The organism is Halalkalicoccus sp. CG83, from assembly GCF_037081715.1.
Lineage (GTDB): Archaea > Halobacteriota > Halobacteria > Halobacteriales > Halalkalicoccaceae > Halalkalicoccus > Halalkalicoccus ordinarius.
In genome coordinates this window covers 720,179-777,849 of record NZ_JAZDDH010000001.1, presented here as the reverse complement: position 1 = coordinate 777,849, position 57,671 = coordinate 720,179, and the positions used below count along the sequence as shown (strand labels likewise).

The window sequence follows — 57,671 nt, the reverse complement described above, 5'->3', positions numbered from 1 at the left end:
TTGGACCTCGGTCTCGAGGGTGTCGATGCGCTCAACGATCGCATCGACCTTCGCGACTGGATCGGCATCGGTGGGGGCGTCGCTCAGCCCATGAAGCAGGCGACGGACGGCGGCCATCTCGATCGATCCCTCGCGGACCATCTCGCGCTCCAGTCGGTCGAGCCGGACGTCGGTCGCCTCGTCCGCGATCGATTCGTTAGAGCGTGGCACGACCATCCTCCGGGGCGCTTTGAGCGACGCGTTCGATGCCGAGCAGCGTCAGCGACGTCCGCTGAGTCGTGGCATCCATCGTCAACCCGAGTCGGCCCTCGGCTAGTAGCTCAGTCGCGCCGAGCGTCGGGTCTTCGATTGTCGATCGACACGTACGGCAGTACAGGCGTGGGACGGACCACGACTCGTCACCGGCGTATTGAACCGCGTAGGCACTGACCGTGTCACCCTCTTGGAGGGCGGTCTTGCAAAAGCTACAGCGGGTTTCGGCGAGTTGGAAGCCAGTGAGCAGTTGTTCGACGGGTGCGGTGACCAGCATTATCGGCGCACCTCGCAGTCGGGTGCGTGGAAGCGCTCCTGATAGAGATCCCGCTCACGGATTGATTCGCGCCGGCAGGACGTACACCGCCAGTACGTGGTCGCGTTCGGAATCGTCGGCAGCTCCCAGTGGGGACCACTGATGTGCTGCGCGACAGTGGCTGCTGGAGCGATACTGTTTTTTGATGGTGGGTTGCTAGGACTCATTGCTTCTCCTGATCGGGGAAGCGCGGTCCGGTGTGACACCACCGGGCCAGTTCTACTTACTGGCGATACCGCGCTTTACAGCTCATAGTAGGAGGGATGCTCTATAAAACTTTGTGGTACAAGTGTTCCTTTCGAACACTTCTATTAAGTGTGTCCTAGTAAGTAGATAGAGTACACAAGGATGAAACCAGACGCAGTTGAATAATGGCTAAATGAATACCCCTTCCGATCTTAACGATACTGACAGAGAAATCCTTACGCTGCTCGCTAAAGGGCGAGAAACGAGAGGATCATTAGCTGATCAGATCGACAAACACGAGAATTATATTGGAGAACGTCTGAAATGGCTACGGGTCTATAATTTAGTGCGCTACCACCACAAAGAAACGGGATTGTATGAAATTTCGGATAAAGGTGAGGAATGGATTTCAAAGACCGTCGCGTAGATTAACTTGAAAGTTCATGAGAAGGCGGTCTGAGAGCCAGAAATTGACTCCCAGGAAGGAGTTTGGTGGGTTTATTCAGCGTACTGAACAACAATGGGAGCGTACGGATCAGAGATGGTCACTGTTCGGCTGTAGTGAAAATAGAGAATAGCCAGCTGCTACCTACAACCGAATGAGTTACCCCATAGCCCTGTCCCGTACCACTCTACGGGCTGCCATTTCACTAGTGCGATCGAAAGCGATGTTGACTCCAAAAATTAGGAGCCCATAATCCACCTAGACCGAGAACGGAAACTGGACCCCGTTCAGACGGCTATCCATAGCACGCTACGATGTTCTCTTCGACGAATGGTCATTTATGAGCCGTCAAACACAGCTATGAACAAATCGCCCACGCTATTTTCGAGTTCCACTTCGACAAAACCACGGTTTGAGAATCGGAAGGTTCTGACTATGGAACCAAATTACAAGGTGGTGTCGTCTTCAGCAAGCCCGGTACAAAGAACAGTGATGGGTGGAGATGGCTGAAGCCGCTAATCCTGTCGGTTTCCCTTACCACGTTCCTGTCCGCCTCCTCGGCCACGCCCCTGTCCGCTCTGCCGTGGATGGTTGGCCACAAGTGACCAGGGTTGCGTGAGAGTCAACCCACCGGCGTCATTGGACAGTTGCGCCCGAACGTACGGTTCATGTGCCTCCCGGAGCTTTATCCTCGACCCCGTCTCCACCACGTCGCCCTCACTCACCCATTCAATCGTGTCAGCGTGCTCTGCGGCGATCGTGATCATCCCCGCGTTGTGGTTGATGTCGATCGATATTACGTGTGGAACTGTGGGTGGATCCTCCGAATCCGCGTCCCACGGCGGGCGTTCGTGGGCGAATAATTGGCCATTGATAAATGCATCCGCTGCCGAGATACGCGTCCCGTGTTGGTCCGACAGATCGAACTCCCCACTATTCAAGAGGATCGTTGTCCACCGCGTGTCGACATAATCACCGACATTGAATCCGTAAAGGCCCGGGTCATCGACGCCAGTCGCCCACATTGGCCGTTCGGGGGCGTAATGCGAGAGGAGGTTATCCCATAACGTAATGTCCTGAAGGTTCCCGCCACGGGAGGGAGAGCTCTCCTTATTGAGTACTTCTAATCCGACTAATCCATCCTCGTTCGACCACCGATCGAAGTCCGGTACGTATCGATCCCAGTCCGCGTCCGGGTCGTCATAATACCGGAACGGATGGCCCATGACCACGATACCGCCGTTCTCCGACGGGACATGGTCACCCGTTTCGTTCTCAATAACGTCTTCGATCTTTTCATGTCTCGTCGCCTGATAGCCTCTTCCATGAGAGAACGTGCTAAAAATAGATGAGACGTGTTCGTCGCTACCGGCTATTTCTGCGCCAGGGAACGAGACAACACCCATTGACGCAGGGTCGAGATTAATTGGATCCCGGTACCCGCCCGGCGCGTCAGAGTAGTCGATCGATTCGTAGTCGGTCCACGGCCATGCCATTGGGTCATACCCCTTATCCGCAGTGGCAAAGATCGTGTATTCCTCGCCGTCGGGAAGCGTGTTGCCGTTATCGCGGTCCGTCCCTGAGCCTTGGTATAGTTCGGCGACGGCCGACGGCCCGTCGTGATCGCGCGACGAATCACGGAACCGGTGACTGTGATTGTGGAACTCGCTCTTGTGATATTCGACGCCGTCCCAGTCGATTTCCTCGTATGGGTCGTCTACGATCTCGATTCGATGTGGCGGGCCGCCGTCGTGATCGTCTTTGTCATGTGCCTTTCCTGGGGTACTGCCGACTATTGTAATGAACCCTCCGGCGATCCCACCGAGTATCCCACGGCGTTTGATGGCATCCCACTCAGTTGTTGCGCTTTCATTCCTCATGGATTCGTATCTGAATTCGCTCCATAGCTATATAGAATCTTGTAATTATAATTATTTTAATAAATCATTAGGTTTGCAGTATTCTTTCTCGGTCTTAAACATTGAGTCTGTAGGAATGGGAAAGGTGTTCTCGTCACGGGTGGTGCCGGTTTATCGGCTCCAATTTCGCCAATCACCCCGTGGAGGATAACGAAGTCATGTCATCGCTGATGACTATCTTGGAATAGCAGAGAATCTGAATACTGGAGTTAAATTCACAAAAAATGTTCTCAGGAGTGACCTGCCACCGATGTAACGTCGTCTTTCACCTTGTCACACTATCCTCGTACGCGATACACGAGGGCGATCCTACGAAAGGCGCACGCGTCACCGTCGAGGGGTTCGTCAACACGGTTGAGCAGCCGTGCAACGGTAGTTGCGATACCGTGGTTTTTCCTCAACTTCTGCTATCTCCCCTGACTACATCGATAACCTAATTCCTGAGTCGGTATACGTCCACAACACCTGTGTGGACTACTCGAAGATCAACAAGCCGGCCGGCAGGGAACCAGAAAATCGATTTCGAGAAAGGTATTTTTTTTTTAAATTTATTAGAATACGGACAGCTTTAGTGATCTTAAGTTCATATGTCAAGCTTGTTTCTTATACTCTGATAAGTTTCTTCCGAGGGTATTAGTTCACTATTTGTATAATATTCTTCTCTCATCTCTTCTCGGATATCTTGATATTCATCTGCCACTCTTTTCTTGGTGATCTCCGCGATGAGTGCAGGAATGGTTTCAACCACAGGACCGGGAACATGCTGATGATAATCAAAGTACATTCCATGTGTTTCTTCATACTCTTCAGCGTCCGGGGCGAAAAAGACGATTGGCCTGTTCAGAAGTAGATAATCATAAAATATTGAAGAATAATCAGTGATCATTAAATCGCAAAATCGTAAATATGGGTATATATCACCCCCAGTTTTAAGAGTCGAAATATTACTGTATGAATCTGAGACAGATTGAGTAGCTCTCATTGGATGGAGCGAGATATAAAGATGAGCATCAGACTCACTCAAACCGTCATTGAGTTCTTGAAGGCTACGATTTTCCAAAAAGTGATCTACAGCATTGATCTCTCCTTTCCGATTCTTTCGAAATGTAGGCGTGTAGAAAATCGTTTTTTTCGACTGGTGGACTTCTTTCACTTCTTGTAAAAATTCGGAGTTGATTTCTATATCTTGGCCATTGACAGTTTTAAAAAACGGATCTGTTCTCGGATAGCGACCGACTATTGCATGAGACTTGGTAAGCCGAAATGCACTTTTAAATAATTCGAACGGTTTTCCCATGCTTGTTGTTAGAAATAACCTGCGCCAGACTAGATCACCATATCTATGAATAAGAGAAGATGATTCGTCTGGGTCATCCTCATTCATTGTTTTTAATGGTATCCCATGGTGTAGAAATACTAAATTTGATCGGAAGAGATATCTCCAAAAGTTTGGCCCATGAGTGCTAAAAGAAGCGCCGGATCGTAGTAGATAATATCTCCCCTTTAGACTACTAGCATTATAGGCCTCAAAGCCGCGTTCACGCAGTCTTGCTACAATAGAGTCGGTTGAAGAAATCCAGATATTGCGTATGTTCTCTTTATTTTCACAGTGTAGATACAGATATTTGCTGTTCCCATCAAATCGTTCACCTTTAGCTGATTCAAAGGTCCAAAGATGTGGTATTCTTGGAGAAATAAATGATAATAAAACGATGAAGGGATCGTAGATCGAAACTTTCTCTATTAACTTTTTTAAGTCGGCTAGTAATTTCGTCTCCATCTACTCACAATTTTCAATTTCTATGATATATGTTTTTCTGAAACTGAAATATTCTTCACATATTATGGGATGTTCTATAAAGCAGATGTTAGACATATAGTCATAGAAAATATTACTAAAGCAGGGATAAATAAATGAGTTTAACGAGCTCAAAATTCCGTTAGTTATATATCTTGCTATGGACTTCGGAAATTATATGGAAGCTATCATCTTAGGAGCAGGCGAAGGAAGTAGGATGGGGGATAAGACCTCAAATAGGCCGAAGCTTTTCTTAGAGATAGGTGAAGAGACTATTTATCAGCATCAACTATCAAAAATTGACTTATATTGTGACAAGATTACTATTGCAATTGGACACGGCTTTACAGACGGCACTAATCCAAAAGATACGTTCAATATACCCTCACAACTAACTGCGAATGTCGAGTTCATAGTAATCGATGATTGGGAGAATCATGAGAATGCTTACACTGCGATGAAGGCGCTGCAAGGAAGTCATGACGATATAATGTTGATTTGTGGTGATGTTATATTCACTCAGTCCACTATCGATCAGATTGTTAATAAATTCTTGGGATCGCATAAAGGGATAGGGGCAAATTCAGTGGGGATTGTAGAGGGTCTCCAAGATGAGATGACCGCAGTACAAATCAACGATAATGGTGTAATTGATAAATACGGGGCGATTGAAGGCCATCAAGAAATAGGAGTATTCATACTGAATGAAGCACATATAGCTGACGCAATAGAGATTCTGAAAGGCAACCTGGACTACTGGTTTCCAGTTATTTTCGAACAATTGCCATCTCGTCCAGTGTTCGTCGATGAGAATAAAAGATTTGAAATAAATAAGCCTGAACACTTGGAACAGGCACAGAAGATGTTTTCTGATTAGTGTTGATCAATAGAATAGGAGACGAATAGAAGATGAAGATCTATCTGATATCATCAAAGTTGAGGACAGCAAAGACCATAAACCAGCGATAATTCGTAATACGAGATTAGAGGATACTTCCTCCATCAGCGATATGGCACTCTACGTTAAAAACGCACCAGCAACGTGTTAATGGCTAACCAGAGAATGGCGTAGACAGGATTATCAAGCTCCAAATTATGCAACTGCGGCAAAGGATACGCGCATCACCTAATTTTTAACATTAGTAGATGGATCTGAAGACCGATCTCCTGATCGATGTAGACGTCATCTTCACCTCGCCACACTGTCCTCAAACACAATGTACGAGGACTCAAAGCTCGCCTAGGAACGCTACGCAGAGTACTTCGCCGCTCACTACGACATGTCAATGGGCGGAATGCGATTCTTCTCGGTCATCAGGATTACGGTGGAGCCGAAGGGCAGAAGGCGAGTACGCGAACGTGTCGCCTAGTTCGCCGACGACACCCCTTTCCTATAATGGCGAAGACACTCCCGTGTACCAGTTCAAGCATTGATGAGTAGGTTTGAGTCGAGTCAATGTTTGATGATGGAGCGAGACCATATGTCTCCCAATACCTGCGCCGAGATCAGTGAGAATCTCACGAGGTTTAAGGCGACGATGACATCGAACTCCTCCGGTCGTCTGACGAAATCCATGCTGGCCGTGTCCACGAGCAGTCATTTGACCTAGACGTCAGAGTCTTCCTGATGAACCTCGTTTACGGTATCGTCCCAGAATACAGTTATATCATACGCCATTAATTCTCGTGTCTATATGTCTCAGTTTCACCACTATCGTATACTTGGTGGTAATTTGCCTCAAGTGCCTCTTGTGGATCCCAGGTAAGGATGGCCCAACTTCCGCCCTGTAGCCGGTAGACCTCAATATCTCGGTAGGTGACATATGGCGGCTCCTTATCAATCAGCGTTGCATTACCCAACTCCTCCTCAAGGACGCCTGGATGCCACGGTTGGGCGACTGTCTCCATCGCAATACGATTGTCATTTTCCACTGGAACGCGGGGGTCAGCAACGAAATCAGCATAATATCGGTCGGCGGATACTGGCTCGTTGATATACGCTCTCTCAAACTCCTGAGTTGCGATTTCTTCGTTATTGAGGTACATCCGAGGAGTATCGGGATAATCAGGGTTCGCTGTAACCGCACCGAACTGTGCGACAACCACAACCACGAGAATCCCGAGCGCCGCAACACTTCGCCATCCCAGCGAATTCGTTTGACTGGATTGGTGGAGATATCGACCAAGCCATAGCGCAATGCCAATAGCGAAGTACAACTCCCCATATAATAACGGTCGGCTACTTCCTCCGACCAGTGGTGTCATAGCTCCCATACCTGTCAACCAACCAAGAACTAAAACGGCTGACAGCAATACCGCCATCCCAGGGAGAGTCTGCTGCCGAATCTCACGAATGAGCAATGCAACTCCAGCGAGTGCTGCGGCAACGAATAATAGTAGGTGGAGATTATGAATAACGCTAACTACTGTGGAATCAACTGCCGAAACGGCGTGGGATGACTCTGTTGATGATTCCAGTCCAAACTCTCCCCTTAGTATTGATACAATTAACCCGCCCCCGAGTCCGACAACCTTTCCGGCAAAGGCAGTAAGTACTGCCCATTGGACAGCCAGTGTGGCTCCAACCAAGGCAGTAAGTCGGCGGATGCGACGTTGGTAAATGTTACTAACGCGCAGTACATATGATCCGACAGTAGCTGTCGCCAAGATGAGTGTGAGGACGAAGACTGGTAATTTATGAGCAAACGTTAGCGCAAGGACACACCCACCAAGCGTGACAAAGAAGCGGAAATCATCTGTACGAAGGTAACAGAGTAACGACCAGACACTGATACCAAGCAAGGGAAGCGAAATGACTTGTGTGATCGGGGCCATCCCAAAATGGAGCGAGGCTGCCCCAACTGCCGTAAGCAGGGCCATAACCTTGACCGATTCTGCGGAGACGTCTGTATAGGATCGCCACCCGATAGCAATAGCAAGCATCGGCACCGTAATACTAACGAGGAGGGGATAGACAACAAGAGCATGGTCCGCCCTCAGATCCATGAGAATCGCTGCTGTTGCGGTAAGGATGTTAAATAGGGCAGCTACTGAGTAAAATCCATTCGGCATGTTGTCAATCGTTGCAGTTTCAACAATCCATTGGACCTGGACGGCCTGTGCCTGTGGATCAATGCTGATCAGGCTAGGTGCAAGACTGAAGTGCCCGACACGATAGGCGGCTCCGAGCCCGATCACCAAACCTAATGTGGTTACCACTGTCGGACCTCTCTGATGAACGACAGCGAACAGAATCGCCACTGCACCAACAGCGCCAAAGATCGGAAGCGCAGGCCAGAATGTCCCGGTCTGATGATACCCAAGGACTCCCCCCGAGAATAACACACAAAGAATAATCGCACATATCTTCCCAACACGCATAATTACTTGTTCTCAGCGACCAATATCAAGATTACGACACTCTACGCTATATTATTGCCAGTGAGATCATGACTGGTGTTACTCTCAATATCCTCAGCATGTACCAACCCGAAGATACTGTGATGAGATGTCAATGCCGGTTCCGAACGGGTCTTCCGAACTGAGCCACAAGTAGATGATGTCAGCGTAATTGTTTTCACACCCCAAACCATTGCTGTGGTATGGCAGATAATATTCTACTCATCGTGGCCGATACCGCTCGGGCCGATATTTTCTATCAGTTGCTTGATTCTGGGCACCTCCCTAATGTTCAATCATTAATTGGTTCGGGATGTCAATATAAGCGGGCAATTAGCCCAAGTCCGTGGTCATTACCCTCACACGCGAATATCTTTACTGGCCGTCTGGCAAGTGACCATGGTGCTCATGCTGGCAATAAACGATTCGATCCTACTACTCCGACTATAGCTGAATTACTTCGTGATGGCGGATATCGAACAGCAGCACTATCGGGCAATATCTGGATCAGTCCTCACTTTGGTTTTGAGAGAGGATTTGAACAGTTTTCGATGAAATATGATCGGCTATGGAGTGGGGCGGATCTCTCATCCACTGTAAAAGCCGGCTCATTCCGCGAAAGGGTTGAGAAGTTCGCCGAAAGTGTTGGTATGAAGACAGCATTCCCGACACTTGTCAACGGGATATATAGCAAGTATCAGCTTCGAAAACAACACAAGGGGGGACCCAACACGACCCGCCGCACGCGGGCCTGGATTCGACAGCACGGAACAGACGACAAACCCTTCTTTTATTTCCTGAGTTATTTAGAACCTCATTTGGAGTATCGCCCACCAGAGCACCTCACAGAGCAGTTCTTGCCGTCCGATATCCACTACGACGAGGCGATGAGTATTAAACAAGAACCATGGCGATATATCGCGGGTGATGTCAAATATTCCGATCGAGAGTTTGACGCACTCAGAGCGCTCTACAAAGCGACCCTTGTATTCGTGGACGAGCAGATCGGTGCCCTCATTGATGAGCTCGAATCACAGAGCATCCGGGATGAAACGACAATCATCGTTGTCGCCGACCATGGGGAGAATATTGGCGACTATGGTTTAATGGACCATCAATACTGTCTCTACCAGACACTTGTACAAGTACCACTCATTATATCTGGTTCAGAGTTTGATACGGACCCTGTCCTGGATCTCGTCTCCACGAGAGACCTCTTTCCGACTATTTTAGATATCGCCGGCATTGAGCCGCCTGATCACGCCGGAATCTCGCGAAACAGCCTTATCGATAGCGACCGGGAAGTTGCGATTTCAGAATATCTCGCACCTCAACCCTCAATCGACTCCCTTCGCAAGCGTGTTGGGGCTGAAATTCAATCTGATCGCCCTCTCGATAGAACCTACCGAGCAATTCAGACTACTGAATGGAAACTCATTGAAGCCTCTGACGGCAGTGTTGAGCTCTATAACCTCTCTCAGGATTCTCAAGAGATCGACGAGTGTAGCAATGAATATCCGGATCAAGTCGAGGTACTTCGAGACGAATTAGAGGAACGTGACGTGCCAATTTCACAACAGGAAACCGGGGAGATACTAGCTGACGAGAGGACCCAACAGAGACTTGCAGATTTGGGCTACATCTGATCTCATCCGCAAATCATTCAGGGTAGTCTAAACAAGGGTCTAGAGTATCGATGAGCGAGCGGAACCCTGTCATGATCGTTATTTTTCGATACTACCCTGAGATTCATCTGTGAACATGCTCATTACCCTCTGAGTACGCGCGGTGCACAGAAAGACCATACATCCGTTGACTAGTGGCACCGCTGCTTTCAGTGGAGCAACAGGCTACTCCGGCTCTTCCTTTTCGTACTTCACAAAGAAGCAACGAACAGTTATCTACAGTTCCGTTTGGTTCGCACCTTCTACCCAAAATCTACACTTTATTTATCTCTTTCAATTATTACCAATATTTCCCCTCTTAAGGGGCAACTTATTGTGAGACGTTTATATTGCTTGGTCAATTCCATTCCATGAGGGCTATAGGATGAGTGATCAATCTGCTCTCTCAAAGTTAGCTGGAAGTGCGCTACTTATTCTCCTCGCAACGATATTTGGGAGAGGACTGGGTTTTGTTGGAGAGGTTATAATCGTTCGTTCATTAGAGCCCTCGGTCTACGGACAGCTCGCACTCGCTTACACAGTGGTGTCTTCGCTCGCAACACTTACCCTCGTTGGGATTCATGAGGGGGTGACTAGACAGTTCTCTGCGACGTCTTCTAGTACACAGCGTATTCGAATTGTCTGGACAGGATATAGTATTCTTCTTGTCTCAAGTATCGTTAGTATCCTCGGTATCTATCTCTTGCGATGGCAACTAAGCAGTATCATGGGAGAGGATCATCTCTCGACGACACTATTGCTGTTTCTCCCATATCTGTTTGTGTATCCCCTGTGGCAAGTTTCCAAAGGGACGCTTCGAGGACAACAACGAACTCTTCCTGTGGTGATTTCTAATGAGTTCTCTGGTAGATTAACCGCAATTATATGCCTAGGGGGATTCATACTGCTTGGCGAAACCTATTACGGGCCAGTAGTATATTGGATCGGTTATCCACTGATCTCAACGCTTGTAGCACTATACTTCATCAAGAAAAGCGTAGAAACTCAACAACTTGTAACTGCACTTCCTGACGCCGAAACGCTTCGCAAATTGTGGTCGTTTTCATGGCCTCTTGCAGTCGGGTCGAGTGTCTTCTTACTATTGAGCAATCTTGATATCCTCATGATTGGGTATTTTCTAGAGTCAGAAAGTGTTGGTTTCTATCGATCCGTGCAACCCCTTAAACAGGTGGCAACGTTCGCACTTGGTTCATTTACATTCCTCTTTCTTCCGTTAGCCACAGAACATTACGCAGACAGGAATATAACTGAACTCGATGAGTTGTTTACGGTTTCGACGAAGTGGGTCCTTATAATCACTCTCCCCCCGCTTATTGTCTTTGGGTTCTTTTCAACTGATATAGTCCGGGTATTCTTTGGCAGAGAATATCTCCCTGCAGCACCGGTATTGAGTATTCTAGTTTTAGGTCTTTTGTCGCGTGCTCTAAGTGGACTAGACGGTGATATGGTGAAGGCAATCAACCGGCCTCGAATTGAACTATATGCAGCAATTCTTGGGATGCTTGCGAACTTCACTCTTAATATTCTTCTCATACCAGTGTATGGAATTACTGGGGCAGCTTTAGCGACGGTTACAGGTTACATTGTCTATAATACTGCTGAACTGATCTGCATTTACCGACTTGTAGGCGCAACACCTTTCTCATTAAATATTGTGAAGTATGTCGCTACAGTTCTCCTATTAGGGATGCTTGCTTCAGTCCTGATTACCCCTGCACTCAGCCTCATCGGATTAGCTGTCCTCGGGATCTGTTTCACTCTGATTCAGCCGATTGTTTTGATTCTCACGCACAGTGTGGAGCCTGCAGATCTCGCTCTTCTTGAAGACGTAGAATCCAAGATCGGAAAGGACCTCAAACTGCTAAAGCGGTTGGTCAAATACGGGCTTTAATCATCCAACTCACCAACGGTACATTCAGAAGAGTGAGGGTTGTGAACGGAGAACAATAGTCTGATTAAGTCCTAGTTTCAAGTTTAAACTATGCTACCAGTTTCGAAGAGTAACATGATATTAACATCGAAGGTAAATAGAGAGGGTGGCGGATTTTGTGGGAAAGCGAAGAAACAACGGCCCGTCTCCTTTCCGCGTACCCTGATACGCGAGAAGGCAAAATAACAGACACAACCACATCTATAATGACTCAAGACCAGCTAGAAATACTGGATATGAATAACAGAATCCCCGAACATTCAAATAAATGAGAGTAGCATTTATTACGTCTGGATATCCACCGGTGAGCCCCGGTGGAGCTGGACGGAGTAGTAAATTAATCGTTAATTCTATTCGAAAGCAAGGAATAGAAACAGATGTCTTTGCTGTAACAGGCAATAAACGGTCAATAACTAATCAAGATAATCAAGTATATCAGCTTCCGGGTGGCGATGCCTATCCAATCCCTAAGGCACTCGCAGAAAATGTAGGAACTCATACTCACTTGCCCAACATGTCTAAATATGATATCGTTCATGTATACAATGTCCGGCATCTTCCCGCTTGTGTTCTCCGAGCAGAGTCACCAGTGCTGGCAACATTCAATAACTACATGTGGGTAAACATCAATCCCGAACAGCATCTTCGGGAGGGGTTACCAGAATACAATTTGTACACGGCACTTCGATATGCCCGATTAAGAGGATGGAAAGGTCTCACCAGATTAGGAGTCGAGATCGTAGGAAAGCCATTAGCTAAGCAAGCAGACCATTATACAGTTCAGACAGAGGGTATGAAAAAAGTAGTAGAAAGAAGTGGATATGATGCTAGAAAAATGTCGGTAGTAGGAAATATTCTAGACAATAAGTTTGATGTAGAACCAAAAAACGAAAAAAAGATTGTTTTTATAGGACGGTTCAGAGACACTAAGTCACCAGATAGGGTGATACGCGCGTATTCTCACCTTCCCCCGGAATTGAAAAATGAATGGAGCTTAGAGATGTACGGGGATGGGCCAATGAAAAAGGATCTTAAGAAGTTAATCAAGGAAGTGGGATTAGAAGGAGTAAGTTTAGAGTACTGTCCGTATGACGCTTTACCAGAAGTTTATAAATCAGCTGGATTACTCATTCATACGTCTACCTACACAGAGCCGTTTTCCCGGACCTGGTTAGAAGCGATGGCATCTGGAACACCAATAATTTGCTCTCGGAATCCGAGCTCGAGAAGTGTACTTGATGGAATAGCGAAATTTTATGATCCGTTTTCCGATGCAGCGTTGGCTCAGACGATCGAGTCAACAATATCTAATCCACAAACACTTCATACAATGAGCGAAGCAGGCCAAGAAAAAGTAAAAGAGTATACTACTGATCGTATTTCTAAACAATATATCAGTATATATGAGAGCTTACGGAGAATTTGATATGGATGTCTTAGTACTAAATAAGCGTGGCTGGGAGCACCCGCGATCAGGTGGTGCAGAGAAAAATATGTATGAGCTATTTTCTCGTCTTGCTGGTCGTGGCCACAATATCACAGTACTCACCAGTGGATATCCTGGTTGCAAGAAGGAAACAACTGTTGATGGAATGCAGATGCGTCGAATTGGGTCCGGCTTTTCACTTCCGCAACCGCTAGATACACTACTAGCGTATTTTGTGGTAACCGCCTATTTTCACTATTATCAGTTCACAAGAAACGTAGATGTGGTTTACTACAGTCATTCACCGTTGCCTTGGCTGCTTCTCACTCCGCATCCAACGGTAGCAATATATCATCATATTGCTCTAGATTCTATCTTTGAGACCCACTCATTTCCCTTCAACTATTTGGGATATTTAGCGTATAGGATTGGAATATACCTCGAAAAAGGTTCTACAACGATCTGTGTAAGTAATAGCACTGCCGAAGTACTGAGAGCCTATGGTCATGATCCCTCAAATATAGAAATAGTTAGAAATGGGATAAATATTGATAAGTTCGATTACAAACCGCTTCAAAATACTAGTAGCGAGCCAAAATTGCTCTATCTAGGCGGCTTAGACGGGTACAAAGGAGCAGACCGACTACCAGCAATACATGAAACGGTAGAACAACTACGCAATGAGCAGGTTCAGCTAAATATTGCTGGACGAGAAGGCGATAAAAGTGACGTTGTAAAACAGTACTGTAATAATACACAATCGGCCGTATTTCACGGCTTTGTTTCAGAAGAAAAGAAAATTGCACTCTTAGAAGACGCATGGCTACTAGTAGTGCCAAGTCGAGTAGAAGGATGGGGAATGGTAGTTATTGAGGCAAACGCCTGTGGAACCCCTGCGGTAGGTGCAGACATTGGCGGTTTGCAGGAGTCGATCCGTCATAACGAAACCGGTATCCTTTCAGATGCGTCAGATATCAGTGAATTTTCCAGATCGATCTCAATACTTCTGGATTCACCAGACGATATCCAAAAAATGGGGACTAACGGTAGGACCTGGGCAGAGAAGCATTCCTGGACGGAAGCAGCAGACAGGGTAGAAAAGATCCTTACAAGAGTTGCGGGATCAACAATGACGAAATAATCTGAAGGTCATCGTCTATCGTTGATAGAAGGTTCAGCAAGAGACTGTAAAGCAGCAGTAGTAGCTCGAACAGTCGATTCCCAAGTATAACCTTGGTCACGAATTACTTCCCGTCCCTTCTTTCCAAGTTCATCTCGTAGCGTATCATTATTAGCCAACGAGAGAATAGCGTTCGTATATCCATCAATATCACCGGTGGCAACTGTAGTGCCGCCGGCCTCAACTAGCTCCGAAATTTGATCTAGATCACTGGCGATAACTGGAGTTTCAGATGCAAGCGATTCAAGAACAGTGCGGGGGACCCCTTCAGATCTACTCGGTAAGATCAATAAATCCGCACTACGCAGTATGGATGGCATTTCATCATAATCTCTAATTCCGAGATACGTTACAGAGTCTTCTAACCCATAGTCAGCTACGGTTTGTAAGAGTTGATCACGAAGGGGACCATCACCACAGATATAAAGGGTACAATTGAGATTAGATCGGTTGCGAATATTTCGAAGCGCACGTACTGCATCCGTGGGACGTTTTCCCTCGTTCAGTCTTCCGACGAACAATAGTGAAATGTCTTCATCCCTCTTAATCAAACCTGATCTATCACCATCCGGATTAAACTTCGCTGTATCAATACCATTAGCAATGATTTTTATTTCATTCTTTAACCCAAGGGAACGTAGACGCTGTTCTTCTTCTTTTGTATAGCAAAATACCATATCCGATGAAGAGAATGTGAACTTACCTACCGTATAGAGATGAAATTTTGCAATGAGCGGTGAAACGCTCTGAGAAATCAAGGAATGGTTCGTAATAGCTAAGGGAGTGTTTCTGAAATGACGGTATACTGCTGCTAAATTACTTAAGAAGTAAAAATGAGCATGAGTGTGGACGACATCGTATTCCTTCTGATTAGAGACATGATTTATTGAATCAATAGATATTTCATTTCCGAATACACTAAACACAGTCGGTGACTTAATAAGAGTATATCCATCTCTAGTGGATTTTACTGTATCTTCTATCTCAGAAGAAAAAGTAACAACGGTAACGTCATGTCCCATATCAGCTTGATCTCGGCTCAGAGCATGAGCATGGTAGGCACCACCGCCAGTCACATCAGGGTAAATCTCCTGAGAGAGTCGGAGTATCTTCATTTATATTGGTTCCTACTGCTATTATAAATCTGCATTCGAGGAACCTTATGCATAGAAATAGATACCCGGTAATCTGTGTTCTTCTTTTCGGATTTGCATTGTAGAGATAGTCTATCCTACATCTTTATCGCCAGTACCGTTTATCGTATTGGGTAAACACATCTGGTGCTGTTGATGATCTCTCACAAGCAATCTATGAACTAAAATAAATAATTCTAATGAATTTGGCCCTGCGATCCGGATATGGATAAGACAGTCTCCTGCCACGACCCCAGTTCGATACTGAGTCACAAATTCCAGGTATTGCTGTTCTAGGATGGCTAACGATTCAAGAGATGACTTTGTCGACTACTACTGCTATCCCCGAACTGAAGTATATTAAACAGGATTTGATTTCGCTGCATTAAGCCACTTTTGTCGCCGTTAACCTTGATTTGTTTTTAGTTAACCGTGACCTGCGATGGCTCTACCATCAGCGGATTGCTTTGGGATTTTGAAAGCGTGTGCATCAGCGCTAAATCATCCCGTAAGAGCGGTCAAGACCAAGTAAATCAAACACTGCGACGGCTTCTCGAAATGAGAGCCCTATCAATGGAAATGTACTCCGAACGTCCTGCCGGATACTCGTTCTCCAAATCTCTTCACAATTCAAGTCTAACGTTTCTCTGAGTAGGTTTGTGAGTTCCACGGATAGATCTCATAGGCCTGATCACTCTTCAAACACCCTGAACTAGACAGGGCAGATGAGAAGTCATCATATTTTCTACACAGAATTCAATTTTTTTATTAACCCATGGTCAGCCATCTATGAGGTTTTAGGTTGTAATAATACGCAAGATCCGACGGATCGAAAACTGTTTGACGGATCTTGTCTTCTGTGGAATGGGATAGAGTCTTAAAGGCATGATCGACATCAGAGTTATCAGTATTGTTATTTATATCGTCAACACCAACGGCAAGCATTTGGAGAGGATGGTAGATTGTATTTGGAGAATGTCAGATACGATCATCAATCTCAAGGAGAATAAATAATCCTATGGCCCCAACCATTCCCACGCCCGTCGAGAATCTCGGCTTTCGGCTTCTTAAGTCGAACCCACTCATCAATCGGGCAATCCGAAGCGTCTATGAACGCTGTATGTGGGTGTTCGTTGTGACGACGGCGTGGTGGCAGTATCGGGAGTATTCTGCTGTCCCCGATCCGCTAGAGCCTACCTGGGTTGACCCTCAGCGGATCGACTCGCTCATCACACATGGTAACCAGCCGCTATTTGGGTGCTACGTGAAGGGCGGTAACTGGGATCGCAATACCGAGGACCTTGAGGAATATTACGGATATAGATCGTTCGTACAGCATTTCGATCACGGCATCGACTGGGAGGATACGGAAGCGTACGCCATTGCAGAGGAACGGATCAACGAAGACGAGTATCGCGGGATCTGGGGTTATACCGACCTCAACGAGTTTGAGCGCAGTTTAGAGAAAACGGATCAACTCTATACCGATTTGCAGGAACACGGCTATCGCTCGCAACGTGAATTAGCTGACCAGAATGGGCGAATCGAGAATATTGGTGGCCTTCCCGTCGGGATCGACGAGGTACGCGTGGCAATCGGGCGTGACGGGGAGGTCATCTTTCTGGATGGGCGTCATCGATTTTTCTGTGCGCGGATCATAGAATTGGACGAGATCCCCGTCCGCATCGTCGTTCGACACGCTGACTGGCAGGCGTATCGGGACGCTGTGTTCACGGGCGAGGTTGAGGATGAAAACCATCCAGACCTCCGCGGGCTGTAGAGCAGAACGTTCATCAGATGTTATCATTCTATCGGGAGTACTGATAGATGTCACGGATCAACTCTTCAAACTGTACAACCAATCTGACTTCGGCATCGAAGTCAGGGATACCTGCAGCTGTTCAACCATTTCCATCTAGTGTTCGGAGGGATCTAAGGGTAGGACCTCTGCCCCTTCGCTGATAGCCATGCTCTCGCCAGCGCGTTCGCGTGGTTGTTGCCGAAGGAAATGACCAGCCCGGCGACCGCGATCGATTCGCCGGACACAACGCTCTCGTTAAACGGTGCCCCGTCGTCGAAGGTCAGTTCATTCTCCGGCCAGAAGCTGTCATCAAGTGTACTGACTCAGTCTACTCGAAGCAGATCCTTCGAGGTATACTTGCATCTGTCATATCATCGTTAGTTATAGTGAACAGAAGGATTCAGATGGCATAATTGTGGCATGAACCGAGCTAATTTACAAGCTGTTTCTATAATTCCACCGTCTTATCATCTATATCATCTTTATTGACTATTTTACCACGTTCAACACCAGACTCTCTTTCTACAAGAGACGAAGGAATATCCATTAATTTATCCGATAGGAGTCAATAAACGCACGATCATCGCCTACCTGTGAACAACAGAGTCATAGATGTCTAACACTGCCTTCGTTCGTTGCTCCCATGTATGGCTATTAGCAACCTGTTTGCGGGCCGATCGCCCCATTACAGCCAGCTGCTCGGGTTTCGCGAATAATTCCGAGATAGCCTGAGAAATGTCGTTAGGGCATCCATTAGTCAAGAGAATGCCAGTCTCACCGTTATCGACTATTTCTGAGACGCCCCCCACGGATGTTACGACCGGTGGCAGTCCGCAAGCCATCGCTTCAAGTACGGTAAGGGGCATTCCCTCGGTTGTAGAGGGGCGACAAAATACATCCGTCTGCTGCATTATTTCATTGACTGATTCCACGCGACCGAGAAATCGAACGGCGTGGTCAACACCGGATTCACGCGCGCAATGTTCGAGATGCTCGCGAAGCGGCCCTTCACCCACGAACCAAGCCTCGGCATCAGGGTGGTCTGCAAGAATGGCTGGCATCGCATTCAGCAATCTGACTGGTCCTTTATTCTCGATCAGTCGGCCAACAAAGAGAATTCGACGACTGGAATCCAATCCATTACTTGGCATGAACATCTCCGTATCGACGGCATTGGGGACCGAGTACGTCGCCCCCTTTGGTGCACCCATCGAAAGTGCGTGTTTCGCAACGGCGTTGCTCACACCGATACAAGCGTCGGCAGCACCCAACACGCCACGGGCAATTGTCCGATCGTACAGGCGAGCAGCCAATCCGCCGGTACCACCCATCGAATCCATCTTCCCAAGATGACACGTCACGACAAGTGGCGCCTTGGTCACTCGAACACTCTTCAGCAGTGCGCCTAATACGGTCGTGAAGAAGTATCGATTATGAAGGTGAACAATATCAGGATCCGCTGAGCGAATCAGTCTTGCGAGGTCGACCACGGCGCGTGGCGAAAGCTGCGCCTGCACTCCGAACGTCTCGGTCATTGAGAGAGTGTTTGACCGATAGACGTCAATACTGGGAGCGTTGGCCAGCAACGGCGTCGTATCGTCCATGAGTGAAAAGACAGTGACCTCGATCCCGCGCTCCGCATAGCCCCGCGCGAGATTCTCTACGACAGTCTCGACACCACCCCCGGACGGTTGAAGGTAGTCGCTGCACAGGAAGACGTGATCAACGCTCATTTATTAATCGACCAAGCGCTACAGATCATATAATCGACATCACCGTAACCGTAATCAAAATTGAAAGTTTCATGAGATAATTACTTCAGTCCGAGGTTTTATATGTTGTCTATTCACTATATTCTTCGTATAGTGGTGGTTGCAATAAGTATTTTGTCGAATCAGGCGTCTCTGAGCGTCGTATTCTGAATCGTTACTCCTTCCGTAAATTTTGGGATATTTTATATAGAACTGAATATCTGGTGATTTTTTCTTTCTGGAATTACATTCAATAGATAGTCAGTCTTACATCTTACCGCCAGTTATATCATTAGGTGCTTCGTTGATGTCTATAACTGGTAGTGAGAGTATGGGAAATAACATCATCTTATGTGTAATGGATACTGCTCGTGCTGATGATGTCCACTTCGTAACCCAGCATGAAAACAGGACGTTCTTTTCGTTTCTTGAGGAAAATGGGCAAAAGTATACAAACGCGTTCGCCCCGGCTCCCTGGACGCTTCCATCACATGGTTCACTGTTCACAGGGCGGTATCCGTCAAAGCACGGTGCTCATGCAGAGCATAAATATCTCGGTGACAGCTACAAGACAATTGCGGAAATACTACAAGAATCAGGATATAGTACAGTAGGAGTAACGAACAATGCTTGGATAACAGATGAGTTTGGATTCGATCAGGGATTTGATGAGTTTATTAAAGTATGGCAATATTTGAAAACTAATACGGATTTTGGAGAGATAGCCTTAACAAAAAATGGGATTGACCAGATAAAAGGAGCACTAAACGGACTGATTAACGGAGAGATACACAAAAATATCGTAAACGCACTGTACGGGCAGTATTTGTACCGGAGAAATGACTATGGAGCGGATAGAACAAATGCTCTCATTAGAAACTATTTAGAAAATAGAGATAACACAAACCCATTCTTCATGTTTATAAATTATCTTGAACCGCATTTAGACTATCAACCACCACAGAAATATGCAGAGAAGTATCTGCCCGACACTATCTCCTATGAGGATGCAATGGCTGTACCACAGCGCCCCTGGGAATATGTGACAGGGAATCTCGAAATGACCGAGCGTGATTTTGAAGCACTTAGAGGGCTATATCGAGGAGAGATCTCTTACTTAGATAGTAAACTCCTAGAGTTGAAACAGAATCTGCAAGAAGAGAATGAGTGGGAGAAGACGATATTTATATTGGTTGGCGATCACGGCGAGAATATTGGCCATCATAATCTGATGGATCATCAATATTCGTTATATGATAGTCTACTCCATGTACCCTTGATGATTTGTGGAGGACCATTCCAGAAGGGCAAAACGATTGAAGATCTCGTTCAAATACACGACATATATAATACGATTGTAGATCTCGTAGGGAAGGAGGTTAAAAGTGAGCAGAGTATTTCTCTTCATCCAGATAATGATGAAAGGAGAGATCAGATAGTTGCGGAGTATATGGGACCTCAACCGAGCATAGAGTCCTTAGAAGAACAGATGGATCATGTACCAGAGCGAGTCTATGCATATGACCGGCGACTCCGCGCTTTACGGACACAGAATTACAAAATAATCAGAGGGTCTGACGGATTGTCCGAATTGTATGATATCAGAACCGATCCTAAAGAACAAACAGATATCTATGAGGAGAAGAAGGATATATACGAGGAATATGCGGTCACACTGGATAATTGGTTAGCGTCATTCGAGCAGAATCAAGAATCCGGAGATGTAGACATATCTGGAGGTACACAACAACGATTGGAAGATTTAGGATACCTTTGAGTTCTTGATCCTTTAATCACTATTAACCATACTCAAGAAAAAGGAAGAAAAGGTAGTTTGGAGTCCAATAACGATCGCAGTAAACGCAGCAAGTGACAGAGGGGTAAAAGGCAATTCAGTAAATCCGGAGAGGATCCATTCACTGATTAGATAGATGGCAGTGATTGCGCCAATGGCGAAAATACCGATTCCGACTGCTGCTCCCCGCTCCAGGCCGATGTTTTCAAGCGCCCATGTTGTTATTGGATCAGTCGGTTTCTGAATAGGATCGCTGGTAACTGTGGCGAACACACCGAGAGTGATCACCTGATACCCGACGATCGTTAATAGACTACCAGCAATCATGGAGTGAACACCGGGAGTGATACCTGAGATAGAAACTCCAATAGTTGTGATCCCCATTATCATAAGACCACACACACTCAAAACAAGCCCTGGTACAGAAAACAGATATCCCGGCGCGTTCACGAGCATGAACCGGACGTGGCGCCATCCGTCTTTGAAGCTCTCAAGATTCGCCTCACCCTCGCGTTCATGATACGTGATCGGAACCTCAACGATCTTCATGTCCTTCGCCCCGGCCTCCATGATCATCTCGCTCGCGAATTCCATACCATCTGTCTTCAGATTGAGCGCCTCCAACGAGTCGCGCCGAATGATTCGAAAGCCGCTGTGGGCGTCGCTAACGCCGGCGTCGTAGAAGACATTCAAGAATTTCGTGAGTAGTGGATTGCCGAGGTATTGGTGTAAGGGAGGCATGGCGCCAGGCTTGATCTCGCCGCCGAGCCGGCTTCCCATAACCAGATCAGCGTCCTCCTCCTCGAGTTTTTCGAACAAGCGTGGAATATCCTCGAAGTCGTAGGTCGTGTCGGCGTCCCCGATCACGATGTACTCCCCGCGGGTGCGCTCGAAGGCGTACCGGTACGCGTACCCGTAGCCCGGCTGGTCGGGCGTGACGACGATCGCCCCCATTTCCTCCGCAATCTCGGAAGTACGATCGGTCGAGCTGTCGCTGACGATGATCTCAGCTGGAAGACCTAATCGCTCAATCGAGGTCCGGATCCGATCAATACACTTGCTGATTCCTTCTTCTTCGTTGAGCGTCGGCATTACGATGCTCAACTGTGGGGTAATAGCACTGTTCGCCCCTACGAGGAGTTCATCGGCAGACGCCTGTTCGACGGGTAATTGATCAGGTACGGCTCGTTGTCTCGGTTGATTATTACTCGGCATTAATTGATTAGAATGGTGCTATATTTCAGAGGGATTCGTTCGGTAGTGATTCCGTTAGTAATCGAACTGATCTCTTTGCCCCCAATCTAGAATTTCTAATACCTCCCCCCATGCTCATCTCCTCCATAGACCTCCAGAGACGAACTAGCACGAAAGTATTTTCGTATAAACATGTATGTGATAGGTATGTAATTATGCAATTTCACTCGATTTACTAAGTTCCAAGACGATTTGTTTAACTTAGTTACGCAGTCCAAGACCGAGATAGAGACCGAGAAACACCGAAGTCATACTCAACCCACCCAACGTTACCGACTCAAAGCACATATGGACGAGAATGGCCGTTAACGTCCCTACTACGTACAGATCCCACGTTGAAGAGACGATCCAGAACGACCGAAGTGCTCCGTATCCGAGTGCGAGGAGATAGACGGTCCCAGCGATGACACCAGTATTTAGCAGAATGTGGATGTAGGAGTTGTGCGTGCCCGCGGGATTCGGCCAGTCACTGTACGGGTAGATCTCTGCAGCATTATCCTTGAACCCAATGCCGACATATGGGTCGTCCTGCAGACGGCGAATCGATGCTTCCCAAAGCAATACTCGGCCCGTCAGTCCGGATTCTAGCAGGGTTTGGAGCTGTCCCGTCCAGAGCATCGCCCCCGCGCCGAACGCTCCAAGGATCAAGAACCCGGCCAGAGCATACAAACTGTAACCAGCAACTAATACGAGCCCCCCCGCTCCAACACCGACGTATGAGGCATCACCGTCACTCAGTACGAGCCCAACGAATACAACGACGAGACAAAGAGCCCATACCGGCCTACGTTCCTCTAGGTAGACGTACAGCGTACTCAGAAACCCGACCATCATCATGAACCCATACGTGTTCCAGTAGTCGAACAGGGAGATGATTCGGTACCCCTCGTAACCAAGAACGGAATCACCCACGTAGGTGAATAGCTCCTGCTCGGTTCGGGTTTCCATCGCCAGCATCGCCACCCCAATGATCGTGAGAACGACGCTAAGCACGACGATAAGCTTCGTAAAGAGCATTCGGTCGTCCTCGATGAACTCGGGGAGAACGACAACGGTTGCGCCGACGGCGATCGGCGTGACGAGGACGTACAACAACAGAGGCTCGGTCCTCGTCACGAGGTAGTTTCCGGCAAGCAGGAGCCAGTACAGCCCGAACAGTCCGAGAAACACGCGATCCGTTCGGACGGGAACACCAACCAGAACGCCGTATCCGAGCGCCACTACCAACATCGACCCCGAAATCACGTACCCAGTCTGCGAGGGAAGAAACCAGACGGTAACACAGATGCTTCCCAGAACGCAAAGCAGGGCGATCATCGGGCGAACCCATTGTGGTCTATCTACCATTCGGGATAACCAGTTGTACGAACCATCTTATTCACTCGTTTCATTCGCACTACTCGCCTCAGCGTCCTCAACCGTGATCCAGAGATGGACGGTCCGGTACGCATTGTCCTCCATCGGGTTTTCCGGAACGTCATCGACGTACAGCAGGTACATCAAGCGCAGGTCCTCGCCGGTCGTTTCGGGCGTTACCTGATGTTCGTGGTGCCACGTCTCGTCGTGCTCGAGCTGTGTCCGGAAGGTATCGAGGCGCTCGCGGTTGCGGACGGTAACATTCGCGCCAGTCTCATTGGTAGCGTTGGCATTAGTCTCGTTGCCCTCGCTTGCAGTCCGTTCGACCTCCTGGAGTTGGACGATGACGGTGTAGTCGGTCGTCTCATGTTCCTGATTTTCGATCCCGACGATCAGGGGTTGGGACTCACCCGCGACGAACTCCGTCGGGTAGTCATCGGCGACGAGTTCGCCCTCGGCGTTCTCGGTCAGGAGGTAGAACTCCGAGAACGATTCACCCTCTTGGGGAACGGCAACGGCGTACGCGACACTGCTCATCGCGAGCAACAGCGCACAGACGAGAAGGACGTTCAGCACCATGTCAGTCCTCGTTTCGGGCTGGAAGAGCTCCGACCTCGTCGTCGCGAGCCAGTTCCGGTAGGGAACGGTAAATCGCTCCTCAGCGGGTAACGACCACCGACGGACGGCTGCGACGGTCGATGCGACGATCGTGAACCCGCCGACCGAAAGGAGGATCGGACCCAGTCGGATCCCCCAAGGGGTGAAGTTCAAAAGGAGGCCGATGAGCGGCACGATCGCGATGCTCAGTCCGAACGACAGCGCGGCTCGCTCGATTCCGTCGATCCCCGAATCATCGACCGACGACTCTTGAGGAGCATCACTCAGCGTGGACGCCTCGGGAAACAGCGCGGCGACGAGTGCGTAGCCGGGACAGAACAACACGAAGAGCAATCCGAAACCGATTCGAAGCGGCGTCTCACGAATACCAGGGACGGTCGCAACGAGGATCGTCAGGACGGTCAGCACGAGTATCGCAGCGAGGTCGAATGGAAGTCGCCGGACCGACTCGGGAAGCAGTAACCAGAACGTCCGTCCTCGACCCATTGCTATCAGTTATTGAACGAGATGATAAAAACAGATCGGTCTACCCGATATGAAAATTGTTTTACATTGTGTGATTCGGGCACCGGTGAATTGCGCAACGTTGCTCGGTGAGGTACCGTACGGTCTGTGCTGTCAGTGTTCTCACCGTCCATCCCACTACTGCTATCGTCATCGGATCGAACACTCTGCCTGGAATTGTATACAAGGCTTATCACAATCGGTGAAAAAGTGATCTAGATGACCAGCAAACACGGAATGAGCAGCTGATCGGTCACATCGTTCAGACGAACAAATACAACATTAGCTCCTTATGCATATCCATAACAAACGATGGTGGATGATCGACACCGAGCGATCCACTGCCACGATCCTCTTATGTCATCGCCGCCATCACACGATCCAGAGAAATCGGAACCCGACCGGGAAGAAGTCCTCTCGATCATTGCGGATGCCAGTCACAACGTTTGTAGCCAGACGAAAAAACGCGAGGTCGCGATCTCCGAGGACAAGCCTATGTTGATTAAGTGGTACCGAACGCTTGCTACCCTCAGCGGGCAGTATCGAAAGCTCCAGAAGGACACCGATATCGGCGAGATGAAGAGGACCTGGAGCTGTTACAGGAAGCCACCCCCTGGAAGACCAAGAGGGACACCGATGAGCAAACATCGTCTCAAGAACGAGATAAACGAGCTAAGCGACGACATTCTCCGTGATCTCAATCCCGAACAGCGGCTCTAGCTCCTGCTGGGGCATAGGCGAGCAGGACAAGCAGCGGATCACCCGCCTCGTCAAGACCAGACCTATCCCTGATACGACTACACGGCGACCAATCACGCGTTCACCGGCCGAGTGCAGCTGGCCCGACAGGTCGCTCAACTAGTCTATGAACGCCATACGAGATATTTTCACTACGAACTCACACAGCAACAGCAGCGCTATACCTGGATGGTCAATCGCGAACGGAATGAGGAGCCGTCGGACGAGGAGCTCGACCGGACGTGCGAGCGGGCCGATGAAATACGGGAGTCGTTCGCCGAACTCTACACTGACTACCATGCCTCTCAGCGGTGCGCAACCGAGATCCTCAACGTCGATCCCGAAACGTGGCTGGCGTTCCATCCCGAGGGACCTACCGTCTTCGAGGTCGTTGCCGACATGATCGACGATCAACGGGAGATCGAACTTGCGAATCGTATCTCAACGAATCAGTCGCCGATCTTCGAACGAGTAGTTGAACCGGTCGAAGCGCTTGTTCTGGCCGAAATAAACGATGTGGTTGGTCGCGCTCGCGACACCGGGAGTGGCTCCGAGGCCGAGAGCGAGTGCTCCACTACAGCTACCACAGGTTTTGAGGAACGATCGGCGTTTCACTCCTTGGCTGGGTGCGACAGCAGCGGCTATTTCTTGCTCTGGGTCCTTTCGATCAACCTTCATTGCGAGATCTTATAAACTCATCATTATTACCGATATAGATCGTTGCTGCGATTTGTCGTTAACTGTCCAACAACGATCTAAACACGACTGTTACTGTAGTCACCTTATATAAAGCGCTCTGAGAACATATACTTATGTATACTATCGATTCAAGCGACAATCATCAATTAGCCTCTCATTCGAGCCATTCATAGATCTCTCTGATTTGGTTTATTTATGACGGTGTGATCGCCTCGGACTCGAAAACAACTACCTCCATGGGACTACTCTGGATACATCTGTATAGGAGGGCAGATATTCGCCGCGAGTAAACATAGTTCGGATTCACCGAGGTGGAGCCGTCGCTGTTTCAGTCTGGAAAAGAAACGTCGATATGGCTGAAGACTGCGTCTCTTCCAGACGAGCCAAAATCAGAAACAGGCAGAAAGCCTAAATCCAAATCCTCGGTTTCGATCCGTGCAACTAGTCGTATCCATGCAATATGATTATCATCCGGTTGTAGGTCGTAATCAATGGCCCCAGTGAAATCGGTATCAATCTCTTCAGATTCAAGCACTCCACTGCCGATAACCTGCTGAAACATCGCGGTTGATACATCTTCGCTGGCGTTGCGGTTGCGTACGCGGAGAAAGAGTGCAACACGAGTATCTGCCAAGAGTGGGGATTCGAGAATTCCTGATAAGCTTCCAGCCGTGCTAAACTCGGCAGCCATTGGGCCATCTCCCCGTGGGACGAAATGGATACCAATGTCTGCTATGTAACGTACAACTCCAACCCCAGATGCTACCTCCACTAATGCTTCTGCCTGATTATCGATCGTGTTAGTGTTTGCGAAGCCATCAGCTAATGTCATTCCATCATCGACGTTTCTCAGACTTCGTCCAAAGTTCGCGTGTAGAAGTCGCCGATTCTCCCCGAGCGTGATCTCGTATCGGTGTTCGGCACGAGCTGATGTAGATAGGACACTGGGGAGCGCTACACTCCCGAGACCGATACCCGTTGCCCTCAAAAACTGCCGTCGGTTCGATACGCCACTCTCGTTTACATTTTTCGCTTGATCTTTTTGCATTGATGCAAGTGTTGTAACAACCCCCTACTACATATATTTTCGTGTATATCAAATATTATATTCAACAAGCGATACGAGATCGACAGCGACGACCCTTGAGACGGAATCAAGGACCTCGAACGCCTGTTCTCCCGGTTCGCGGTTGTCCTGATCGACCAATCGACGGCGATCACTGCGGCCGAGATCACCACTGGGCTGCAGGATCGGGGCGAGTCGTTACACGACCTCCACGACGTCTATATCGGTGCGATCGCTCGTACCGAACGGCTCGCCGTTCTCACCGCGAACGTCGATCACTTCGAACGAATCGGCGATGTCCAGGTCATCGACTGGAACGCGTTCTGAGAGAGAGCATCCGTAGACAGACGATAGTATTGCGGCAGAAGTTTGATGATAGAGAAATCTACGGTCTGCGCGCCAGCCTCGTAATATCGAAGACGCGACACACGCGTCAGCTCCCGTTAACCGGCGCTGATGACCAAGTACGTCCGTTGGATTCACGACTAACCGCTCGATCAAGCGCGGGGGTCGTTCCGAACGTCCGTAGACAGGTCTCAGACACGATCACAGGGAAGCAAATTCGCCGATAACTGTGAACCCGACCGGAAGGCGTTTCGACAACGGTGATGTAGATTACGACGAGCTTTTCGACGAACTGGTGACGAATGACTCGGTGTTCGCCGACAAGAGCGCGTTCGATCCGCTGGTCAAGCCCCACAAGATCGTTCCTCGACCCGACCCGACCAGGAGTGGGCACTGGCGACGATCCTCACGGGAGGAGGGCTATCTCCCGTCGGCGATCTTGGTGTACGGACCGCCAGGGACGGGCAGGATGCTTCACCACGAGACGACTCTACCAGGGGTTCGCCGCCCGTTACGCCGAGTTCGGCATCGAGTATGTCAATTTCAAGAAATGTCGAACGGTCTTCAGCGCGGCCAACGAGATTCTCTTCGCACTGGGTTCGAAAGAGAGTGCAGGGCCTGATTAGCGAGATGGATAACTATGAAAGATCGAGACGAGCACACAGATATAGTCGTTAATCCTGCTCCTTCCGCGTTGTAGAATCCTCGTCCGGAATATAATTACGTAAAAACGGTATTTCGACACCCATCTTTTCTTCAATGATATCTATTAGAGCTATATCTCCCGATTCAAACCCACCGATAAGGGCTACAGTCATTATAGAAAGAACACCAATGAGGACACCGGTCAGGACCATGCTCAAGACCGAGGTCGGCAGTATATATTTCATTAGAAATCCAGAAGGTATGAAGATGACAGGTAACGAAATAAATACACGTGTTGAGTGATAGCTGAATGGCGTGATGTCGAATTTATGCAACAAAAACAGGTAGACGACTACATTGAGAGCAATGAAGGATACAGCCGATGCTACTGCCGCGCCGATAAACCCATAGCGAGGAATCAGAATTAGATTCAAGCAAATATTGACAGAGAACGCAACGAGGTTGGAAATGAGAATGAAGTTCGTTGCTCCAAGAGCGGACAGCGTCTCCCGATTCCGTCCAACTGCCGCATTTGTGAAGAATCCAAGGGCTAATACAGAAAGTGCAGCACCACCGGCACCATATTCGCTTCCAAAGATGATTGAGATAATTTGACTAGGAAATACAAGAAGAATCACAAAGGCAGGAAAAGCAGCCATGAAAATCCACTTCGTCGTTATGGAGTATACGTCCTCAACGGAGCCATCGTCGTCTTTGTCTACACGTGATGCGACTGGAAGATACATATAACCGAACGCACTCAGAATAACCGTTAGTGAATTCGCAAGCGGATACGCTGCGTTGTAAATTCCGGTTTCAGCCGACGTTCGAAAGTAGCCCAGCATCAGCGTATCCGTTCGGGTTAGTAATATCGTCATAATAGTTGAGACGATCAGCGGAAATGAAAACATCGCCATTTCTCGTATATGTAGGTGAAACTCTCCCCTGAGAGAAAACAAACGATTCAGATAAAAATAAACGAGAAAGGCCATTGCAGCCAATGCGACTACGTATGCGACCCCAGTTCCGAACAAGGAGATTCCTGATAACAAGAAGAGTACGATCAGACCGATTCTGATAAGTGGATACCCAAGATCCTCGGTCAAGACCTTGTATCGGGTATTTTCCATCCCCCGGACTGCAGCGACGCCAATAGCGAACATGACGTAGAGAGGTATCGCGAGGACGAACATGTAGAACATCGGCTCTGCATCCGTCGTTTCGAAAAGCCGCGGGATGAGAACAGGTGATCCAAGTATGAGAATGCCAGCAATGGCCAGAGACATCATAAGTGAAATACAGACACCGGTGAGCCATGCTCCTCTGATATCACTAGAATCGGTAAATCGAGCCATAAACCGTGGAACACCCTGCTGGAGACCGGCAGCACCAATAGTTGAGCCCAGTGTGAATACTGCCAAGGCGATGCTAAACTCGCCATACGCGCTGGGTGAGAGCAGGCGTCCGACAGCAACCCGCTCGGCTAACGTCGCTATCGAGCTGATGATTGCCCCTGCGAAGACGAGCACCGCGCTCGATAACAATTTTGAAAGGTCGTCCGAAGATGCACCCATGAGATTTAGAGATAACCGAGGTCGCTCAGCCGCTCCGTAACTTCATCCTGGTCTTGTTCGTATGAGTCGTCTGATCCGACCGCTACATCTGGATAGGAATCGTGAGTGATCTGCGTTTTAGTTAACTGATTGGGAACCGTCCCAGTCATCCGATTCGGAATCGGCTCCCTGAGAAGGGAGAAAACGAGCGGTGCGACGTCGGTCAAGGCGAGGCCGTCACTTTTCCAATCCGTTTTCAGATCAGGTCCCGATGCAATGAAAACTCCCGTTGGCTTGTGATCAAAGGTGTCTGCAGAAAGCATCGTCTCACCTAAGAGCGTCTCTGATACCTGATGGTTCATTTCTTTCGTTCGGAATAAGATGTCACAGGCGTCTTCCGCATAGGGGCCTTCATACAGTTCTTCACGACGACAGACGAACTCAAAAACGGGTTCATCGTCAGTCGTGGTAAGTCCAGACAAGACGTCGATGATATCGTTACGGATAGTCTCGTACTGGCTCTGAGGTACAACCCCCTGAGGATCCCTCCCCTCGAGATTAATTCGTATACCTTGTTCAGATGGGCGGCGACAGTAGGCACGGGATGATCGCCAGTCAACACCTTGTTGTGCGGCGTCCTGAACGCTATCGGGAACGACGCGTTTCAACTGATCTCCCAGCCCGAACCGCTGCGCCAGTTGATAGACTCTTCCTGGAGTAATTCCCATAGACTGCATGACCCGTGCAAGTGGTTCAGCAGCACCGGTGGAACCGTCTGTTTCCGGGGTACCACTCTCATTTGTTTTGATACTATTTAGATCATTAACAGTGGGACTTGAAGACGGTTCGACGTATCCTTCCCGCCGGAGCAGTTCGTTGACATAAACCTGTTTGCCCGTTACAGGCCCGATACCATGATCCGAGCAGAGTATCACGTTTGGCTTTTCATCGCACGCATCGATCACCTTGCCGACGAACTCGTCAGCGGCTTCGTAAATGCGTCTGAAATCCGTAACTGATACGGAGTTGTGGAATACGGCGTCCGTCTTCTGTACCTGAATGAAGCCGAAGTCCCACTCTCTGGTTCGGAGAAGATGAGCGGCTGCAGTGCCCCGTTTTCTGATCAGGGATTCGTAGCCGTCGATCTTCTTCTCGGAGTCGTCGCTAGCTTCGAATTCCGAGTAGATATCATACGATTCGCCGAGTTCGTTGGAGAGTTCTTCGCGGATGTTCGAAGGATAGCCATCAGAATCGGCCGGAGCTAGATATCCCGGGATGAGAATACCATTTATCTCATCTGGTGGATGAGTAATAGGAACGTTAAGAACGATACTACGGCGGCCGAGTTCCGTGAGATAGTTCCAGATCGCGGGTGCCCTGACATTACTGCGTGTAATGACATCGGCTTCGTCAGGATAGGTGTTAGAGTAATCAAAGAAATCATACACACCATGGTAGCTCGGATCGACACCGGTGTACATGGACGGCCATGCACTACCGGTCCACGTTGGATGCGTAGATTGGAGAGGAGCCGCTACCCCGTCGTTCCTAACTTCTTCGATATTCGGAAGATCGAACTGGTTCAGGTACCGAAAATCCACCCCATCAAGACCGATAACAAGCGTTGGCATCTGGTCCATTTAGATACGATACAGCTGTCGTGAATCGATTTATTTCTTTCTGAATTAGCTCATTGTTCGATTCGTTTAATATGTGCTTTTCCTAAATAGAAAAAACTAAGTCACGTAGCGATTATAATTTCCCTAAATGCAGGATGTTCTCTGGATCACACTTGAAAGCGTTCGCCAAGATCGAACGTCAATGGGCGGCCATGATCGCGACACAACGCCAAACATAGCTGACCTCGCCGCTAAGGGGGCGTCATTTGATCGGTGTTATTCACACGATATTTGGACTCGTGCCTCAAGTGCATCAATTCTAACAGGTCACGCCTCAAGTGCCCATCGTACCTGGTCGAACGACGCATCCTTACCGGAGGCGATCACCACTATTCCAGAGACGTTTCAGAAAGCAGGCTATCGAACGGCCTGTGTCTCACCGAACCCACAGCTGAGCGTGGAAACAGGACTTGCTCGTGGATTTGATGATTTCCACTACTTAGCGCGTGAGACACTTCTGAACGAGGTATCTCTTGCTGATTTGTCACGATGGGGCATTAACTATCGTCAACATACAGGCGGATTGACCGCTGATGGAGCGAAGCACTGTCTAGGCTATCTCGAGAATCAAATCGCAAAGGGTCACATCAAGGATGCCGCACGTAATGACGAATCACTATTCCTGTACGTCCATCACGGCGATACCCATCATGCCTACTCGCCACCTGTAGCGTGGCGAGAAACATATATTGACGAGATTGAATTTTCAACCAAAGATGCACTCAGAATGGCGCTATCAATGTCTTCCAATATTCATGAAGATATTGCGGCTGGTCTTCCCTATTCAGAGGATGAGTGGGACGCGCTACTCGCCATGTATGACGCTACACTCGCCTATGTCGATCAGTTAGTTGGAGATCTGGTCGAGTACGCACAGAGCCAGCTTCAAGATCCTATCATCATAATCACATCTGACCATGGCGAAGCTTTTGGTGAGGATGGCCTCTTGGCACATATGCTCGCTGGAAACTCAGCTATCGCAAACATTCCAATGGTTATCAACGGAATCAAAGATCTACGTGGGGACGGTTTGATCCAGCACGCCGACGCAATGGCAATGCTCTGTGCCGATCTCGAAATTGATGCTACAATTCCGATAGGATCCGACATCCGAGAGGACGAGCGCACGTTTGCGGTCACGCAACACGGACCTGAGCGAGCAGAAAAGAAGCTAGAAGCATTGCTGAGTCACAATTCTGCGTTTGACGTCAATCGTTATCCTCAAGGCATCGTAACGGATCTCTGGACCGAGGACTGGCGTTATCAGCAGAGTGGGGGGCAAGCTAAACTGTTCAACCTACCCGACGAAAATATCGTTGATGACCAGCCAGAAGCAGCCGAATCACTGAAGTCACTGGTTAGATCATGGATGGAGGAGAACGGTCAACCCGTCGGTTCAACCGGTGCCGCCGAATTTGGTGCCGAGCAAGAGCAGCGACTTCGAGATCTTGGTTACTTATAGATCACACCACTATCCCCTCCCTTCATCAGATGGATCTGGGTTCTCTGCTCTCACAATATATAACTCTGCACCGCCAGAGTCCCTAACGCGATCAATATGAGGGGATCTATTGAGATACTCAAAGTCGTCTTCGGTCCATCTCAACTCCTTGTGTAAGGATATCTCCCGAGCATAATCGGAATCAGCAACAAGGAGATACCGGTTCCCATCGTAAGCAGTGTGTAATTCCTGGTCATTGAAGTTATCTGGTACTGTTGGTGTACCCTCAATCGATCGATCGTACTGGATAGGTTCACGGTCTGCCTGACCATATTCGGCATCAACGACGCGTTCAACTGGTGTTCTGACTTGAATAAATGGATAAGAGCGATCACTATACTCAAACGCACTCGTGTATCCGGCATACTGAGACTCTGTAACGTGTCCACCAGCTTGCTGAATATACGGTGAAGGGTAAGCTACTGGTAGAGAAAGTAATAAAATGGTACAAAATAACGCCGCGAGACTAACTCGAACGAGACGCTCTCGACTAAGCGAAATCTCGGATAACAGGTAGATGGCACCTACCGCACCGATGAGCGTGGCAACGAGAGCAACAAAACCCATATAACGCGTATACTGATTCACCCGGCCCGCTATGGCAAAGACAGCGATCATCAGAGTGAGTGGAACCATACTTAGTGCAACGCCAATCGTCAGGATATCCCGCCGTTGATAGGCATATACCACCCCGATAAGAACAAGTCCCCCAAAGAGAAGATACCGGCCACCAATTCGCAACCCGATCTCAGTAAGTGATCGTCCGACTTCTTCAAGGGATGCTCCGCGGACCTGCGTCTGGTCAGCCCCGACGCCAAGAATCAGACGGGCCATCAGCCCCCGAAACGCATTAGTAAACTGGTCAGACGAAAAGACCCACATTGAGAACGCAATCCCCAACGCTAATGTGAACTGGGTTGTGTGTAGTTGTAGGCTAGTCTGGTATCGGTTGGACGTGATCCAAGAGACAAGTCCTATTGAGAGTACAATGATGAGTAGGTTGAGTGCTTGCTGAGGGTGGTATAGTAGTATTGCACCGGTAACTAAGGGTGTGATAATCTTATAAGCGTTTCGACTGATTGACATTTGTAGATAACACCAAATTCCAAAAGGTAGAAGGAACATTGTTACTGTTGTGGTATGTGGTCTAATCCAGCCACTGACGGGCTGTAAGGGGAGTAAAAGAGCAGCAGATGCAACACCAACTGCAAATGACCCTTCTTGCGGTATTAACTCACGCACAAGTATACCTGAAAATAATAACCAAAGTACTACTGGGAAAGCCATTATAGAGAGAAGAATCGTTCGTTCGCTTAGGCCGGAAACGCTCGATAGGACGGCAGTTAGAATATGCAGATATGGATAGAGGAGGCCAGTTGGCTCTATTGAACCGTCGGAGATTTGACGTGCCCATCCTAAGTGGGTAAGTGGATCTGCGTTTCCATGGAAAAAGTAACCTCTGAGAAGAGGAATAGAAACGAACAACACGATACCAGAGAGTAATGCGATAATCGAAACTATCCGAATAGTGTGATTGGCAGAGATGATCGCTCCGATAATACCAGATATCAGAAGTGCACCGATCAGTAGCCACGTAATCATCGGTGTTGCAGAATAAATTGAGAGTTCGTAGCTAGTTGCGATACTTCTCTGTGTTGAGATAATAATCCCAGTGACAAAAAGGCATATAACTACTATGTATGCTTTCAAAACACGCATTATTCCTGTGTTCTCCTTGGAGTATAAAGTTAATTTGGTTTTGAAAGCGATTTACACAGACTCTATGAGTTCCTATTAGAAATGTATTTTAGATCAGTTTAATGATTAGCATGTTACAACGAAGATCACGACGATATTAGACGTAACCGAGATCCTTCAGTCGCTCGTTGACGGTGTCTGTATCAACCTCGTCGCTTTCGGTCGGTCGTGATCCGGAAGTTATTCTCCTCCGACCTTCCGACTCGACGACGAACCACGGGACGGTAACCAAATGGTCGTCATACACCCCTGCTGGGTGGCCCCATTCTCGGATTGGAAACGGTGAACAGCGTTCTCCAAGCATGTTACCGTGATCCGAAGTGACGACGATCTTACCATCGATTTGAGCGCACAAATCAGAGACGGAATCAAGCGCGAGATCGAGGTTATGTCGGTATGGCGGCCAAACGTCGTCAGCCTCCATATCGATCCGACCCCTTATACGCTGCTCCCAGATATCGAATTCCGAAGTGTCTTCACCAAATCCTCGAGTGCCTTCGTCGACAGAGGAGCCAATGAACGGGTAGTGAGGCTGCATGTAGTGGACGATATGGCGTTTGTTTGGGTAACGCTCGTGCGCTTCAAGACCTGCAGCAGTCATGTCCTCAGGTCGTACGGTTCCCTCTTCATCGTCCCATCGATCGGTATTCCAGACGTTCTTGACTGTGTGGAACTCAACGTCTATTTCGTCACGATATCGCTCCAGCTGCGGGGACGCAGTCGTGTAGACCGTATCGCGAATCGTTCGATCCTTGAAATTTCCTCGGAGGAATTCCGAAGTATGTGAAGAGCGAGACGTCCGTGTCTCTAACTGACCAGAAAGTGTGTTCTGATCTTTAAACATGTCGTATCGGCATGCGTCGAGAATAATCAGGGTATCCCAATCTTCTTCAATCACATCGGCTCCTGCTCGATTGTAGCCAGGTCCGTACCGCTGCGAATAATAAATCCTGTTTGCCTCGCGAATGAAGATGTTCGGACTCTCAATACCCCATCGCAGGCCGCGTTTGATTTGATCCATTGAGTACATACGAATCTAGTTATGTATTGACTTCTGATGGCGTTCGTTTGGTTATTGATTCGACGTCGCTTGAAAGCGAATCTACATACACGTTACATACGTGGTGAGCGATGGATTCCCATGTGAATCGACTCGCGTATTCAAGGATTTGCGCTTCGTTCCAATTACGTTGCAGCGCTTTTTCTAGTTGTTTCTTTAACTCGCCAGTTTCTCCGGGTGAACATAGTAGACCATAATCCTCGGATACGATCACCTCGTCTACACCACCGACGTTCGTCCCCACGTACGGTTTTCCACACCCGAGAGCCTCAAACAGTACGGTTGGATTCCCTTCTGAATTACTCGATAACGCGAAGATATCACATGCGTTCATCCAGAGGTGAAGACGGTCTTCAGGAATGAATCCGAGTAATTCCAAGCCGTTATCTGTGTCCATTTCCTGCATTTTCGACTCTAATCGTTCTTTTTCGCTACCCCGACCACCAATGGCACAAAGTATATTTTCATCGGAATCTATCTCAGATACCGCTTCGATCAGCATATCGAAGTTTTTCCGTGGAAGTAAAGCGCCTAACGAAAAAATCACCTTTGTGTCCATACTAATACCAAGCTGTTCTCGTGCAGTTTGCGTATCCAGTAGCGGGTAGCGTTCTCTTGAGTATCCATTTGGAATGTGATACACGGAATCATTGAGTTTAGAGAGAGGTCTGCAGTCCTTCTTATTGACTCGGATAAGAGCGTCTGCCCGTCTCAATCCTCCATGGATCAGTGAGTTATCCGATTCAAGATAAGAAGTTAGACGAGATTCGTTCTCGTGAATGGTCGTTACACAGGGAATGCCGAGATCTTCAGAGAGTCTACTACCAGCATAACCGGCAGTCCACGCGAAATGTGTATGGATAAGATCGAAGTCTACTGAATTAGCATCCACCTGCCGCTTTACTGCTCGGTAGTGTTGTCGACCGAGATGGCGGTACCAGAAGTCAAGGGGTAGATACGTGAGCGGAGTCGTGTGAACATAGACGTTTTCAGGACTTTCTTCTGCGATTCGGTCGTGCGTTCCGTTCTTTTTTAGTGTTTCACTGTCAATAAATCTGCTTAAATCCGTGAATCGATTGTATCGAGCATAGACATGGATCTCGTTGACGAATTTAGCGATCCGGTCAATCTGCTCCTTCGTGAAGTGGTTGTACCGATGAGAGATGACGAGAACGTTCTTGTCCTGGAGGGTTTGATGCAAAACATCCTCCTTGTAGTCAGGTGGTGCGTAGGAGTCTAAGTCTTCACCGACCATTTTCAGCCACCTCCATAGTATGTGTAAGAATATACTCAGTCGTGTCTATTTTTTCGCTGAGCAACTTTTCCCGTCGTTTTTTCCAAAGAGCCGAATTGTCCTTCTGTAGGATCTCTAGTGATTTCTCTAGACCGCGAGCGTGTCTGTTTGTGTCGGCAAAATTAAAAACTAGTCCATATCGACCATCTAATTCGTCAGTGTATCCACGCTGAGTCGTTGAAACGAACACTGCGGGGGTGCCTAAAACCGCACTCTCAGCCGCCATAGTCGCACTTTCCCCGATAAGAAGGTCCGCAAAATGGAGGAGATGATGCATCTCTTCAATACCAACGTTTGATTTATACTCATCTAATTTGTCAGGCAATCGTAGTTCAGATGTGATGACGACCTGAGCGCCCGTACTTTCAAGCCGTGAAATGATGTCTTCAATATCATCAAAGCCGGTCTCGCCGACGTCATGGACTGCTTCCCAGGAGACAAGTCGCAAGACCACTATCTGATCGTCTTCCTCCAGATCAAATTCGTCAAGAACGCTCGGATCCGGTTCAAACCAATTCGGATGGAGATACGCCAATTCGTGATAACCAGGATATGAACGTTGACGCGGACCGAGATCACGCTGAAAACAATCGGGTGTGTGAATCTGGTGTGAGAACGGATATGTTAGCTTCTTCACGACCCAGGGTTTGGGTTCCGTATCTTCGAATACGAGATGTGGAATATCGAGAAGTGAGGCAACATGCGCAGCAGCGGGATTGAATCGACTGAGAACGATGTCTGGATCGACGTTCCGATAATACTGAAGAGATGCGATTTCCCGCTGGGGCCATTCAAGTAGTAGTGGAAGCTGTCCACTACGACGCCGGGATAAAACCGTGTGATCTATCCCGTAAATGGAAAGCAGGTCCGTAGTGATATCCTTCTCTCGAGAGCAGACAGCCACGTCATGGCCGTCGTCTTCTAACTCCTTTATTGCGTTCCGAAACAGATGCACGTGAGCGGGGTGGGTTACGTCAACAAGTACTCTCATTTGTAACCTAGATCCGCCAACCGATCATGAATCTCTTCTTCATTGACGGAGTCTATTTGAGACTCCGGATCATCGTGAGTGATTTTCTTTCTGGACGAACAATCAATAGATAACCATGGGACGGTGACGAGTTCTTTGGCATGAATCCCGGTAGGATGGCCATACATTTCAAGATTGAATGGGGTCGCCGTTTCACCGATCAGATTCCCATGATCAGATGTGATGACGGTTTTACCTTGAAGTGTCTCTAGACCAGGCTGAATTGCATCAAGCACGATTTCAAGGTTCTCAACGTAGGCATCCCACACGATAGATTTAGGAACCTCACCCGATTGTACCATATCCCATATCGTTTTATGATCGCGATCGGCCGTTTCGTTATTGGCTAGCCTCTTAGACAGCTCGAACCCGGCATGTCCTTCGAGTTCGTTCTGACCAATATCGCCAATGAACGGATAATGTGGTTGCATGTAATGAACGATAAGACGTTTATTAGGGTATTGCTTCTGGGCATCAATAGCAGCCTGTGTTACAGGTTCTGGCCGAACGGTCCCTAGATCGTCGTCCCACTCTGATTCCCAGACGTTAACAGTTTCATAGAACACATCGGAATCAAGGCGAAGGGTTACCTGTGGGTTGGAGGTCACATAAACGGTATCGTGATATTGCTTTCCTTTGAACGTTCTCTGTAGGAATTCAGGTGTAGAGGATCCTACGGAAATCATCTTTTTCAGATCACCGTCAATCCAGTTGTACTCATTAAACATATCGAACCGGCACGCATCTAATATCAACAAATTATCCCAATCTTCAGACATATAATCAGTACCATTGGGACCGAAGGCAGAGTAATAGGGCTTGAGAGTCCCGGAGAGAGCAGTGCGTTTTGCGAATGGGACTGCTTCATCCCGCCACCAATCTTGGTTGTTCCAGTTATCCTTTGCAACGGACAATGCGAGTTTGTAATCAATGGCCATATCTAACTACCTGTCATTCTCGTACTTGGACTTCTCGACTCTCGTTGGCCTGCATGTCGAACAGCATCGCGAACATTAGGAACATGCTACCCATCGTGAAGATCATCAGACTGAGCGAGGACCGAACGAAGAACGACTCGGTCCCAAAGAGGCCTACGTACACAGACCATCCTCCACCTACCATACCGAGCGTAACCATCGCGGCTCCGAAGTAGTAGAACAGCGCAAGCGGATGGAAGTCCAGTACGAGATATCGCGTCTTCAGCCGCCAGAGGAAGTTCTTCAGGAGCATTCCCGATACCTTCCGGATGTACTCCGGATATTTGATGCTACTCTCTTCCTCGCCGTAGATCGCGGGCAACGCAACGTCGGCTACACGCATCCCCTTTGCGTTGAGCTTCACGAGGAGATCGTTGCAGTAGCCGTAGTACTCGTACATGTCCTCGATCTCGGCGTTATCGAGTGCCCGATGGGAGATAGCGGTATACCCGTTCTGTGGGTCCATCGTCTTCCAGTAGCCGCTCGCGATCTTCGTCAGGAAGGTGAGAATCGAATTGCCGAAGAAACGCCATTTGGGCATGTTGCTCCGATAGTCGGCGTACAGTAACCGGTTACCCTTCGCGTAGTCGGCCTTCCCCTCGACGATCGGATCGAGGAGGGTCGTCATCTGCGAGAGATCCATCTGGCCGTCGCCATCGACGGTGACCGAGATGTCCACTTTATCCTGGAGTGCAGCGAGATATCCCGTCTTGATCGCCCCGCCTGCGCCGCGGTTCTCGCGGTGCTGGATCGGAACGACCCGGCCGGAGAGGCCGTGGACCACCGCTCGTTGCTCAAGCAGCGACTTTGTACCGCCGTCAGTCACGGCGGTCTCGAATTCCCCGCTAGGAGCTTGCGTCTTTACCCGCTCTTCTTCGGCACTTCGAACGGTAGCTTGTATCTCCTCCCACGTTCCGTCCGTCGAGCAGTCATCGATGACGTAGATCCGGTCGACGAACTCCGGCATATCCCGGATGACGTTCCCAATGAATCCTTCCTCGTTGTATGCCGGAACGATGACGCTGATCGTATGTTCACGGTACATTGATTGTCCCCTCCAACGATGTCGTCCAGTTCCGAGCGGCCGGCTTTCCAGCAGAGATCTCAGTACGAGATCTCGAATCATTATTATTCACTAACATCACTAGCTCCAATTCTATTCTGATAACTACATTGAATCTACTTATATTTGTATATTCCTCATCATTTCTTGTCCCATCATATTGACAATCGTCTTGGTTGAAATATGGCACGGGGAAACAAAGTTAGTGAAGATACACAAAGTGAGAGGGACAACCGTTCCGAGGACATGCAGTTATTCGACGTCGATCCAAAGGTGCAGGTCGCGATACGCGTTCTCTCGGGTCGGCTCCGCAGGTACCTCCCCTTCGTAGAGCAGGAAGTTCAGTCGGAGGTTCTCACCTGCCATCGTCGGCGTGATCTGATACTCCTCTTGCCACGTCTCGTCGTGCTCAAGCGTCGTACTGCTTTGATCGAGTTCCTCCCGTTCGACCACTTCCGTCTCATTGCCCTCGCCTTCGGTTCGCTCAAGCTGAACCACCACGGTATACTCAAGGGTCTCGTACTCGTTGTTCTCGATGCCCAGAATCACTGACTCGGACTCACCCTGGGTGAACTCCTCGGGATAGCCTGATGCGACGAGTGCACCGTTCTCGTCCTCGGTGAGCAGGTAGAACTCGGAGAACTGCTCGCCCTGTTGGGGAGCCGCCACTGCGAACCCGACGCTTCCGAGCGCGAGGACGATCGCTAGCGCGAGCGCGACGTTGAGCGCCGCATCGACTCGATCGTCGGGGTCGAACACCTCCGTGCGTCCCGCAGTGATCCACGCAGAGTACGGCACGGAAAAGCGTTCCTCAGGCGGCAGCTCCCACCGTCGAAACGCCGCAATAACGGCGCATCCAATCGTAAATCCACCGACGCTTAGGATGATCGGTGTAAGGCGGATACCCCAAGGCGTGAAGTTCAGTAGCAGACCGATCAGCGGAACGATCGCGATGCTCAGTCCGAACGCGAGCGCGACGCGTTCGATCCCATCAATTCCGCGATCCTCGTCCGCCGTCTCTTCATCTCCGGTAATCGTACCCCCCTGTTCAGGAAACAACGCGGAGACGAAGGCGTACCCCGGCACGAAGAGCACGAACGGCAGTCCGAACAGGATCCGAAGCGGCGTCTCCCGAACGAGCGGAAGGGAGACGACCAGACCCGTAAGGAGAGTGAGAACGATTACGGCCGTGAGGTCAGCCGGAAACCGACGGACGGGCTTCGGTAATAACAGCCACCAGTCGCGATCAGACGCCATAATCTACGGTTCTATTCGGGAGGTAAAAAGCCGGTCGACTGACGCGCGTCGTCTTCCGATCGAGCCTGACGTACCCGTTTCCAGACACGAACAAAGGCCTGTACTTGGCTGCAGGCCTCAGTTGGTTTCCTCCGTCTCACTCGAGGACTCGATACCGTCGTCTCGAACCGAAAAGACGCGGCTAAGAGTTCGTTCCACCACAGGAGGTCGGGACGAGTGTTCCGAAGCAGTGGACCGTACTCGCCCGTGCTCCCTCTTCGGATCGGGCAGAAGCATGAGGCCGGTGACCAGACCGAGCACGACTGAGGAGGTACTCAAGCCACCGAGAATGAGCGACTCAAAGAACATGTACGTGAAGACGCCGGCCGCGGTGCCGACGACGAATCCCGTCCACTGCGTCCACCGGTTTCTGATCCCGCAGCCGGCCGCGTAGATCAGCGCTCCGAGATAGAGCATTCCGGCGATCACGCCCGTATGAAGTAGTACCTCGATGTACGAATTGTGAGGGCCAGTGTACCCCCCGATCTCCGGACCGGCATCAACGAATCCGATCCCCCACAGCGGATCGAGCGCGAGTCGCTCAAGCGAAAGCACCCATCGATCCACACGAGACATGAGGGTGGTCTGCATCACCTCGGAGAAGTGTCCGACCCGGATCATCGCATAGATCGCGGCGACCGAAGCCCCCACGCCGACGAACGACAGTATCCGGTTGCGACCGGACAGGACGAGAACCGAACCGAGTCCGAATCCGAAGATCGCGGCGTCACCTTCGCTCATGAACAACCCGAGGAGACACAATCCGAGGGCGGCGATCCAGATGAGTCCTCCGCGAACCAGAACCGTATACAGCGCAGCGAGACTTCCGATCATCATGAAGAAGCCGTACGTATTGGGATTAGCGAACACGGAAGGTGTACGGATAGCGTAGAGACCCATCACCTCCTCCCCGACCCAGCTGTACTCTATACCACTCGTGTGGAACTGCCAAAGCATCAGCACGCCGATTCCCATTACGAGAACGGCAAGTAGCGTGAGTCCCATCGCGAAAGACTGGGGACGGTCCGCAACGAATCGGGGGAGGACGACTACGGTCGCAAACACGGTAATCGGGGTTACGAAGATGTATTGCAGCAGGCTCGGATTTGGCAAGTAGAGGTAGTGGACCAGAAGACCGACCCAATACCCACCGAAGAGGACGAGAAACGCGGAATCGATCCTGATTCGGATATCGGCGAACAGCACACCGTATCCGATGACGAGACAGAGCACCGCCCCCGAAACGAGATATCCATGAAAATCCGAAAGAAGCCAGGTCGTCGGAGCGATGCTCGCGGCGATCGCGAGTACGGCAAGCAAGGGATAGTGGAGGGGGACGGCGTCCTCGTTCGAGGACGATCGACCCCAGAGGTACTCCCTAGATCGCGAACCACTCATGTTTCCTCATTTCGCTATACGGCATATCATTGTTTGCAATACCGTCCCTACTTCATCTATAATTCAAGTGAGCGTTAGTGCTTCCCGTGGTCTCCGACGAATACGAACCACTCAACCGTCGAGAGGAGTGGAGTTTCTACGCATAGAACCTATCGACGAAAAATCTCGACTACGATTGAGCCTTCGCTGCTAGCTCTATTTAAGGGAGTTCTAGAATGATCGTCCTTTGACCTTCGAATTTATGTAAAATATGAAATGACACTGAACAAAGCCATTTATGCCGATATGGCGAATAAGCATGTCTAATGAAAGCGATCGTACTCGCGGGAGGGTATGCAACGAGACTCTGGCCGATTACGAGACATCGTCCGAAGATGTTTCTCCCGATGGGGGAGACGACCGTCATCGATCGAATTTTCGCCGAGCTCGAGGACGACGAGCGGATCACGGAGGTCTTCGTGAGCACAAACGAAACGTTCGAGGAGGAGTTCGCCGCGTATCTCGAGGAGAGCGAGTTCGAGAAGCCGACGCTGTCGATCGAGGGGACGACGAGAGAGGCGGAAAAGCTCGGCGTCATCGGCGCGCTGGCGGAACTCGTCGAACGGGAGGAACTCGACGAGGACACGCTGGTCATCGCCGGGGACAACGTCATCAGCTTCGATCTGAGCGAGTTCATTGACTTCTTCGAACGGAAGGGTGATCCGACGCTCGCCGCCTACGACGTCGAAAACCGCGAGCAGGCCAAATCCTACGGGCTAGTGGATCTCGACGGCGATCAGGTGACGGCGTTCCAGGAGAAACCCGACGATCCGAAGAGCACGCTCGTCTCGATCGCCTGCTATGCGCTCACCGCCGAAACGCTGCCTCGGCTGGACGAGTATCTCGAGGGAGGTAACAACCCCGATGAGCCGGGATGGTTCATTCAGTGGCTCCACGAGGACCAGCCAGTATATGCCTACACATTCGACGAGGCGTGGTTCGACATCGGCACCCCCGAGAGCTACCTCGAGGCTCTCGAGTGGCACATGGACGGGGAGAGCTACGTCGCGGACGGAGCCGTGTTAGAGGACACAGAACTCGGAGCGAACGCTCACGTCCTCGCCGACGCCGAACTCCACAACACGACGATCGAACACTCCGTCGTCTTCGACAACGCCACGATCAAGGACAGCGAGATCGACCACTCGCTCATCGACCGGGAGGCGCAGGTACGATCGGCACGACTCGACGGCGCGCTCGTCGGCGAGCACACACGACTGTACACCGAGTAAGCGCCGACGGCGTCAATCTGCCGTCCGTTCCGAGCGCGATCGAGACCCCTCGATCAGCTGTTCGGCCGCCGAGATGACCGTCGTGGCGGCGTTCTGGTGGATCGCGCCCGGCGCGAAGGCCGCGCGTTCGAACTGTTCGGTGATCGAGAGCAGCGTGTTCCGTTCCGCATCGTCGAGTCGGGACTCCGTCTCGTTGTAGAACTCCCAGTGGGTCCAGCCCGGAACGTCTTCGGTCTCGAAGTGGTTCCGAACGGCGACGTAGGCCAGTCCAATCGCCCGGTTGGGGTCGCCCTCGCCGAGACGCTCGCGAGCCAACTCGAGGAGGACCCCCGGCGGAACGCGTCCGGAACGCGAGTCGGCGCCGTCGGCGTCCTCGACCGTCTCCCGAGCGACGGCGGGGGTCGGCCCGCTGGGGCGCTCGCGCCGTCGCTGATACGCCCAGAGAACGAGTAGCACGCCGAGCCCGCTTACGAGCAGTCCCGGCCACCAGACCCAGTCGAGGAGCGTCCGCGCGATCGAGAGGCCCGAGACGGTGTCGGTTGCCTCGGCATCGGCGACGTTCGTTCCGGCGCCGTCGTACACCGCCGTGACCTCGGCGGTACCGTCGGCCCTCGGCGGCGCGTCGACCGTCGCCTCGTACTCGCCAGTCTCGTCGGTCTCGACCGTTCCCACGGTCGTTCCGTCGACAAGGATCCGGACGGGCTGGTTCGCGACCGGCCGGTCGTCGGCCGTCGCGAGCCGGCCGGACGCCGTGATCGTCTCGCCATCGTCCGCCCCCGTCGCCGTCAACGAGAGCTGGCTCTCGGTCTCCTCGATCGTGACCGAGCCAGTGGTCTCGGCCGCGGTAAGCGCCTGCCCGTCGAGCGGGAGGGACGCGCGGACAGTGACGTCGCCGGCGGCCACCGCGGCGGGGATGGTCCCGGAGAACTCGAAGGTACCGTCGGCCCCGGTGGTGGTCTGTCCGATCCGCTCGCCGTCGGCCGTGATCACCACGGGAACGCCGGGCGCGCCGATCCCGTTGACGCCGACCGTCCCGGCGACGGCCAGTTCGTCGCCGAATGCCGCCGGCTGCGACGGCGGCTCGATCGTCATCTCCGGCTGTGACTGCTCGACGGACACTGGGACGGTCGTGCTAGCACTCGCGTACGCGGAGCTCGGCGCCGGTCGATACTCGATCTCCAGGGACGTCGTATTGAGCGGAAGTGCCGTCGGCCGGTAGGCGAAGGCGAACTCCCCGTTGGCGTCGGTGGTCGTCGTGACCGTCTGTTCGCCGATCTCGAACGCGACCTCCTGGTTCGCGATCGGCTCGCCCTCGGCGGTCACGAGTCGTCCCTCGGCTTCCAGCGGCTCGGTGAACGAGATCGCCTCGTTCGCGGCAGTGACGGTCAGCTCCGTCGCGACGAACTCGACCGTCTCGACCTCCGCCTGCTGGGAACGCACGTCCTCTTGCGTCTCGTCGACCGCTCCGCGTTCCTCGGAGAAGTCCCCGCTGGTCGTCTCATTGAGGTTCTCGTAGTTCTGCTCGAGTTCCGCTCCAGTCTCGTTGATCTCCTCGGACTGGCGCTCGAGATCACGTGCGAGCTCGCGGGCCCGCTCGTCGTCGCCGGCCTCCTTCGCCTGCTGGTACTCCTCGTACGTCTCCTGGTACTCCTCGTTCGCGTCGATGAACTCGCGTTGGTTCTCGCCGGCCTCCTCGAACTCACGGGCAGCCTGTTGATCGGACTCGCTGTCGGTCTCGCCTGCGACCTCGACGTACCGGCTGAGCTGTTCGTTATAATCGTCGCCGACCGCCTCGCGCGCCTGGTCGTACTCGCCCTGGCTGACCTCGACGGAGCTCTGCTGTAACGACGAGGAGAGCTGCGCGGAGAGATGATCACTCACGCCCGACAGGTCTCCCTCCTCCTCAGCCTCGTCGGGGTGTTCGTGCCGCGGGCCGTCGCTGTCGCCGGTGGCGTTGTCCTCGCTCGGCGAGGACTGCTGGAACGCGGGATCGGCGGTCGAGCCGGCCGCGGCTGCCAGTCCAGGACCCGCGAGCGACGCCAGACAGAGGAGCACGACGACGGCGGCGACGCCGCCACGTTGGCCAGCCGGAGACACGTTGGATTAGCCGTACTCGGCCGGGCATTAAAATACTGTTCGACTGACGTCGCCCCATCTCTCATCGGACGATCAGTAGCTTCAATTACCCGGCCTGTCAGTACCGAATTAATGGACGGCACGCGCCGCTACTGGACCGGAATGGGACTGGCGGGAGTCCTGGCTGCGGGTGCCGTGCTGACCGTGCGGCCGCTGTTGCTCGTCGGTTCGGCGATGATCGGCGCGTCGCTGCTCGTCCACCAGTACGCCTTCATCCGAACGCTCGCGCGGACCGTCGACTACCTCGAGGTCGAGGAGGCCACCAGCCACGAGTCGATCATCGCCGACGAGACCACGGTGAACACCCTTCGCGTCACCGACCCGATGGGCTCGCCGCTGGAGTTGACTGTCGAGTCCCGACCCCCGATCGCCGCACGAGCCAGCGGCGATCGGTCGGTTCGGCTCGGCGCCGCCCAACGGGAGGCCCGGACCGCCTTCGAGGTGACCTGGCCGGTTGCGGGCTCGTTCCGGTTCGACCCGCCGCGCTTAGAGGTGGCCGACCAGCACAGACTCTTTCGCGCGCGCGTGCCGATCGAACCGGACGCCGCACCGTCGATCACGGTCGAGCCCCGTCGCCCACAGGAGATGCACGTCGGCAGCGGCGGCGAGCGCCTCATCGCCGCGTACGGCGAGCACGAAACCGACATCGTCGGTTCGGGAATCGAGCCCGACGTCCTCCGCGAGTACACCAGCGCGGACGCGGCGAACCGCATCGACTGGAAGACGACGGCCCGCATGCGAGAGCCGTTCGTCCGGGAGTACGAGACCGAAACGGACCACGCGACGGCCCTCGTGATCGATACGCGTGACGCAATGTCACAGGGACCCCCCGGCGAGACGAAACTCGACTACGCCCGCCAGCTCGCCCTGGCTCTCACAGAGAACGCTCACGCGTTCAACGACCCGCTCGGGCTCTACGTCGTGACCGAGGACGGCGTGGCCGACCAGGTGCGCCCGGCCTCTCACCGCCAGCAGTACGTCTCCATCCGGGAACGGATCCAGGAGCTCGAGCCCATCGAGGACGTATCCGAGACGTCCCATGAAGAAACGGCGGCCGCCATGCGACAGGCGGCGACGCAGCTGGCCGACGACTCCGCGTTCGCCTCGCGGCTTCGACCCTACCTCGAGGAGACCTCGGCCCAGATCCAGCAGATCGACCGCGACCCGCTGTTCGGGACCGTTCGGTCGTACATCCAACCGCTTCATGGTTCGCTCTGGACGGTCATCATCACCGACGACACCCACCGGGCCGAACTCCGGGAGACGGTCATGCTCGCGCGCCGAGGCAACGACCAGGTGCTCGTCTTCCTGACGCCGAGCGTCCTGTTCGAGGAGGCCGGCCTCTCGGACGTCGACAACGCCTACGAGCGCTACCTCGACTTCGAGCGGTTCCGCAAGCAGCTCGCGAAGATCCACCGCGTCTCGGCGTTCGAGGTGGGGCCCGGCGATCGGCTCGACACCGTTCTCTCCTCGGGCGCACGAGCGCACAGGCAAGCAACGCGAAACACCGCGTCGACCTCACCGAACCAATGACATGAGTGCCGATACTCCTACCGAGACCGATTCCGAAACCGATGTCGACACCGACACCGACGCTGACGACACGGCAGCCGACCCGTCGCCAGCCGCTGAAATCGAAGCCGATCGGCGGCGCTCGAGGGCGACCGTAGCGATCGGACTGCTCGGTCTCGCGATCGTCGGGGCGGGGTTCTGGATGGCCGCCGAGACCGTCGGGCTCGTCGCCGCCGCCGGCGTCGGCCTCGCGTGGTACCTGCTGTCGAGTCCATATGCGATCGCGTTCGGCCACGCCGCGTTGCTCCCGTTCGTCTCGGCCGTGGCGCTGCGCCCCGACCTTCTGCGTCCCGAGCTGCTGGTCGCCGAACTGGGGCTAGTCGTGCTGCTCGTTGCCCCCGCTGCGGGGAGTGACCGGCCCCTGTCGTTCGTTTTGATGACCGTCCCCATACTGGCAGGACTGCTCCTCGTCGGACTCGGCGGCTACTGGTTGAGCGCCGACCTTCGGATCGCGGCCGGCGCGTTGGTGGGAACGATCGTGGTGGCCGGCTATGCCCTGTATCGGTACGAACTGGTTCGACTCGGCCTCGTCGACACAGAGGAGGGTGAGCCCGCATGAGCCAGCAGGAACCGACGCCACGCGAGAACCCACCCGAGGAGGACGAGATGGCCGGAGAGAGCGAGGAGAGACTCGACGAGCGGACGACGCTCGCCGCACAGGTCGAGCTGCTTCAAGAGGAGAACCAGCGGCTGCGCCAGGCGTTCGCCCACGCACGGCGTACCGAGTACCAGCGCGCGGCGATCGGGCTCGCGATCCTCGGGGCGATCGCAGTGGCCGGCGCGGTCGTCTTCCCGACGGTCCGGACGGTCCTGCTCGCGCTCGGTGCCACGGGTCTGTTCGCGGCGGTCATGTCGTACTACCTTACTCCCGAACGGTTCGTCTCCGCGGCGATCGGCGAGTACGTCTACGCCACGTCGGTCGCCGATCGCGAGTCGCTGACCGCGGAGCTCGGCCTGCAGGACACCCAGGTCTACGCCCCGACGGCCGCCGCAGGCGAGGAGTCGGCGCGGCTGTTCGTCCCCGAGAAACGGGAGTACTCGCTGCCCCCGGCAAGCGAGCTCGACTCGCTGTTCGTGATCACCGACGACGCCCAGCAGCGCGGCGTCGCCCTCGAGCCGATCGGCGCGGCGCTCTTCCGCGAAGGACGGCGCGCCGTCTCGGGCGAACTGGCGGCCGAGCCGAGTACGCTCTGTGATCAGCTCGGCGACGCGACAGTCGAGGTGTTCGAGCTCGCGGACGGCGTGACCACGGACGTCGACTCGGACGACGGGCGGGCGTCACTGGGGGTTTCCGGGAGCGCGTACGGCGACGTCGATCGCGTCGATCATCCGATCGCCTCGGTGTTCGCGACGGGGCTGGCGGTAACCCTCGAGACACCGGTTACGGTCGAAACTACCGACGAGACCGACCGGGCGGAGTTCCTCGTGACCTGTCGCTGGGAGCCGAACGCCGAGACGGAATGACGGCCGCCACCGTGGTCGATGGCGGGCAAGACAACGAACCAGTCGAGTCGCCTCAGTCGTCCAGCTTCTCCATCGCCCGTCGGATGGCGGCGACACGCTCGTCCCGGTTGGCCGTGATCTCGTCGGGAGCGCGGTCGTACTCGAAGAACCCGGCCCCGTCCTCGATGCCCGTCCTCCCCTCGGCGATCCGTTGCTCGTACAGCGGGTTGGGCGTGTCACGGTCACTGAGGTCGGGATAGACCTGTTCGGCGCTCGTCCGAAACAGCTCGAGGCCGGCGATGTCCACCGTCTCAAGCGGGCCGATGGCGGCCGTCCGGATGGCGTACCCGTCGCGGATCGCCCGGTTGACGGCCGCCGGCGAGGCGATTCCCTCCTCGACGATGTGGAGACACTCGCGGATCACGGCGTGTTGGACCCGGTTCCAGACGAACCCGGGAACGTCGCGTTGCACCAGCACCGGCTCCCGATCGACCTGCTCGAGGAAGGTTCGGATCCGATCGACGGTCCGGTCGCTCGTCCTCTCGCCGGGGATCACCTCGACCGGTCGGAGCAGGTACGGCGGGTACCACCAGTGACAGCCAACGACGCGGTCGGCTCCCTCTGGTACTTCGGCGGCGATCTCCGTTATCTAAATTGCAGGCGCTAAAACCTCGTCCTTCAGGGCGGGGATACAGCGCCGTCATCGTCTAACAACTATGCTCGGTAGCTGTCCCGCAGGCCCACGCCACCGATAGACTTAAGTTGCAACTCAGTATATACACAGTTAATGGATCGGCACGAAATCGAGGGCTACGAAGTCCTCGACCGAGACGTTCGCCCGGTCGGCAACGGCGCGCACGTTCTCGTCCCGAAGCGATGGATCGGAGCAGACGTGAAGGTCGTCCGAGTCTCCCAACCCAACGCCGATTCAGACGAGTAGACCATGCGCTACAACTACCGGTACAGGCTCAATCCGTCCGACGCTCTCCGTGAGACGTTAGACCGGCATCGCGACCTGTACCGGCAAGTGTACAATCACTTCCTTCACCGCCTCAACCACGTTGACGGGACGACGAAGTACGGCGAGATCAACGAACTCCCGTCGATCAAGAAGTGGTGGTCCGATCTGTCCGACCTCTACTCCCGAACCCTTCAGAACGTCGTTGAGCGGTTGTACGACAACCTCTCACGGCTCAAAGACGCGAAGGAGAACGGTCGAAAGGTGGGCTCGCTCAAGTGGAAAGCACCGCACGAGTACCGATCGTTCACGTACCGACAGTCCGGCTTCGAACTCAAGAACACGAGTGGCCGCACTGTCCTACGACTCTCAAAGATCGGAGAAATACCCGTGCGGCTCCACCGCGAGCTTCCCGACGGTACGACGGTCAAGCAGGTCACGGTCAAGAAAGAACCGACTGGCGAGTGGTTCGCTGTCCTCGGGATCGAAACCGAGAACGACGCGCCACCGAAGCCCGAGAATCCCGAGCGGTGCGTCGGGATCGACGTGGGTATCCTGAAGTACGCTCACGACAGCGACGGAACCGCCGTCGGGTCGCTCGACCTGTCCGATGAACGCGAGCGACTTGAACGCGAGCAACGGAAACTCTCGCGAAAGGATCACGGGTCGGCGAACTACCGAAAGCAACAGCGCGTTGTGGCCCGGCGGCACGCCGACCTGAAGCGAAAGCGGCGGGATTTCCTACACAAACTCTCGAACTACTACGCTCGTGAATACGACCTCGTAGCGGCTGAAGACTTGGACGCAAAGAGTCTGATGGAACTCCCCTCGAACAGCCGAAACCGGGCGTCGGCGTCGTGGGGAACGTTCCTCCGGATGCTCGAATACAAGTGCGACCGCGAAGGAACGCACTTCGTCGCCGTCGATCCGGCAGGAACGACCAAGGAGTGTTCAGCGTGCGGCGTCGAAACCAAGAAGCCGCTCTGGGTTCGGGAACACTCGTGTCCGTCGTGCGGGTTTGAAGTGGACAGAGACGCGAACGCGGCGCTGAACATTCTTTCTTGCGGACTCACGAAGGTAGGGACGGGCTGTCCCGAAGTAACGCCTGCGGAGACTGCGCTCCCTACGGGAACCGATTCGGTTCCTGGAAAGCGCGTCATCGAAACAGGAAGCCCCGCCCTTTAGGGCGGGGAGGATGTCACCTAAATTTCCGACGGACCCCGTCCGAGGCGGTGTCCGAGGCGGCGTTCGAGACGACGCCCTCCTGTTCGGCCTCGGGGTCGCTGCCCGGCGGCTGGACGGTCGTCATGATCTCATCGAGGGCCTCCGCCGCCGTCACGCCGCCCAGCTCCGCCTCGGTCGACATCACGAGTCGGTGGGCGAACGTCGGGCGGACGAGCGCCTTAACATCGTCGGGGATCACGTAGTCGCGGCCGTGGATCGCCGCGCGCGCCTTCGTGGCGTCCAGAAGCGCGAGCGAGGCCCGCGGGGAGGTGCCGTGAGCGATGTCGTCGTGGTCACGCGTCGCTGCCACGATGTCGAGAATGTAGTCCTTCACGCGGTCGTCCACGTGAACGTTCGCGGCGGTCTCGCGCGCCTCGATGATTTCGGTGGGTTCGACGACCTGTCTGATCGTCCCGGGGCCGAGATCCGGCGTCGTGTTGAACCGGTCGAGTAACTGAGACTCCTCGGCTCGATCGGGGAGGTCGACGGTGAGCTTGAACAGGAAGCGATCGCGCTGGGCCTCCGGCAGCTCGAAGGTCCCCTCCATCTCGATCGGGTTCTGCGTCGCGAGCACGATGAACGGCTCCGGGAGGGAAAGCGTCTCGCCCTCGATCGTGACGGTTCGCTCCTGCATCGCCTCCAGTAGCGCGCTCTGGGTCTTCGGCGTGGCGCGGTTGATCTCGTCGGCCACGACGACGTTCTTGAAGACCGGGCCGCGCTGAAGCGAGAACTCGCCCGACTGCTCGTGATAGATGTGCGTCCCCGTCACGTCGGCCGGGAGCACGTCGGGCGTCATCTGGATCCGGCCGTACTCGAGCCCGGAGGCTCGCGCGAACAGGTTCGCCATCGTCGTCTTCGCGACGCCGGGTACCCCTTCGAGGAGGACGTGGCCCTCCGAGAGCAGCGCGACGGTGAACTTCTCGATGATCGGGTCGTTGCCGATGAGAACCGTCTGCATCTCTTCACGAAGGGTATCATAGAGCGTGGCCGGATCAGTCATCCTTCCCACCTTTTTTACGCTGGTTCATAACTACTTTCATCACTCGTTCGCGCCGATTCGCGTCCCAGTCGGGGTGTTGGGCCTCGAGGAGCGCGCGGAGTTCGTCGGGCTGGAACGTCACCTCCGTTCGCTCGACCTCGGTCGGGCGACCCAGCCGGGCACGAACTCCCCGCAGCCAGCCCGGCCGACGATCGAGCAGCGCCACACTGCCGACGAGCCCGCTCACGAACAGCAGCTGGAGGATCGCGGAGTCACGAAGCGCCAACAGCGAAAGCGCCAGCGGCGGGAGGTCGGTCGCCTGTGACTGGTCGATGAGCACGCGGTCGTGGGCGGCGAAGAGCTGCTGGACGAACGCGCGATTGCCGGGGCGCTCGAGCATGACGTTGATCAGCGAACTCGAGTCGCTGATCACGACGACCTCACCCTCGCCGATCTCCTCGGTCGTCATCACCGGGCGGGCGCCGAGGGTCTCACCTTCGTCGAACCGCTGGTTGCGGTTGGCGTCGAGATAGGCGTACTCCGAGGTCTGGATCAGTACGTCCGCGCCGTTGGGCGCGAGCGCCGTCCCGTAGTTCAGCGTGAACGAGTCGCTCTCGCTCACGTAGGGGTGGTCGGCGGTCTGGGTCGCGACCGGAAGCGCCGGCGAGCGGTGGTACTCGCGTTCGTCGCGCAACGGGTCGCCAACGATGCGTGTGCTCGCGCCTATCTCCTGGAGCAGCTGGTTCGTCTCTCCGACGTCGTCGGCGATGACGAGGGTCCCGCCGCTTCTGACGAACTCATCGAGCCGAGCGCGGTCCTCGGGTCCGTACTGTTCGTCCGCGGCGACGGCGACGGCGACCGTCCCCTCGGCCGGCGTCTCCTCGTACTCGGTGGTGTCGGTCGCGACGATCGTCTCGGCGCCCGCGGTCTGTGCCTCGGAGCGAAGCTCCGACGTCCCCTCCCAGGAGTGGGTGTACGTGCCGAACGCCGCCCCCGACGTGCTCGCGCCGACGATGAGTCCGATTCCGAGGACGATGGCGAGGGCGTACAACAGGAGACGGGGGTATGACAGATCTCGAAGCGCCCGCATTCAGATCACACCCGAGGGAAGGATCTCAAGGATCCGTCGAACGACGATCGCGCCGAAGACCACGAGTCCGGCGGCGATCAACCACTTGAGACGCTTGCGCCACTCCGGGGTCACGTTGAACGGCGCCGTCAGTTCGGTGATGACGAGAAACCCGATCAGCGAGAGCACGAAGAAGAGCTCTAACGACAGCGCATCGAGGAGGACGAGACCGATGACTGAGGCGAGCATCCAGGCGGTCTGCCCGTTGATGAACCGCCGGCGGCGGTGAGTCGGCATCTACTCGCCATTTCAGTGCACCGGTTACAAAACTATCGTCTTCTGGAGTCGATGGATCCCCTCTCGTATCGCTGTAGTGAAGAGCACTAGTTCGGCTCAGGATCGGTGCTCCCAACCGCGATCTAGGACGTCACCGGACTCAAGAACGGAGTGTAGGACGGATTTCCAGGGCCGGACTGCAGAGTTCGCTCAAGTACCGAATTCGTTCCGAGGCAGTCGCGAGCACCTTCGATGAGGCCTGCTAGTTGCCCGAACGAATCTGCTCTCGTCTTGTCATCGATCTTCCGTAACGACGTGATTCACTGAAATTCCCTCCAGGAGCTGTTCTTATTTTAGAGGATACTGATTGACAGTAATATTTATAGTGTCATGTATTCTCATATAGGAAGGCATATGAAGCAACAGACGGACTCCAACCAGCCCACGGTCGTCGAGGTGCAGCCGGCTGAACGGGAAGACGTGAATTGGCACAGTACCTCAACCTTACCGGATGAGACATCGATCGGACGTCTTGGGGCGTATTGGTACGTCCTTGATGGAGACGGTCGGGCGATTAGCAAGGGGTATCATGAGATCACACTTGACGAAAATGGAGACCGGATCGGTAAGCGCAATGCGCGAAGCGAGCAGGTAGTGCTCGTTACGGAGCCCGATCAGGCGTCGTCGGATCGCAGTTGAGCTCCGAGAGAGACAGACAGGAATCCCCTCGGAGGCGCTGTTGGAAACCCGCTTCACATATTGCGATTTCATCTCGCGGATAGCAGATCAAACTTCGTCAGCGTCCTCTAACAAATCGAGAAACGGGTACAATTCTTCGAAACGTGGCCCGCGGGTGATGCGATCTCGGTCGCGATCCCAATCAATGAAGCCGCTGTCTTCCAGTTTGGGAAAATGCACCTGATAGAGTTCACGGTGAAATCGCTCTTGCTCCGCGTTGTTCGACACGAAGTCCGCCGGCCTGAACTCCATTTCGTCGGACTCTGATTGGCGATTCAGTGTGAGAAGTATCCGTCGTCGAGCTCGATGTCGAAGAACAGTGAATATCTGACTCACAGGATCCGTGGATGGTGTCATGTGTTCCTCACGCTCCACTCTGAGTTTGCAAGTGGAAAACATTATCTATTGTTATTATATACATCATACACCGTACTTTCATCGGAGGGTCTAGGCAAAGAGCGAGCAGATCTTGGAGTCGGTTATTCCCTAAACTTAAGAACCGCTTACAGTCTCCCTGGAGTCCTCACCACTTGAGTACTGGAACGATGAGAGCACTGCGAGTACTCTGTGGGTGCTCGCCGTGTGACTTCATTCGACAGGTATCTCGCCTCAAAAGACAGCTGCCGTTCCTGAGCAGTTCGGCGGTAGTCACTCATATCAAGCGGTGTCCCAATAGCGTCACCGAGGGGTGCTGAACAGACCCCAGACCCGCTGCGGGCACACCAGCTGTGGGTCACCGTCGACGAAACCGCTGTAACGATCGGGACTGAACAGCAATGGCTGTACGCCACGATCGAGATTGAGACGAAACTGGTGCTTGGCGTTCGTATCTCCAACCGATGTGGAACGGATCCAGCCGCCGCATTTCTCGGCCGACTGGTCGAGAACCATGACTTCTCTGAGACGCGTTTCCCGTCGATGGCATAGGCTACCTGACCGCTTTGGCGCGGTGCGATCTCCACGATCACTTGAACCACGGTGATCGGAGTCTCATCGGGAAGTGGTTGCAAACGCTTGCGATGCGGATCGATCGGTTTCATCAAACCTGGATGGGCGGGTGGGTCAGGGTACAACGCTAGCTCACTGCCTTTGTCCATTACTACAACACGCGACGACCGAATCAAGCACTTGAACACCGCACTCCTGCCGAGGAAGTAATGATCCACTGACTAGTAATCACAACAATAGTTGATTATCAATAAACCAAAACAAAGACATGATGGTATAATAATTACTGCATGATTAGAATAATATGACGCGCCAACATAGCCGTAATTCATGTCAAAATAAAGATTCTAACCGATCGAGACCAACGCGTCGGCAGGCACTTCGAACGCTTGGAATGATCGGAGGGCTCTCTCTCACTGGCTGCCTTGACCAGGCCAGCAACCTCGACCCCAGCGACACGGTAGACTCCAACGACACGGAGAAGAACGACACTGGAGATGATCCCGAAGACGAAACAGAGAACGAGACAGAGCGGGAGAACGAGACCGAAGAGCAGACGAATGAGCGCCTCAGTCCCCCAGAAAATGGGGCAGTCACTTTTGTGTATGATGACGGTCCGATTGAGGACTATACGAAGGCATTTCCCGTTCATCAGCAGTTCAAGGCGCCTGCAACGGTCGGAATCACCTCGAGTTGGGTTGGCCGCGAGAACTACATGGGGATCAGACATTTAGAGAAGCTTGTGGACGCTGGCTGGGAGATCTCTTCTCATACAACCGACCATCTGCCGATTGCATCATTCAAAATTCAGGAAGATATCGAAGCCGACGACAGAGAGATCGACCCGACAGAGATTCGCCATGGCCATCACGAGGGAAAGAAGGTCGAACTTACGGACGGGGACCATTCGGTAATCCGAACGGTTGAAGGTCTCGGTGGTGAGACCGAAGATCCGCATGTCGTTCTTACTGAGGCGGTCGGCAAGCCGTTCAAAGCCGGTGAGACCGTGATCCGGTATCCCCGGGAGACTATGCACAAGACGCTGTTCGAGTCTAAACGCAAACTCGAGAAGTACGGATTCGAGGTGAATACACTGCTTGCACCGTACGATCGATTTAATGAATGGTCGATGGAATTCGTACCCGAGTATTACATCGGCGTAGCGAACGCGAACTACGAGACGCGGATCAACTCTGAAGGGTTCAACCCATTCGAGACACAACGGTACTACTTCATTGAGAACGCCAATCGTTCGGCTGTAGAATCGGATTTAGACGAAATCGCCGACCGGGGAGCATTCGGAGTATTCGGAGCGCACACGGTCAAAGACGAGGTAACACAGGAGCTGATCCGGGAGACGCTTGAGTGGGTAGACGAGCGGGGGATCGAGGTAATGACCCTTCGCGACGGGTTCGCTCATTTTGCCGAACCCCAGACTTCGAATAAGTAGCCGCCAAAGACAGTGTCTAAGTAAAGAGCGAGTAGTTCTTGGTTGTGGTGTGCAGGTAAACCCACGAACCGCTTACCGTTTTCTTCGAGCCCTCACCGCTTGAGTGCTGGGATGAGGAGAGTACCATGGGCGCTCAGAGCGCTCACGGTACGGCTTCACTTGATGGGGCTCTCGCTTGATGAAACAGCCCTTGTTCTCGAAACCTTCGGGTCACTCGATCACATCAAGCGGTGTTTCAGTGGCGTCACCGGGAGGTGCTGAACAGGCCCCAGACCCGCCACGGGCACAAATCAGAGAGCGCCATCACATCCTGGTGTTTGAAATCCCCGGACTACCTGCTGTGAGAAGAACGGCTCACCCTACCTTGTTGGCGCTCGGTCTTCGGTATGAGTACTGGGTAGCATCTACCGGACCACCAACAAGTAGTCTACCCGGACTATGAAGCCATCCATCTGACACCATACAGTTACCATGTGTTAAAAATGATATGAGTAGCAAGAACAATGCCGGATCTATTTGACGAAAGAGTATTAACTTCCATTGGGTCCAGAGACCAAGTCTAGGTGTATCTCGAGACAGGTGAAACAACACGAAAGAAGCAGATGAAACGAGATATAGGCAGGGATGAGAGTAATAACGGCTCTCTCTCAAAGGATGAGATTTTCTATCTCCTCCAAAATAGCCGTCGGCGCCAAGCCCTTCAGATGCTTCTAGAGACTAATGGTACGGTAGAAATGGGTGAGATGGCAGAACAGAT

The 57,671-nt window shown here is 52.3% G+C and carries 45 protein-coding genes and 3 pseudogenes (2 of these 48 running past the window's edge); 21 read left to right on the top strand and 27 right to left on the bottom strand.

Annotated features, from left to right (window positions below; translation table 11 throughout):
* The 3 genes from V0Z78_RS03885 to V0Z78_RS03875 all read right to left on the bottom strand — a co-directional run.
* A protein-coding gene (locus V0Z78_RS03885) for a hypothetical protein (protein ID WP_336343310.1) crosses the window boundary here: on the bottom strand, nucleotides 1-210 show its 5' portion. It extends 411 nt beyond the left edge of the window; only the first 210 of its 621 coding nucleotides appear in the window; it begins with the start codon at nucleotides 208-210; the stop codon falls past the left edge of the window.
* Nucleotides 197-529 (bottom strand): hypothetical protein, encoded by a 333-nt coding sequence (locus V0Z78_RS03880; RefSeq protein ID WP_336343309.1) that lies wholly within the window; start codon nucleotides 527-529, stop codon nucleotides 197-199. Before V0Z78_RS03880 ends, V0Z78_RS03885 begins: the two co-directional genes overlap by 14 nt.
* 1,185 nt (nucleotides 530-1,714) lie before the next feature.
* Nucleotides 1,715-3,079, bottom strand: coding sequence for a hypothetical protein (locus tag V0Z78_RS03875; protein WP_336343308.1), 1,365 nt, complete (start codon nucleotides 3,077-3,079; stop codon nucleotides 1,715-1,717).
* A 114-nt stretch (nucleotides 3,080-3,193) separates the two neighbouring features.
* On the opposite strand from V0Z78_RS03875, the pseudogene V0Z78_RS18970 reads away from it, so the two are divergent.
* A pseudogene (locus V0Z78_RS18970) lies at nucleotides 3,194-3,513 on the top strand (NAD-dependent epimerase/dehydratase family protein); the annotation flags it as partial.
* Nucleotides 3,514-3,701: 188 nt separating this feature from the next.
* On the opposite strand, the gene V0Z78_RS03870 reads toward V0Z78_RS18970, so the two are convergent.
* Complete coding sequence (locus V0Z78_RS03870; RefSeq protein ID WP_336343307.1) at nucleotides 3,702-4,898, bottom strand: CDP-glycerol glycerophosphotransferase family protein; 1,197 nt, start codon at nucleotides 4,896-4,898, stop codon at nucleotides 3,702-3,704.
* Between the two features lie 196 nt (nucleotides 4,899-5,094).
* On the opposite strand from V0Z78_RS03870, the gene V0Z78_RS03865 reads away from it, so the two are divergent.
* Together V0Z78_RS03865 and V0Z78_RS18965 are read left to right on the top strand one after the other, a co-directional pair.
* Nucleotides 5,095-5,793 carry an NTP transferase domain-containing protein gene (locus V0Z78_RS03865; RefSeq protein ID WP_336343306.1) on the top strand — a complete coding sequence of 233 codons (699 nt, stop codon included), beginning with the start codon at nucleotides 5,095-5,097 and terminating at the stop codon, nucleotides 5,791-5,793.
* A 334-nt stretch (nucleotides 5,794-6,127) separates the two neighbouring features.
* Nucleotides 6,128-6,278 (top strand): annotated as a pseudogene (locus tag V0Z78_RS18965) (NAD-dependent epimerase/dehydratase family protein); the annotation flags it as partial.
* A gap of 315 nt (nucleotides 6,279-6,593) precedes the next feature.
* Here the strand turns inward: V0Z78_RS18965 and V0Z78_RS03860 are convergent.
* The gene (locus V0Z78_RS03860; RefSeq protein ID WP_336343305.1) at nucleotides 6,594-8,297 is read right to left on the bottom strand and encodes a hypothetical protein; all 1,704 of its coding nucleotides are present in this window, start codon (nucleotides 8,295-8,297) and stop codon (nucleotides 6,594-6,596) included.
* 221 nt (nucleotides 8,298-8,518) lie between these two features.
* Between V0Z78_RS03860 and V0Z78_RS03855 the strand changes: the two genes are divergently transcribed.
* From V0Z78_RS03855 to V0Z78_RS03840, 4 genes are all read left to right on the top strand, one after another.
* Complete coding sequence (locus tag V0Z78_RS03855; RefSeq protein WP_336343304.1) at nucleotides 8,519-9,961, top strand: sulfatase; 1,443 nt, start codon at nucleotides 8,519-8,521, stop codon at nucleotides 9,959-9,961.
* 403 nt (nucleotides 9,962-10,364) lie between these two features.
* On the top strand, nucleotides 10,365-11,891 hold the full coding sequence (locus V0Z78_RS03850; protein WP_336343303.1) for a flippase: 1,527 nt from the start codon (nucleotides 10,365-10,367) through the stop codon (nucleotides 11,889-11,891).
* Between the two features lie 307 nt (nucleotides 11,892-12,198).
* Nucleotides 12,199-13,356: a glycosyltransferase family 4 protein gene (locus tag V0Z78_RS03845; protein WP_336343302.1), complete on the top strand. Its 1,158-nt coding sequence runs from the start codon at nucleotides 12,199-12,201 to the stop codon at nucleotides 13,354-13,356.
* 1 nt (nucleotide 13,357) lies between these two features.
* Entirely contained in the window at nucleotides 13,358-14,497 is a 1,140-nt protein-coding gene (locus tag V0Z78_RS03840) for a glycosyltransferase family 4 protein (RefSeq protein ID WP_336343301.1), read from the top strand.
* A gap of 8 nt (nucleotides 14,498-14,505) precedes the next feature.
* Here the strand turns inward: V0Z78_RS03840 and V0Z78_RS03835 are convergent, their stop codons facing one another.
* Nucleotides 14,506-15,651, bottom strand: coding sequence for a glycosyltransferase family 4 protein (locus tag V0Z78_RS03835; RefSeq protein ID WP_336343300.1), 1,146 nt, complete (start codon nucleotides 15,649-15,651; stop codon nucleotides 14,506-14,508).
* A gap of 1,036 nt (nucleotides 15,652-16,687) precedes the next feature.
* On the opposite strand from V0Z78_RS03835, the gene V0Z78_RS03830 reads away from it, so the two are divergent.
* Nucleotides 16,688-17,449, top strand: coding sequence for a hypothetical protein (locus V0Z78_RS03830; protein WP_336343299.1), 762 nt, complete (start codon nucleotides 16,688-16,690; stop codon nucleotides 17,447-17,449).
* A gap of 608 nt (nucleotides 17,450-18,057) precedes the next feature.
* Here the strand turns inward: V0Z78_RS03830 and V0Z78_RS03825 are convergent.
* Nucleotides 18,058-19,203: a glycosyltransferase family 4 protein gene (locus V0Z78_RS03825; RefSeq protein ID WP_336343298.1), complete on the bottom strand. Its 1,146-nt coding sequence runs from the start codon at nucleotides 19,201-19,203 to the stop codon at nucleotides 18,058-18,060.
* 349 nt (nucleotides 19,204-19,552) lie between these two features.
* Here V0Z78_RS03825 and V0Z78_RS03820 point away from each other — a divergent pair, with 349 nt between their 5' ends.
* Nucleotides 19,553-20,998, top strand: a complete 1,446-nt coding sequence (locus V0Z78_RS03820; protein WP_336343297.1) for a sulfatase — start codon at nucleotides 19,553-19,555, stop codon at nucleotides 20,996-20,998.
* Between the two features lie 12 nt (nucleotides 20,999-21,010).
* On the opposite strand, the gene V0Z78_RS03815 is transcribed toward V0Z78_RS03820, so the two are convergent.
* The 3 genes from V0Z78_RS03815 to V0Z78_RS03805 all read right to left on the bottom strand — a co-directional run bounded on the left by V0Z78_RS03815 (nucleotide 21,011) and on the right by V0Z78_RS03805 (nucleotide 24,730).
* Nucleotides 21,011-22,231 (bottom strand): glycosyltransferase family 2 protein, encoded by a 1,221-nt coding sequence (locus V0Z78_RS03815; protein ID WP_409338668.1) that lies wholly within the window; start codon nucleotides 22,229-22,231, stop codon nucleotides 21,011-21,013.
* A 240-nt stretch (nucleotides 22,232-22,471) separates the two neighbouring features.
* Nucleotides 22,472-23,491, bottom strand: a complete 1,020-nt coding sequence (locus V0Z78_RS03810; RefSeq protein ID WP_336343295.1) for an O-antigen ligase family protein — start codon at nucleotides 23,489-23,491, stop codon at nucleotides 22,472-22,474.
* A gap of 153 nt (nucleotides 23,492-23,644) precedes the next feature.
* On the bottom strand, nucleotides 23,645-24,730 hold the full coding sequence (locus V0Z78_RS03805; protein ID WP_336343294.1) for a DUF1616 domain-containing protein: 1,086 nt from the start codon (nucleotides 24,728-24,730) through the stop codon (nucleotides 23,645-23,647).
* Nucleotides 24,731-25,060: 330 nt separating this feature from the next.
* Between V0Z78_RS03805 and V0Z78_RS03800 the strand changes: the two genes are divergently transcribed.
* Entirely contained in the window at nucleotides 25,061-25,468 is a 408-nt protein-coding gene (locus V0Z78_RS03800; RefSeq protein ID WP_336343293.1) for a hypothetical protein, read from the top strand.
* Between the two features lie 111 nt (nucleotides 25,469-25,579).
* Nucleotides 25,580-26,179 carry a hypothetical protein gene (locus V0Z78_RS19210; RefSeq protein WP_336343292.1) on the top strand — a complete coding sequence of 200 codons (600 nt, stop codon included), beginning with the start codon at nucleotides 25,580-25,582 and terminating at the stop codon, nucleotides 26,177-26,179.
* A 334-nt stretch (nucleotides 26,180-26,513) separates the two neighbouring features.
* On the opposite strand, the gene V0Z78_RS03790 is transcribed toward V0Z78_RS19210, so the two are convergent.
* The 3 genes from V0Z78_RS03790 to V0Z78_RS03780 all read right to left on the bottom strand — a co-directional run bounded on the left by V0Z78_RS03790 (nucleotide 26,514) and on the right by V0Z78_RS03780 (nucleotide 31,434).
* On the bottom strand, nucleotides 26,514-26,876 hold the full coding sequence (locus tag V0Z78_RS03790; protein WP_336343291.1) for a hypothetical protein: 363 nt from the start codon (nucleotides 26,874-26,876) through the stop codon (nucleotides 26,514-26,516).
* 1,394 nt (nucleotides 26,877-28,270) lie between these two features.
* The gene (locus V0Z78_RS03785; protein WP_336343290.1) at nucleotides 28,271-29,815 is read right to left on the bottom strand and encodes a flippase; all 1,545 of its coding nucleotides are present in this window, start codon (nucleotides 29,813-29,815) and stop codon (nucleotides 28,271-28,273) included.
* Nucleotides 29,816-29,820: 5 nt separating this feature from the next.
* Complete coding sequence (locus V0Z78_RS03780) at nucleotides 29,821-31,434, bottom strand: alkaline phosphatase family protein (RefSeq protein ID WP_336343289.1); 1,614 nt, start codon at nucleotides 31,432-31,434, stop codon at nucleotides 29,821-29,823.
* A gap of 127 nt (nucleotides 31,435-31,561) precedes the next feature.
* Here V0Z78_RS03780 and V0Z78_RS03775 point away from each other — a divergent pair, with 127 nt between their 5' ends.
* A complete protein-coding gene (locus tag V0Z78_RS03775) occupies nucleotides 31,562-32,935 on the top strand; it encodes a sulfatase (RefSeq protein ID WP_336343288.1) in 1,374 nt (457 codons plus the stop codon).
* Nucleotides 32,936-32,944: 9 nt separating this feature from the next.
* Here the strand turns inward: V0Z78_RS03775 and V0Z78_RS03770 are convergent, their stop codons facing one another.
* The 8 genes from V0Z78_RS03770 to V0Z78_RS03735 all read right to left on the bottom strand — a co-directional run bounded on the left by V0Z78_RS03770 (nucleotide 32,945) and on the right by V0Z78_RS03735 (nucleotide 42,850).
* Nucleotides 32,945-34,693 carry a hypothetical protein gene (locus tag V0Z78_RS03770; protein ID WP_336343287.1) on the bottom strand — a complete coding sequence of 583 codons (1,749 nt, stop codon included), beginning with the start codon at nucleotides 34,691-34,693 and terminating at the stop codon, nucleotides 32,945-32,947.
* A 136-nt stretch (nucleotides 34,694-34,829) separates the two neighbouring features.
* Entirely contained in the window at nucleotides 34,830-35,753 is a 924-nt protein-coding gene (locus V0Z78_RS03765) for an alkaline phosphatase family protein (protein ID WP_336343286.1), read from the bottom strand.
* Between the two features lie 19 nt (nucleotides 35,754-35,772).
* The gene (locus V0Z78_RS03760) at nucleotides 35,773-37,047 is read right to left on the bottom strand and encodes a glycosyltransferase (protein WP_336343285.1); all 1,275 of its coding nucleotides are present in this window, start codon (nucleotides 37,045-37,047) and stop codon (nucleotides 35,773-35,775) included.
* Nucleotides 37,037-38,077 (bottom strand): DUF354 domain-containing protein, encoded by a 1,041-nt coding sequence (locus V0Z78_RS03755; RefSeq protein ID WP_336343284.1) that lies wholly within the window; start codon nucleotides 38,075-38,077, stop codon nucleotides 37,037-37,039. Before V0Z78_RS03755 ends, V0Z78_RS03760 begins: the two co-directional genes overlap by 11 nt.
* On the bottom strand, nucleotides 38,074-39,054 hold the full coding sequence (locus tag V0Z78_RS03750; protein ID WP_336343283.1) for a hypothetical protein: 981 nt from the start codon (nucleotides 39,052-39,054) through the stop codon (nucleotides 38,074-38,076). Before V0Z78_RS03750 ends, V0Z78_RS03755 begins: the two co-directional genes overlap by 4 nt.
* Nucleotides 39,055-39,067: 13 nt before the next feature.
* Nucleotides 39,068-40,138 (bottom strand): glycosyltransferase family 2 protein, encoded by a 1,071-nt coding sequence (locus V0Z78_RS03745; protein ID WP_336343282.1) that lies wholly within the window; start codon nucleotides 40,136-40,138, stop codon nucleotides 39,068-39,070.
* Between the two features lie 270 nt (nucleotides 40,139-40,408).
* Entirely contained in the window at nucleotides 40,409-41,413 is a 1,005-nt protein-coding gene (locus V0Z78_RS03740) for a DUF1616 domain-containing protein (protein ID WP_336343281.1), read from the bottom strand.
* Between the two features lie 117 nt (nucleotides 41,414-41,530).
* Entirely contained in the window at nucleotides 41,531-42,850 is a 1,320-nt protein-coding gene (locus V0Z78_RS03735; protein WP_336343280.1) for an O-antigen ligase family protein, read from the bottom strand.
* Nucleotides 42,851-43,155: 305 nt separating this feature from the next.
* Here V0Z78_RS03735 and V0Z78_RS03730 point away from each other — a divergent pair, with 305 nt between their 5' ends.
* Nucleotides 43,156-44,121, top strand: a complete 966-nt coding sequence (locus V0Z78_RS03730; protein ID WP_336343279.1) for an NDP-sugar synthase — start codon at nucleotides 43,156-43,158, stop codon at nucleotides 44,119-44,121.
* A gap of 12 nt (nucleotides 44,122-44,133) precedes the next feature.
* On the opposite strand, the gene V0Z78_RS03725 is transcribed toward V0Z78_RS03730, so the two are convergent.
* Complete coding sequence (locus tag V0Z78_RS03725) at nucleotides 44,134-46,218, bottom strand: transthyretin-like family protein (protein WP_336343278.1); 2,085 nt, start codon at nucleotides 46,216-46,218, stop codon at nucleotides 44,134-44,136.
* Between the two features lie 111 nt (nucleotides 46,219-46,329).
* Between V0Z78_RS03725 and V0Z78_RS03720 the strand changes: the two genes are divergently transcribed.
* From V0Z78_RS03720 to V0Z78_RS03710, 3 genes are read left to right on the top strand one after another with little or no spacing between them, the layout of a single operon-like run.
* Entirely contained in the window at nucleotides 46,330-47,790 is a 1,461-nt protein-coding gene (locus tag V0Z78_RS03720; RefSeq protein WP_336343277.1) for a DUF58 domain-containing protein, read from the top strand.
* Between the two features lies 1 nt (nucleotide 47,791).
* A complete protein-coding gene (locus tag V0Z78_RS03715) occupies nucleotides 47,792-48,388 on the top strand; it encodes a hypothetical protein (RefSeq protein WP_336343276.1) in 597 nt (198 codons plus the stop codon).
* Nucleotides 48,385-49,293 (top strand): hypothetical protein, encoded by a 909-nt coding sequence (locus tag V0Z78_RS03710; protein WP_336343275.1) that lies wholly within the window; start codon nucleotides 48,385-48,387, stop codon nucleotides 49,291-49,293. The genes V0Z78_RS03715 and V0Z78_RS03710 overlap by 4 nt, the downstream gene beginning before the upstream one ends.
* 52 nt (nucleotides 49,294-49,345) lie before the next feature.
* Here V0Z78_RS03710 and V0Z78_RS03705 read toward each other — a convergent pair whose 3' ends face one another.
* Nucleotides 49,346-49,912, bottom strand: coding sequence for a 3-hydroxyacyl-CoA dehydrogenase family protein (locus V0Z78_RS03705; RefSeq protein WP_336345160.1), 567 nt, complete (start codon nucleotides 49,910-49,912; stop codon nucleotides 49,346-49,348).
* 147 nt (nucleotides 49,913-50,059) lie between these two features.
* Here V0Z78_RS03705 and V0Z78_RS03700 point away from each other — a divergent pair, with 147 nt between their 5' ends.
* Both V0Z78_RS03700 and V0Z78_RS03695 read left to right on the top strand, forming a co-directional pair.
* Nucleotides 50,060-50,212, top strand: a complete 153-nt coding sequence (locus V0Z78_RS03700) for a DUF2080 family transposase-associated protein (protein ID WP_336343274.1) — start codon at nucleotides 50,060-50,062, stop codon at nucleotides 50,210-50,212.
* A 3-nt stretch (nucleotides 50,213-50,215) separates the two neighbouring features.
* Nucleotides 50,216-51,415: an RNA-guided endonuclease InsQ/TnpB family protein gene (locus tag V0Z78_RS03695; protein WP_336343273.1), complete on the top strand. Its 1,200-nt coding sequence runs from the start codon at nucleotides 50,216-50,218 to the stop codon at nucleotides 51,413-51,415.
* 13 nt (nucleotides 51,416-51,428) lie between these two features.
* Here V0Z78_RS03695 and V0Z78_RS03690 read toward each other — a convergent pair whose 3' ends face one another.
* From V0Z78_RS03690 to V0Z78_RS03675, 4 genes are all read right to left on the bottom strand, one after another.
* Nucleotides 51,429-52,454 (bottom strand): AAA family ATPase, encoded by a 1,026-nt coding sequence (locus V0Z78_RS03690; RefSeq protein WP_336343272.1) that lies wholly within the window; start codon nucleotides 52,452-52,454, stop codon nucleotides 51,429-51,431.
* Nucleotides 52,447-53,523, bottom strand: coding sequence for a DUF4350 domain-containing protein (locus V0Z78_RS03685; protein ID WP_336343271.1), 1,077 nt, complete (start codon nucleotides 53,521-53,523; stop codon nucleotides 52,447-52,449). Before V0Z78_RS03685 ends, V0Z78_RS03690 begins: the two co-directional genes overlap by 8 nt.
* A complete protein-coding gene (locus V0Z78_RS03680; protein ID WP_336343270.1) occupies nucleotides 53,524-53,799 on the bottom strand; it encodes a hypothetical protein in 276 nt (91 codons plus the stop codon).
* Between the two features lie 765 nt (nucleotides 53,800-54,564).
* A complete protein-coding gene (locus tag V0Z78_RS03675; RefSeq protein WP_457852001.1) occupies nucleotides 54,565-54,873 on the bottom strand; it encodes a DUF7344 domain-containing protein in 309 nt (102 codons plus the stop codon).
* 157 nt (nucleotides 54,874-55,030) lie between these two features.
* On the opposite strand from V0Z78_RS03675, the pseudogene V0Z78_RS03670 reads away from it, so the two are divergent.
* From V0Z78_RS03670 to V0Z78_RS03660, 3 genes and pseudogenes are all read left to right on the top strand, one after another.
* A pseudogene (locus tag V0Z78_RS03670) lies at nucleotides 55,031-55,685 on the top strand (IS6 family transposase).
* 173 nt (nucleotides 55,686-55,858) lie between these two features.
* Nucleotides 55,859-56,914: a polysaccharide deacetylase family protein gene (locus V0Z78_RS03665; RefSeq protein WP_336343268.1), complete on the top strand. Its 1,056-nt coding sequence runs from the start codon at nucleotides 55,859-55,861 to the stop codon at nucleotides 56,912-56,914.
* A gap of 563 nt (nucleotides 56,915-57,477) precedes the next feature.
* On the top strand, nucleotides 57,478-57,671 hold the 5' end (the start) of the coding sequence (locus V0Z78_RS03660; protein WP_336343267.1) for a DUF7344 domain-containing protein. Its footprint extends 403 nt past the window's final position; 194 of the gene's 597 nt are visible here — the first part of the coding sequence; the start codon lies at nucleotides 57,478-57,480; its stop codon lies beyond the right edge, outside the window.

Bases quoted from the DNA above. Each gene is read 5' to 3' on its own strand.
- V0Z78_RS03715 (WP_336343276.1), top strand. From the start codon at position 47,792: ATGAGTGCCGATACTCCTACCGAGACCGATTCCGAAACCGATGTCGAC.
- V0Z78_RS03830 (WP_336343299.1), top strand. From the start codon at position 16,688: ATGGCCCCAACCATTCCCACGCCCGTCGAGAATCTCGGCTTTCGGCTT.
- V0Z78_RS03740 (WP_336343281.1), bottom strand. From the start codon at position 41,413: ATGGCGTCTGATCGCGACTGGTGGCTGTTATTACCGAAGCCCGTCCGT.
- V0Z78_RS03820 (WP_336343297.1), top strand. From the start codon at position 19,553: ATGGGAAATAACATCATCTTATGTGTAATGGATACTGCTCGTGCTGAT.
- V0Z78_RS03695 (WP_336343273.1), top strand. From the start codon at position 50,216: ATGCGCTACAACTACCGGTACAGGCTCAATCCGTCCGACGCTCTCCGT.
- V0Z78_RS03870 (WP_336343307.1), bottom strand. From the start codon at position 4,898: ATGGAGACGAAATTACTAGCCGACTTAAAAAAGTTAATAGAGAAAGTT.
- V0Z78_RS03875 (WP_336343308.1), bottom strand. From the start codon at position 3,079: ATGAGGAATGAAAGCGCAACAACTGAGTGGGATGCCATCAAACGCCGT.
- V0Z78_RS03785 (WP_336343290.1), bottom strand. From the start codon at position 29,815: ATGGGTGCATCTTCGGACGACCTTTCAAAATTGTTATCGAGCGCGGTG.
- V0Z78_RS03730 (WP_336343279.1), top strand. From the start codon at position 43,156: ATGAAAGCGATCGTACTCGCGGGAGGGTATGCAACGAGACTCTGGCCG.
- V0Z78_RS03760 (WP_336343285.1), bottom strand. From the start codon at position 37,047: ATGGTCGGTGAAGACTTAGACTCCTACGCACCACCTGACTACAAGGAG.
- V0Z78_RS03765 (WP_336343286.1), bottom strand. From the start codon at position 35,753: ATGGATCAAATCAAACGCGGCCTGCGATGGGGTATTGAGAGTCCGAAC.
- V0Z78_RS03665 (WP_336343268.1), top strand. From the start codon at position 55,859: ATGATCGGAGGGCTCTCTCTCACTGGCTGCCTTGACCAGGCCAGCAAC.
- V0Z78_RS03745 (WP_336343282.1), bottom strand. From the start codon at position 40,138: ATGTACCGTGAACATACGATCAGCGTCATCGTTCCGGCATACAACGAG.
- V0Z78_RS03800 (WP_336343293.1), top strand. From the start codon at position 25,061: ATGGTGGATGATCGACACCGAGCGATCCACTGCCACGATCCTCTTATG.
- V0Z78_RS03865 (WP_336343306.1), top strand. From the start codon at position 5,095: ATGGAAGCTATCATCTTAGGAGCAGGCGAAGGAAGTAGGATGGGGGAT.
- V0Z78_RS03790 (WP_336343291.1), bottom strand. From the start codon at position 26,876: ATGGCTGCCGAGTTTAGCACGGCTGGAAGCTTATCAGGAATTCTCGAA.
- V0Z78_RS03755 (WP_336343284.1), bottom strand. From the start codon at position 38,077: ATGAGAGTACTTGTTGACGTAACCCACCCCGCTCACGTGCATCTGTTT.
- V0Z78_RS03770 (WP_336343287.1), bottom strand. From the start codon at position 34,693: ATGCGTGTTTTGAAAGCATACATAGTAGTTATATGCCTTTTTGTCACT.
- V0Z78_RS03710 (WP_336343275.1), top strand. From the start codon at position 48,385: ATGAGCCAGCAGGAACCGACGCCACGCGAGAACCCACCCGAGGAGGAC.
- V0Z78_RS03775 (WP_336343288.1), top strand. From the start codon at position 31,562: ATGCAGGATGTTCTCTGGATCACACTTGAAAGCGTTCGCCAAGATCGA.
- V0Z78_RS03845 (WP_336343302.1), top strand. From the start codon at position 12,199: ATGAGAGTAGCATTTATTACGTCTGGATATCCACCGGTGAGCCCCGGT.
- V0Z78_RS03815 (WP_409338668.1), bottom strand. From the start codon at position 22,231: ATGCCGAGTAATAATCAACCGAGACAACGAGCCGTACCTGATCAATTA.
- V0Z78_RS03850 (WP_336343303.1), top strand. From the start codon at position 10,365: ATGAGTGATCAATCTGCTCTCTCAAAGTTAGCTGGAAGTGCGCTACTT.
- V0Z78_RS03825 (WP_336343298.1), bottom strand. From the start codon at position 19,203: ATGAGCGTTGATCACGTCTTCCTGTGCAGCGACTACCTTCAACCGTCC.
- V0Z78_RS03855 (WP_336343304.1), top strand. From the start codon at position 8,519: ATGGCAGATAATATTCTACTCATCGTGGCCGATACCGCTCGGGCCGAT.
- V0Z78_RS03860 (WP_336343305.1), bottom strand. From the start codon at position 8,297: ATGCGTGTTGGGAAGATATGTGCGATTATTCTTTGTGTGTTATTCTCG.
- V0Z78_RS03675 (WP_457852001.1), bottom strand. From the start codon at position 54,873: ATGACACCATCCACGGATCCTGTGAGTCAGATATTCACTGTTCTTCGA.
- V0Z78_RS03735 (WP_336343280.1), bottom strand. From the start codon at position 42,850: ATGAGTGGTTCGCGATCTAGGGAGTACCTCTGGGGTCGATCGTCCTCG.
- V0Z78_RS03700 (WP_336343274.1), top strand. From the start codon at position 50,060: ATGGATCGGCACGAAATCGAGGGCTACGAAGTCCTCGACCGAGACGTT.
- V0Z78_RS03780 (WP_336343289.1), bottom strand. From the start codon at position 31,434: ATGGACCAGATGCCAACGCTTGTTATCGGTCTTGATGGGGTGGATTTT.
- V0Z78_RS03880 (WP_336343309.1), bottom strand. From the start codon at position 529: ATGCTGGTCACCGCACCCGTCGAACAACTGCTCACTGGCTTCCAACTC.
- V0Z78_RS03680 (WP_336343270.1), bottom strand. From the start codon at position 53,799: ATGCCGACTCACCGCCGCCGGCGGTTCATCAACGGGCAGACCGCCTGG.
- V0Z78_RS03840 (WP_336343301.1), top strand. From the start codon at position 13,358: ATGGATGTCTTAGTACTAAATAAGCGTGGCTGGGAGCACCCGCGATCA.
- V0Z78_RS03690 (WP_336343272.1), bottom strand. From the start codon at position 52,454: ATGACTGATCCGGCCACGCTCTATGATACCCTTCGTGAAGAGATGCAG.
- V0Z78_RS03750 (WP_336343283.1), bottom strand. From the start codon at position 39,054: ATGGCCATTGATTACAAACTCGCATTGTCCGTTGCAAAGGATAACTGG.
- V0Z78_RS03805 (WP_336343294.1), bottom strand. From the start codon at position 24,730: ATGGGTCGAGGACGGACGTTCTGGTTACTGCTTCCCGAGTCGGTCCGG.
- V0Z78_RS03685 (WP_336343271.1), bottom strand. From the start codon at position 53,523: ATGCGGGCGCTTCGAGATCTGTCATACCCCCGTCTCCTGTTGTACGCC.
- V0Z78_RS03720 (WP_336343277.1), top strand. From the start codon at position 46,330: ATGGACGGCACGCGCCGCTACTGGACCGGAATGGGACTGGCGGGAGTC.
- V0Z78_RS03835 (WP_336343300.1), bottom strand. From the start codon at position 15,651: ATGAAGATACTCCGACTCTCTCAGGAGATTTACCCTGATGTGACTGGC.